The organism is Shewanella sp. ISTPL2 (assembly GCF_013283205.1).
Taxonomy (GTDB): domain Bacteria; phylum Pseudomonadota; class Gammaproteobacteria; order Enterobacterales; family Shewanellaceae; genus Shewanella; species Shewanella oncorhynchi.
In genome coordinates, this window is record NZ_JAAPAV010000001.1 from 2,249,188 (window position 1) to 2,306,858 (window position 57,671).

Here is a 57,671-nt window from a genome sequence, read left to right on the forward strand (position 1 = left end):
TAAGACGCTAACCTCCGCCGATAGTCTGTGGATATCGATAGAGAATTGGCAAGGTGAGTGGCAAGTGGCAAAGTGGCCTCTACCTGCCGAGCTAATAGTACAGACACACTGATGAAGTAAAAGCTAAACACTAATGGCGATCCAATGGAGTAATAATCTCAGGGTCGCTTTTAGTGGCGTAGATTAAGAATGATTAACCGAATACGGGTAAAGAATAACCTTTTTCGCCGTAAACGCTCACTTTTGAAGGCATAAACACAACGGGGACGTTTATTCCTCATTAATAAATGATGAATTTGTTATATATATCACCAAAATACAAATGAAAGTGATTCGCAATAGTGTTACCGTATATCCATCCTAAATAAACTCCCTAAATTACTATGCGCTTTTATCTACTACCTCTCGCGTCTGCCATTACTTTGGCATTAAACCCTTTGTCAGTCTTGGCTGCAGAGCCGTCTTCTGCAGCAGATGCAAATGATCAAAATATTGAAAAAATAACAGTGATGGGCAAGTACACTGTGAGTCGAACCATTGATACCGCCACAGGTTTAGGGCTGTCACTGCAGGAAACGCCACAGTCAGTGAGCATCTTGACCGCTGAACGGATCCAGGATCAGGCACTCAATACCGTTGTTGATGTGGTTAATAACACAGTAGGTTTGTCTTCATCTAAAACAGATAACGTTCGAAATGGCTTTATGGCTCGTGGTTTTGCGGTTCAGAATTACCAGATCGATGGCGTACCTTTATCTTGGAGTTTGGGGGGCGATGCAGGTGAGACTGTGTCTGATATCTCTCTGTACGAGCGTGTAGAGGTGGTGCGTGGTGCAACAGGCTTACTAACGGGGGCAGGGGATCCTTCTGCTTCAATCAACCTAGTGCGCAAACATGCCGACAGTGACGAACTTAAGGGCTATGTTGATGTTGCTACGGGTAGCTGGGATAAAAAACAAGTTACCGCAGATGTTTCTAATGGCCTCAACGACAGTGGCAGTGTGCGCGGTCGCATGGTCGCTAAATATGTCAATAGCGATTCTTATCAGGATCTTTATCAAGACCGTAAGACCATTCTTTACGGCGTAATTGATTCAGACATTACTGACAACACTATGCTGCGCGTTGGCGGTAGTTACAATAACAACAACCCCAAAGGAGCGATGTGGGGGGCGTTACCAGCAGTATTCAGCGATGGTTCGGCTACTGATTGGGATGTTTCTACTACAACAGCGGCAGATTGGAGCCGTTGGGAAACGACTAACATCAACTATTTTGCTAACTTGAACCATTATTTCAGCAATGGTTGGCAGTTGGTGGCGAACTATAATCGCATGGAATATGAAACCACCACCAAAATGATCTATATGTCTGGCTTGCTGAATAAAGAAACCGGTGCAGGTTTGAGCGGTCAGCGTTATCACAGCCATGGTGAAAGTAACTCTGATAATTTCGATTTTCAGTTGAAAGGCGATTACCAACTCTTTAACCGTGAGCATCAATTTGTGACTGGTGCCTTATACAGCAAACAGAAATCCTATGCTGATACCTATGAACCCATCCGTGAGAATATGACAGGCTGGGACTCAAAGGCAGTTGAAAACTTTTATGATTGGCAAAGCAACGCCTTTGAAGAGCCTGAATGGTCAACAAACGCCAATCGCCAGTTGAATATGGATACCGAGCAGAAAGGTTTCTACGCAGCAACTCGGCTAACAATTACCGATGATTTAAAAGTGATTGCCGGTGGCCGTATTTCTAGTTGGAACCGCGAAGGGGTCAGCTATGGTACTGATACCAACTTTGGTGATGATGGCGTGTTCGTTCCTTATGTTGGCGCCTTGTATGACATAAACGAAGAGCATCGTGTTTACGCCAGTTATACCGAAATATTTAATCCGCAGAACAGTAAGGATATTAACGGTGATTATTTAGAGCCACTCGAAGGTAAAGCCTATGAAATCGGTTTAAAGAGCGCTTATCTAGATGATCGTCTGCATACCGCAGTGGCACTGTTTAAGATTGAACAGGATAATCTGGCAACACCCGCTGGAACTATCATTGTTGACGGTACTCCAACCACTTATTACAAAGCTGCTCAAGGTACTGAGAGTACAGGCTTTGAGTTAGAAGTGGTGGGGGAGTTTATCGATGGGTGGAATATCACGGCTGGCTATTCGCAGTTTACAGCGGAAGATGCTGACGGAAAAAAAGTGGCGACTACTAGCCCTCGCAAACAGTTTAAACTATTCACAACTTATCAGTTTGTCGATTACCTGCCTGAGTTGACCGTGGGTGGTGGTATTAACTGGCAGAGTGATAGTTACTCTGAAGGGGGGACAGTAAAAATCGATCAGGATGCTTACTCTTTAGTCAACCTGATGGCTCGTTATAACCTCACTGACAACATGGATCTGCAACTTAACGTAGAGAACCTATTAGACGAAAAATACTATGCTTATATGTCTGCCTCTGCCTCAATGTCCGAAGCATATAGCGTGTATCATTACGGAACCCCACGTAATGTGACCCTGAGCTTTAATTACCGCTTTTAAATTTCCGCTAAATAAAAGGAGTAGCCGATTTATCAGCTACTCCTTTTGTATCTTCTATTATTGTTATTCCCAATATCTTTATGGCTTGTTTCGTGCGTATTAACGACTCAGTACTGATATCGGTAAATATTGGGCTAACTCACCTATGGTTCGTTCCCAAATCCAATGCTGTTATTAATTGAAAGCGGGAAGATAATGCCCTTCAATCAAGTTATGGAATGGCACATATTGTATTGGTAGTTATCCCTCTTTCTTGTGGGCATTGTATTGTCAAGAATCAGTACGGCAACGAACAGAGTCAATAGAAAAATATAGGTATACTCATGCCATTAGCCTTATTACAAGGTTGTGGCTTATCGCCAGCTTTTTAAGCTAAAGACCAGATGTTACATAGATTAAGCCGTTGTTGGACTTATAAAGTATTTTATGTTGATGACAAGATGTCAACAATTCATATCAATAATAGCCATCTGCTTTTGACTATTTAGTTAATAATCATTTCAAAACTGCACTTTTAATGAGACATAATGTCATAGTAAATATGGGCTTGTTTAGTAAGTTTACTTTCATCAATGCATAGAAAAGTGATTCATTTTTCACAGTAAAGACCAAGGACTCCCGTTTTGAGGCGAATAATATGCAAATAGAAACGCTTTATGATGTTATGCAATGGACTAGAAGTATACACCAACAGCTGCATGCATTTGCGGCACATTGCGCACTTACAAATGATAGCGAAAGAAGCGGATTACTGTTGGAGTATATTTCAGTCCACGAGCAAAAAATGGCACGGGTTATCAGACAGTTCGAAGATAATGGCAATAGCAATGCACTTAACACTTATTGTCGGCATTATTATGAAAAAACCGCTATTCCTTTTAACACCATAGGTGAACATCCGTTTAAGAGGATGGATACGGATGAAATAGCGATGGCCACACTTGAGTATCATAAAAATATTGTAGGGCTGTTTGAATATCTACAAAATTGCAGTTCTGCACCTTCCGTAACTGAATTTCTTAGCAATATACTGTCCCTTGAAGAAGCTGAAAAGCGATTACTGGCACGTAATATGAAACAAATCGATGACTTCTAGTATGTCTGCTAAAAATCACATCCTTGTACCTATTGCTCGGTGTAGTTTCGGTATTTATTCTGTAGTTCAGATATTGAAATCTTGACTTCATGTGGGTAACAAATAGATCTGCCATCACAATAATTATTGATTAGCCTTGAAACTAGAGTGTATGACTTAAACTGCCACATTATTAAGGATTAACATGAATCAACCCCTGAACATTGATTACTATTCTGATATTCTTTGTGTGTGGGCTTGGGTTGCACAACAACGTATTGAGGAGTTAAATCAAAAGTTAGAAAATAAAATTCATTTTAAATATCATTATCTTGATGTATTTGGTGATGTTCAAACAAAAATTGAGATGCAATGGAAACAGAAAGGTCAATATAATGGTTTTGCAGAGCACGTACATAAATCTGCATCTATCCGTGATGACGTTCCCACAAACTCAAAAATATGGACAGAAGTCAGACCGACAACGTCAGCCAATGCACATTTAGTGCTCAAAGCCATTGAACTTATCTATGACAAAAACACCAGTATCAATATGGCATTGAAATTTCGGAGTGCATTTTTTATCAATGCATTGGATATTGGTAAGCTTGAAATACTTTATGATCTGGTTGATTTCTATGGGCTGGAACAGAAAAAAATCATCTCAAGCGTTCATGATGGTTCAGCTATAGCCGCATTAATGAGCAACTACCAAAAGTCAGCACAACAAAATCTACAAGGCAGTCCAAGCTATATTATCGACGAAGGTAGACAAATATTTTATGGTAACGTAGGTTATCGTGTTCTTCTTGCGAATATAGAAGCATTATTGTAAAAATCAGCAGCCGAGGCTAGTTGGTGCTAAAAACCTTAGACTACCAGCTGTGGTTTTCTAAGCTCTATAAGATGCTATGAACACTTCTAGACCATTTTAACGTTTTAGAGTTATACCTCTTAGTTCCTTCTGAGTTTATCCACTGAACATTCATATACATATTTTTAATGGCATCGATGACATACCAAAATGTAGCTACATTAGGTATCAGCTGATGTTTCATTGTGTTTTAAGTTAAATTGCGGATTAAAATATTTATAATGTGTACGCTATCGCACAGACACACTTTTAGATAAATTATAAATTGGATACAGAGTTTAGATTGATATGCCTTTAATGGGTAATCTTTATCTTAATAAGATGGTTTATGTTGTTTATCTTGATATTTTGGCTCATCATTAGGAAGTCAGCTTTAGCTAAAAAATCACTAGATAATTAAATAATGGAATTCAGCCATGACTAATACTAAATTTCAGCAAATAAAATAATCTCCACAATTTATACTTAAGATAAAATTCAAGATTGCTACATAACCACCCCTATTTAAACCAATGTTATATTGTAGAATTCATACCTAAGTTGACGCGGTGTGATTGATGTGTAACCAGTCACACAATTTTATGAAAACACAGGAATTTATTTCCCCCGTCTAATTTACCATATGGTTTTACTGATATTTTACCAACTAAGATATTTACATAAAAATATGTAGATGTTTGCTAAACGCTATTTACTAAAATGAAAAATAGCTCATAGCTGATTGTTAGCGCTCATTATTATTTAGATGTTATATCAACAACAAAAGGAAATTGACCATGAACAAAGACCAAATAGAAGGTTCAATAAAAGACGCTGCAGGCAAAGTGCAGCAAAAAATTGGTGAGATCGTTGGCAACCCGAAACAGCAGATGAAAGGGGTTCAGAAACAGATAAAAGGTAAAACTCAAAAAGCAATTGGTAATGTAAAAGAAGCGGCTAAGGATGCCGAAAAACACAGTTGATGTCAGAGGCTTTTACAATTAAGTAAGCACCTTAAGCATAATGTTTGGCAGCTTTATGTGGGTATTTAAAAGGATCTCAGTCATATTGATTAAGATTTCTGGTTCGAGTTATATCCATAATGTCTAGGAGACTCTCATGAGTATAGGAACAATATTATTGGTGGTTTTGATTCTGATGCTGATCGGTGTGGCTCCGACTTGGCCACACAGTAAGAGCTGGGGGTACGGCCCGAGCGGTGGATTAGGTTTGGTAGTATTGATCCTCGTTATACTCCTTCTACTCGGTAAAATTTGAGCGATAAAGCCTAAGTGATGTATGACTTCAATATTGAGTCATCATTTCTAATTGCCGTAGGTAGCTAAAAATAGTGAGTGATGTTTTTAGTCGTTCAAAAATGGCTGACATCGCTCGTTTTTCTTGTACGGCAGTGCTCGTTATACTGAGATTGAAAGGTTCTGTAGGCCTAGCGAGATATCTCGTTAAGGTGGCATTAGGTGAAGTCCTTGACGCTAAAAATGAAAGTCACTAAGTCCGTAGAATACAGTGTCCGTAGTAATACATTTGCACGCTAGTATTCTGCAAGGCTGTATGAAATGAGCTAAATGGTGCAATAACACATGCAGAGGTTTGTATTATAAGAACGGCAGCTTAGTGACTAAAGGCGTTTGCTCACGAAAATGGCTTGCTCAAACAGCCAGATTGAATACTTATTTGTGAACAATAGGTGTGTGAGCAACAGGCGTATCTGTAAAAAGGTAATGTTTTAGCTGTTTATCAAAGCTCGGATCTTGTCTCCTTATCCATTCTTGTAGCATTGCAGCATGTTCTTTTTCTTCATCTCGATTATGTATAAGTATCTCTCTCAACTCATTATTTTTGCACGCATCAACTCTTTGGTTATACCAGTCTATTGCTTCAAGCTCTTCCATCAGTGATGTAAGTGCACGGTGCATGTCCTTGGTTTTATCTGTGAGTTCAGTAATGGGTTCATGATAACCTTCATTCGACATTGGGATTTCCTCGCTAAATGCAGATAGGATCGCTCACTATTGAGCGGTGATGATAATTGCAGATGATTGTCTTAACGCTATTTTCAACGAACAGACTTTGAATGCATTATTCTGCGACCTTAACCTTCGAGTGTCTGTTCGATGCCGTACTTAGTCAAAAATTTTTAGGCCGCTCGTTTAAAAGGATTGGAGAGGGCGCAGAAATACCACTGCGAATATTTGATTTAGCACAGGATATTACTTTGGATGTTGAACTTTGAGATATTTGGGAATGAATTTTAAATAAAAAAACAAAGGTAGATTAATTGTATTTAGCTTGATAAGCAGAGCGGGATTAATGAAATACATAATAAGAAATGGTACACCCGAGTGGACTCGAACCACCGACCCCTACCATGTCAAGGTAGTGCTCTAACCAACTGAGCTACGGGTGCACTGTTTGAATTTCAAATTTAGACTCTTTGAAGAGAGTGGTACACCCGAGTGGACTCGAACCACCGACCCCTACCATGTCAAGGTAGTGCTCTAACCAACTGAGCTACGGGTGCATCGCAAAATTTAACAAGCTATTCAAAAGCATTGCGCCTTGGAACGAGCGCTATATTAGGGGCATAGCGCAGGGCTGGCAAGCAAAAAAAACAAATTTGTCGTCAAATGGTGAATTGCTGTGCAACTTGCCCAGTGTTTCAACAATGCCGCCGATAAAACCGCAATTTTTTATTCGCTTTACTTCAGAGAATGCATCGAAATCAAACTGATAAACCAAAAGGCGAGCACTGTCGCTCGCCATTAATGCAATCAATGGTGAACACTGTCACCTTCAATAAGGCTCAAATGCACGCCATGCTTTTGGATGTAACGCAGACGAATGAAAAATAACAGCGCTGCTGAGGTCAAGCCCGCAATCAATCCTGCCCAGAATCCATGGGCGCCCATCGCGGGAACGATATGGTCCGTATAAGCTAAGGTATAACCGAGTGACATACCAATCCCCCAGTAGGAAAACAGCGTGATATAAAAGGCGCTGCGTGTATCTTTATAACCGCGAAGAGCACCCGCTGCGACCACTTGAACTGAATCAGATAATTGATACAGGGCTGCCATCAACATCAAGCTGCCAGCTAAGGCAACCACTTCAGGATCACCATTATAAAGTTTCGCAATTTGGAATCTAAATAATACGGTCAAAACCGCTGTCGTTAGAGCAAGGGATAGTGCCAGCCATAAGCCCACTTTAGTGACCACAGCGGAAATATCGGCGCGATCACGGCCTAAGTAATAACCAATCCGAATCGATACCGCGATACCTATCGATAACGGCAGCATAAATACGATGGCAGAAAAGTTGAGCGCAATCTGGTGACTTGCGACCACAGTTGCGCCAAGTGGCGCGAGTAACAGCGCTATGATGGCAAATAAACTCACTTCAAAAAACAGCGCCATTGCTATCGGCATGCCGAGTTTGGTCATTTTCTTCATCGTTTCAAAGTCTGGACGATGAAATTTACTGAAGGGAGCTAAAGCCGCGAATTTTTTATGTAACTGCATGTAAATGGTCATGGCAACTAGCATGGCCCAGAATACGAGAGCAGTGGCGATACCACAGCCTGCGCCGCCCATGGCCGGTACGCCAAAGTGTCCATAAATAAAAATATAGTTAGCGGGGATATTTACGGCTAGACCGACAAAACCAATGACCATGGTCGGTAAGGTATAGGATATACCTTCACTGCAGCCACGTAGCACTTGATAAAGCACAAATGCGGGTGCGCCCCATAAAATACCGTCGAGATATCCTATGGTTAAGCGGTATAATTCAGGCTCCAAGTCCATGTGGCCAAGCACAAAAGGGGCTGATGCAAGGAAAACCATCACACCAATGCCGCCTATAATGGCAAGATAGGCACCTTGAAAGGCCAAAGGTTGGATGGCTTTTTGATTATTCGCGCCATTATAGTGGGCAAATAAAGGCGTAAAAGCCATCAGCAAACCTTGGACGAACAGAATAGCGGGTAACCAAAGGCTAGTGCCGACTGCGACGGCGGCCATATCAACCGCACTAACACGGCCCGCCATAACAGTATCAATAAAGCCCATCATGGTCTGAGTGACCTGAGCTATCAGTACCGGCAGCGCCAGTTGGATTAAACGTTTGGCTTGATAGCCTGAATGATTCATAAATACAGCCTTTAACGATTAAGCGAGCAAAAAATGTTTACAGGTATAGTTCAAGCCACCTGCGAGGTGGTTGCAATACATAAGAAAGATGGCCTAAATACCCTTGAGGTAGCGTTTGAACCTGATTTGCATGAGGGACTTGCGATAGGAGCAAGTGTGGCAAATAACGGGGTATGTCTTACTGTGACTCAGGTCGCTGATGATAGGGTATTTTTCGATGTAGTGGAAGAGACCTTGCGACTGACGAATCTGGCTAATTTGTCTATAGGTCAAAGCGTTAATGTTGAGCGTTCGTTAACTTTTGGTAGTGAAATTGGTGGGCACATTCTCTCTGGCCATATCCATACTAAGGCCAAAGTCATCGATATTAGCCATACAGAACAGCATTATGATCTGACACTGGGCATTGAGCCTAAATGGATGGATTACATTTTTTATAAAGGTTTTGTTGGCGTTAATGGCTGTAGTTTAACGGTTGGCGAGGTGAGTGACTTAGGCTTTAAGCTGCACTTAATTCCTGAAACCCTAAAACTGACCAATTTAAGTCAGTATAAAGTGGGTGATGAACTCAATATTGAGATCGACAGCCAAACACAAATTATCGTCGACACAGTCGAGCGCGTGCTGGCCAGGCGTTTTAACGAACAAGCACGTTAGTTTTGTGACATCGCAGCGTGTAGTGCAATCTCGTTTAATAGATTTGCTCGTCGTCTGAATCGATATACAGCTCAACCGTTCGTCTCGATTCATCGATGTGTAAGCGTAAGTGAATCGGATTACAACAAATTCGGCAGTCATCGTAATAATCTTAGTCTCCACAGCTGGCATCGATACTGATATCTTGATGGTGCCCGCAGTGGGGACAAGCAATAACTTTGTTCATGACTCTCATGGTGCAACTCCTTATCGCCAATAGAGCGAATCGCTCTGCTCAATCAACGCATCTCATACTTCGTACGCTTATCGCTTATATTGTCTGCGCTTTGTCGATATTCGAAACCTGAGTGCGCTTTATGTGCTTCCTATTTGAGTATACAGCAGAGTGCAGTGCACTGACTTAGATGAAGTCGGTCTCAAAACGCAGCATGATAGACCTTCTGGTTAAATATTTTCTTGTTGGATCATTATCTCTTCTAAAAACTAGTCCTTTACCATCACTAACCCCTCCATTTCACTGCTGTGTAACACGCCATCGCGGGCATCTTGGGTAATATCCAGCGTTAAACGCTGCATCTGTTGCTCAAGTTCACTTTTAATATCAACGAGTAACACTTGAGTATCAATCAAAGATTTGCTTGTAATTTTCACCTGTGGCTCAGATAAAGCGGTTGCAGTGTGCGTGAGTGTTACAGCCAGTAGAATGCAGTTCAACATATCAACTCCCTTGTCATGTTTTCAGTGATGCCCAATAAACTGGCGCTAGAATAGGGGAGTTAGATGACCAAGAAGTTACCAAGACACTGCAAAATCATGAATTTGCTTTTTGTTTCCAATCCCAATTCTGGTCAATATGCTTGCGCCTTTTAGCTACAATCCCTTAGAATAAACGCCCTGCTACGCAAGGCGGCTAAGACTCCTGTACTGTCTTAACCTAGCGAGCATTTCTCTTACATTAACTAAAACCAAGTGGCCCTACGTGTGGGTCACCACTGGAAAGGACATTTCATGCCTGTAATTACACTTCCCGATGGTAGCAAACGCGAGTTTGCCCATGCTGTATCGACCCTCGATGTTGCCGCTGATATTGGCCCTGGTTTAGCGAAAGCTTGTATCGCTGGCCGCGTTAATGGCGAATTAAAAGATGCTTGCGATCTCATTGAAACCGATGCTGAGCTATCAATCATTACCGCCAAAGACGAAGAAGGTGTTGAAATTCTTCGCCATTCTTGCGCGCATTTATTAGGTCACGCGATTAAGCAAATGTGGCCAGAAACCAAGATGGCGATTGGTCCTGTTATCGATAATGGCTTCTACTATGATATCGACCTTGAGCACAAGTTGACTCAAGATGACATCGACGCATTAGAAAAGCGCATGCTTCAACTAGCAAAAACTAACTATGACGTAGTAAAACGTGTCGTTAGCTGGCAAGAAGCCCGTGATACATTCGCTGCGCGCGGTGAAGATTATAAGATTGCCATTCTGGATGAGAACATCAGCAAAGACGCGACGCCTGCGCTGTATCATCACGAAGAATACACTGACATGTGTCGTGGACCGCACGTACCTAACATGCGTTTCTGCCAACATTTTAAATTAATGAGCATTGCCGGCGCTTATTGGCGTGGCAACTCAGAAAACAAGATGTTGCAACGTATCTATGGTACCGCTTGGGCCGACAAAAAAGCCCTGAGCACACACTTAACCCGTCTTGAAGAAGCGGCTAAGCGTGACCACCGTAAAATCGGTAAACAGCTCGACTTGTATCACATGCAAGAAGAAGCGCCGGGTATGGTGTTTTGGCATAACGACGGTTGGAGCATCTTCCTCGAATTAGAAAGATTCATTCGCCGTAAGCTAAACCAATACACTTACCAAGAAGTGAAAGGTCCATTAATGATGGACCGCGTGTTGTGGGAACGTTCTGGTCACTGGGATAAATACTCAGAAGCCATGTTCACGACCAGCAGCGAAAACCGCGAATACGCTATCAAGCCAATGAACTGCCCTGGCCACGTGCAGATCTTCAACCAAGGGTTGAAATCTTACCGTGATCTACCATTGCGTATGGCGGAATTTGGTTGCTGTCACCGTAATGAACCTTCAGGCTCGTTACACGGATTAATGCGTGTACGTGGCTTTACGCAAGACGATGCCCATATTTTCTGTACTGACAGCCAAGTTCAAGAGGAAGTGAGTGCCTGTATCCAGATGGTTTACGATACTTACGCTACCTTCGGCTTTGAAAATATCGTAGTAAAACTGTCGACTCGCCCAGAGAAACGTATCGGTGACGATGCGATGTGGGACAGAGCGGAAGAAGCACTTAAGCAAGCTCTGCGTGCCAATAATATTGAATTCACTATTTTGCCAGGCGAAGGCGCATTCTACGGACCCAAAATCGAATTTACTTTACACGATTGTTTGGACCGAGCGTGGCAATGTGGTACTGTGCAGCTCGATTATGCGTTGCCAAGCCGTCTTGGTGCAACTTACGTTGCCGAAGATAACAGCCGTCAGACCCCAGTGATGATCCATCGTGCCATTTTAGGCTCTTTGGAACGATTCTTGGGTATCTTGATAGAAGAATATGCAGGACGTTTCCCAACTTGGTTAGCCCCAATGCAAGTTGTCGTGATGAATATCACCGATAAACAGGCTGATTATGTTGAAGAAGTCGTAAAATTCTTCAAAGAACAAGGTATTCGAGCGTCTTTTGACTTGAGGAATGAGAAAATAGGCTTTAAAATACGCGAGCACACCTTAAGGCGTGTCCCTTATTTGTTGGTCGTTGGCGATCAAGAAATGGAAAATAAGGAAGTAGCGGTGCGTACCCGTGATGGTATCGATTTAGGTAAGATGCGACTTGAAGATTTCGCCACTAAAATCCATCAACAGATTTCGCTCCGTAGTCTCAAATTGTTGGAGGAATAGGTCATAAAGATCAAAAAAACAGCAGGGCGTCAGCCGGCCCCTAATAGAATCAATGAAGAAATCACAGGTGTACCAGAAGTACGCTTAACAGGCATTGATGGTGAAGCTATTGGTGTGGTAAGCATCAGAGATGCTCAGAATTTGGCAGATGAAGCAGGTGTAGACCTAGTAGAAATCAGCCCAAATGCTGAACCTCCAGTATGTCGCATTATGGACTACGGTAAGTTCCTTTTTGATAAGGCTAAGTCAGCCAAGGAACAAAAGAAGAAGCAAAAGCAGGTTCAGGTCAAGGAAATTAAATTCCGTCCTGGAACTGACGAAAACGACTATCAGGTAAAACTACGCAACCTGATACGTTTTCTGGAAGACGGGGATAAAGCGAAGATTACGCTTCGTTTCCGAGGTCGCGAAATGGCACACCAAAACCTGGGTATGGATCTATTGAACCGTATCAAGGCTGATTTGGACGAGTATGCGGTTGTTGAATCTTTCCCGAAAATGGAAGGCCGACAAGCAATTATGGTGCTAGCGCCTAAAAAGAAATAAGTAGGGCAAAACTTAAAGTAGCAAAGGTCTATGGCCTTTGCTCGCCTTGCTTTTTATTAAACATCCCAATGCGGAGTTTTAGAAATGCCTAAAATGAAAACAGACAAGGGTGTAGCGAAGCGTTTTAAGAAAACCGCTAATGGTTTCAAGCGCAAGCAAGCACACTTACGTCACATTTTGACGAAAAAAAGCACTAAACGTAAACGTCACTTACGTGCCAAATGTTTAGTATCAAAAGCTGACGTTCCAGCAATCGCGCGTCAATTACCTTACGCTTAATTTAGGAGATTAGAAAATGCCAAGAGTTAAGCGTGGTGTAACCGCTCGTGCTCGTCACAAGAAAGTTTTAAAACTAGCTAAAGGTTATTATGGCGCTCGTAGCCGTACTTACCGTGTTGCTGTTCAAGCAGTAACTAAAGCTGGTCAATATGCTTACCGTGACCGTCGTCAGAAAAAACGTCAATTCCGTCAACTTTGGATTGCACGTATTAATGCTGCCGCTCGTCAAAATGGTCTGTCTTACAGCCGTTTCATCAACGGTCTGAAAAAGGCGTCTATCGAAATCGATCGTAAGATTTTGGCTGACATCGCTGTATTCGATAAAGTTGTATTTGCAACTTTAGTTGAAAAAGCAAAAGAAGCATTAAACTAAGAAATTAGTTTGTTGCTGTAGAGAAGGGACCATTTGGTCCCTTTTTTTGTGCGCCATTTTAGGCTTAACCCAACCTAAACACTTATAAGTGCTCATCTAACTGGTACAAGATTAAGAATCGGTGAAGGAAAGACATGTATGTGCGTGAACAATATTGATTGGCACAGTCCGCAAAAATTTTTGCTATTGCTTAACGATTTTGACCTAAAAAAATAGCAGGCTAAGCCTGCTATTCGTTGAAAAATCGAGTCTAGTTACTTTTTAGCGTCTAAATAACGCTCTGCATCGAGTGCGGCCATACAGCCTGTACCGGCAGAAGTAATAGCTTGACGATAATGTTGGTCCATCACATCACCACAGGCATAAACACCTTCGATACTGGTTTGCGTGGCGTTACCTTGCAAGCCACTCTGAACTTTTAAATAACCGTGGTTCATTTCCAACTGGCCTTCAAAAATACCGGTATTAGGGCTGTGACCAATAGCGACGAACACGCCAGCAACGGATAAGTCAGCGATCGAGCCATCTTTAGTGCTCTTCATCTTTAGACCTGTCACACCCATGGCATCACCAACCACTTCATCCATGGTTTGATCTAAGTGAAGGATTATGTTGCCATTGGCGACTTTGTCCATCAGACGGTCGATCAAGATTTTTTCTGAACGGAAGGTGTCACGGCGATGGATGAGGTGAACTTCAGCAGCAATATTGCTTAAATACAATGCTTCTTCAACGGCGGTGTTGCCGCCACCGATCACTGCGACTTTTTGATTGCGATAGAAGAAGCCATCACAGGTTGCACAGGCTGATACACCGCGACCTTTGAAAGCTTCTTCTGAGTCTAATCCTAAGTAGCGGGCAGATGCGCCAGTTGCGATGATCAGTGCATCACAGGTGTACTCGCCATTGTCGCCTTTCAAGCGGAAAGGGCGCTCGGTTAAGGTGACTTCGTTAATGTGATCGAACAAGATTTCAGTATCGAACTTTTCAGCATGCTTCTGCATACGTTCCATCAAGGCTGGACCCGTTAAGTCGTCCGCGTCACCTGGCCAGTTTTCAACTTCAGTCGTCGTGGTTAATTGACCGCCTTGCTGCATACCTGTGATCATCACAGGTTTTAAATTCGCACGCGCAGCATAAACGGCTGCGGTATATCCTGCTGGGCCTGAACCCAAAATCAATAAGTTACAATGTCTGACCTGGCTCATTTTTATCTCCGTGCCTTTAGCAAATTGCAAGGATTGTAGGGAATTTACCTGTGGGGGTAAAGTGTTGGAGGGCGATTCTTTTAGATTGCACTAATCGAGTCCATCCGTTTTGGTATGGAGAGTGTCAGTTTTACTTTACTGTGAAAACATAAATAGCTTAAGTGTGAACCACGAAATGAAGCACGGGATAAGCTTGTATGAATATGATGGTACGATCGTAGTGAAGCGTATTTCTACCCAATAAAAAAATCGGCCTCAATTGTATCGAGACCGATTTGAATTACATACTAAGTAAAGCTAGCTCAAATTCACATAAAAAGTTAAGTTAATTAAAAGCTTATACTAATAGTGTCGCAGGAGATGTGAACGCTAAGTTTAGGGCGTGAGCCACTTCCTTACACACCACTTTACCGTGCATGACGTTTAAGCCATTAAGAAAATGCTTGTCTTGCAACAGCGCTTCTTTATAGCCTAAATTTGCTAACTTGAGAATGTACGGTAAAGTTGCATTGTTAAGCGCAAATGTTGAAGTACGAGCGACCGCACCAGGCATATTTGCAACACAGTAATGCACAACATCATCAACAATATAGGTAGGATCTTGGTGAGTAGTGGCATGTGAAGTTTCAACACAACCGCCTTGATCGATCGCCACGTCAACGATAGCGCTGCCAGGCTTCATACGTGAAATCATGCTACGAGTAACCAATTTTGGCGCCGCAGCACCTGGAATTAGTACACCACCAATCACAAGATCGGCCTCAATAACATGACGTTCAATTGCATCTGCAGTTGAGTAAATGGCTTTTACAGCAGAACCGAATTGCACATTTAAACGACGCAGAGCATCAATACTGCGATCAAGAACAACAACATCAGCACCCATACCAACTGCCACTTGTGCTGCATTAGTACCAACCATACCGCCGCCAATAATGACGACTTTAGCAGGCTCAACCCCTGGTACGCCGCCCAGTAACATACCGCGGCCACCAGAAGATTTCTCTAATGCCATAGCGCCAGCTTGGATTGACATACGACCAGCGACTTCAGACATAGGAGCAAGCAAAGGCAGGCCACCACGATCGTCTGTCACAGTTTCGTAAGCGATACATACGGCACCACTTTTGATTAAATCTTCAGTTTGCGGTAAATCTGGAGCAAGATGCAGATAAGTAAATAAAATCTGATCGTGACGCAACATAGCGCGTTCAACTGCTTGAGGCTCTTTTACTTTTACAATCATCTGCGCTTCAGCAAAAACTTCAGCAGCAGTCGCTAAAATTGTGGCGCCAGCATCAATATAATCTTGATCTGAAAAACCAATACCTATGCCTGCATTTGTTTCAACAAAAACGTCGTGACCTTTGATCGCCAACTCGCGAACACTAGAAGGAACCATACCGACACGATATTCGTGGTTTTTAATTTCCTTGGGAACACCAATAATCATCTTTGAGCCTCAATTGCCTGAAATCCCACTTTTAATGGGCATAATTGTTATTTTATCGTGACCTGAACGTGATTAATTCAGGGATATCTAGTATAGTATCGGCGACGCAGTTTATGCTGCTGAACTTTCGGCATACGTAGAATAAAATGTTGTTTTAGTGATAAAGCAAGGTTAAATAAATGGCATATAATAAAAAGAGTCCTGTAAAAGACTTGGATCGCATCGATCGCAACATTCTTAATGAACTACAACTTGATGGCCGCATTTCAAATGTGGAATTGTCAAAAAGAGTCGGACTAAGTCCAACTCCGTGTTTAGAAAGAGTAAAACGTCTCGAAAAGCAAGGTTACATCAATGGCTATACCGCATTGGTGAATCCTCATTTCTTGGGTGCATCCCTACTGGTATTCGTGGAAATCACATTAAGCCGTGATACTCCCGAAGTGTTTGATAAGTTTAACCGCGCAGTGCAACTACTCGATGATATTCAAGAATGTCATCTGGTTTCAGGCGATTTTGACTACTTACTGAAAACTCGTGTTTCAGATATGTCGGCTTATCGTCGCTTGTTAGGTGAAACTTTATTGAAATTACCTTCTGTTTCCGACACGCGTACTTATGTTGTGATGGAAGAAGTTAAGCACACCAGTCGTGTAGCGATAAATCATCTACTCTCAGATATCTAAATTACCCTGATTGTTTGGTTTTACAATAAGGGGCTTAGGCCCCTTATTTATCAGTAACGTCGATATATCCATCTCATTTAACGCTTATTGCTATTAGCCTTGTATTGCCCTTAAGTTTGCTAACTTAGGGGCTTCTTTTTGTGGCATTTTTAAACAAATTTGTTAACGGAAGTGTTTGTGTAATAACTCATTCCTCCCCAAAAGCACACTAAAACACCTCAATAGACCAAATTTTGCCAATCATGACCAATTCTGTATAGAAAAACAGGCTAATGTGCTCCACATTTAGTGGGATTCTGGTATCGTTAGCCCACCTGTTTTCACTTTTATGGATTACGTCGTTTGTCTCAAGGAAATAGTGTACGCACGCTCACTGGCCTGCAACGTCTGCTGGAAGGCGGACTCATCATTTGTTGTGTTCTCGCCACTTATATTTTGCTCGCATTGACGAGTTTTAGTCCGTCTGATCCTGGTTGGAGTCAGTCGCATTTTCAAGGCGATATTAAAAACTGGACCGGAGCAGTAGGGGCTTGGATTGCCGATATTCTGTTATATTTCTTCGGCGTTACGGCTTATATCATGCCAATCATTGTCGCATCGACGGGTTGGTTATTGTTCAAACGTGCCCATCATTTACTAGAAATTGATTACTTTTCAGTGGCCCTGAGATTGATTGGATTTTTACTGATCATTCTGGGATTTTCTGCTTTGGCTAGCATGAATGCCAACAACATCTACGAGTTTTCGGCAGGCGGAGTGGCGGGTGATGTGATCGGTCAAGCCATGTTGCCGTATTTTAATAAACTCGGCACTACCTTATTACTGCTGTGTTTCTTGGGCTCAGGCTTTACGCTGTTGACTGGGATTAGCTGGCTGACTGTGGTCGAGAAAATCGGCTTAGTCTCTATTTGGATTTATAAAAAGTTAAAATTATTGCCGCAAGCGATGAAGCGTGAGCATGAAACCGAGGATACCCGTGGTTTTATGTCCGTGGTGGATAAGTTTAAACAGCGCCGTGAATCCCAATATGTGCTAGAAAAGCCCCCCATAGTTGAAAAGCCTAAGGTGCGTGAGCGTCATATTGGTCGTAGAGCTGAGATAACCCCAACGCTATATGCTGCCACTGATGATATGGTCATTGAACCAGAAGGTATTATTACTGAAACTGAGAATAATTCGTCGCCAAAAAACAAACTATCGGCGCTTGCAAAAATTCTAAGCTTGAATGGCAGTAAAAGTAAGAGTGCACAACGGGTTGAGCCACAAATCGATAATGATGATTTGGCCGCCCATGGCAATTTTGAAGTGCCACCTTGGTTAGCTGAACCTCAGCATTCAAATGCCGATGAGCAAGACAGTGCCGATTTTAATTCGCATTCATTCGATCATGATGACAATGAGCCAGTGTTTAGCAGTCAAGCATTTACAGAAGATGAAGACGATGAAAGTCTCGGTTTTAGCGATGATGACGTCATTGATTTTGATACTAAAGTGTCAACAGGTGCAGTGAATCAAGCGCAGCGTAATAAGCAAGATCAAAAAGCTAAAATTGTCGATGGCATTGTGGTATTGCCAGGACAAGAAGACAAACCCGCACCGAAAAAACCGATGGATCCTCTGCCGAGTATTAACTTGCTCGACATACCTGACCGTAAGAAGAATCCGATCAGCCCAGAGGAATTGGATCAAGTCGCTCGCCTTGTTGAGCTTAAATTGGCCGATTTCAACATCATCGCCAATGTAGTGGGTGTGTATCCAGGTCCTGTGATCACACGCTTTGAATTAGAATTAGCGCCGGGCGTTAAAGCGTCAAAAATCTCTAATCTATCAAAGGATTTAGCTCGTTCATTACTGGCTGAAAGTGTGCGCGTGGTTGAAGTTATTCCGGGTAAGGCTTATGTCGGACTCGAATTGCCCAATAAATTTCGCGAAACCGTGTTTATGCGCGATGTGTTAGATTGTGCCGCCTTTACTGAGAGTAAATCCAACTTAACTATGGTGTTAGGCCAAGATATTGCTGGTGACCCTGTTGTTGTTGATCTTGGTAAAATGCCACATTTATTGGTAGCCGGTACTACAGGCTCTGGTAAGTCTGTGGGTGTAAACGTGATGATCACCAGCTTACTGTATAAGTCTGGCCCAGAAGATGTACGCTTTATCATGATCGACCCCAAAATGTTGGAATTGTCTGTCTATGAAGGTATTCCGCATTTGCTATGTGAGGTAGTTACCGACATGAAAGAAGCTGCCAATGCGCTGCGTTGGTGTGTCGGCGAGATGGAACGTCGCTACAAGCTGATGTCTATGATGGGCGTACGTAACATCAAGGGCTATAACGCTAAAATTGCCGAGGCGAAGGCCAATGGCGAAGTGATTTTAGATCCTATGTGGAAGTCTTCTGACAGCATGGAGCCAGAAGCGCCTGCGTTAGATAAGCTGCCATCGATTGTTGTCGTTGTCGATGAATTTGCTGACATGATGATGATTGTTGGTAAAAAAGTTGAAGAGTTGATTGCCCGTATTGCCCAAAAAGCGCGTGCCGCAGGCATACATTTAATTCTTGCAACCCAAAGACCTTCAGTGGATGTGATCACAGGTTTGATTAAGGCCAACATTCCCACACGTATGGCGTTCCAAGTGTCATCGCGTATCGATTCGCGCACCATTTTAGATCAACAGGGTGCCGAAACCTTGCTTGGTATGGGTGACATGTTATTTTTGCCACCGGGTACTGCGGTACCGAATCGTGTTCATGGTGCGTTCGTTGATGATCATGAAGTTCACCGTGTCGTTGCCGATTGGTGCGCCCGTGGCAAACCGCAATATATCGAAGAAATCCTCAACGGTGCCAGTGATGGTGAACAAGTATTATTGCCTGGTGAAACCGCTGAATCAGACGAAGAATACGATCCGTTATATGATGAAGCAGTCGCCTTTGTGACTGAAACTCGTCGCGGCTCGATTTCAAGCGTACAGCGTAAATTTAAGATTGGTTATAACCGTGCAGCCCGCATTATTGAACAGATGGAAGCACAAGGTATTGTTTCTGCTCAAGGCCACAACGGTAACCGTGAAGTCTTAGCGCCGCCAGCACCAAAACATTATTAAGCCGCGCTAAGGCGTAGCTTTGATACACCCAAGGGTTTACAGGGTAAGGAATAAAATGAAAAAACGATTATGCGCTGTGTTGTTAGCTTCACCTTTGCTATTTAGCGCGGCTGTGTTTGCCGATGATGCGCAGCAGCTCAGGGAAAAATTGATTGGTACCGCGTCACTAAAAGCCGATTTCAAACAAACCGTAACAGATGTCAATAAAAAGGTTATTCAAACAGGGTCTGGCATTTTTGCCTTAGCGTATCCGAATCAATTTTATTGGCATTTAACCCAGCCCGATGAATCGCAGATTGTCGCTGATGGTAAAGATTTGTGGATCTACAATCCTTTCGCCGAGGAGGTGGTCATCATGGATTTTGCTGAAGCAATCAATGCATCTCCCATCGCATTGCTCGTCCACCGCGACGATGCGACTTGGTCACAGTATTCAGTGTCCAAGAAACAAGATTGCTATGAGATCAAACCTAAGGCGATTGATTCGGGCATATTGTCCGTCAATGTGTGTTTCAAAAATGCCCAGTTAGTCAACTTTAATGTTGCCGATGATAAAGGTAATTTAAGCCTGTTTGATTTAAGCAATCAGCAAGCCATCACAAATAAAGACAAAGCCTTGTTCACCTTTGTGATCCCAGACAGCGTCGATGTTGATGATCAACGTCGAAAAGCAGCGCATTAGGCTATCGCGTGAGCAGTTTATCGTTTAATTTTGCGCCCGATTTTCGTCCCTTGGCCGCGCGCATGCGGCCAAGAACGATTGGCGAGTACATAGGTCAAGCCCATTTACTGGGTGAGGGCCAACCACTACGCAAAGCATTGGAAGCAGGGCGCGCCCATTCCATGATGTTGTGGGGACCGCCGGGCACAGGTAAAACAACCTTAGCCGAATTAATCGCACATTATTCAAATGCTCACGTTGAACGCATTTCCGCGGTCACCTCTGGCGTTAAGGACATTCGCGCCGCGATTGAGCAAGCAAAAGCCGTTGCAGAATCCCGTGGCCAACGTACCTTATTGTTTGTCGATGAAGTCCACCGATTCAATAAGAGTCAACAGGATGCTTTTCTGCCATTTATTGAAGATGGCACAGTGATCTTTATCGGCGCGACCACAGAAAATCCGTCTTTTGAAATCAATAATGCCTTACTCTCGCGGGCAAGGGTCTATCTTATCAAGCGCTTAAGCCATGATGAAATCGCCCATATAGTGACTCAAGCCTTAAACGATAACGAGCGCGGTTTAGGCCTACGACGATTTGTAATGCCAACCGATGTGCTCACAACATTGGCACAACTTTGTGATGGTGATGCCCGTAAAGCGTTAAATCTTATTGAGTTGATGAGTGATATGCTCATCGACGGTGGCACCTTTACCACTGAAATGTTAATTCAAGTGGCGGGGCACCAAGTTGCTGGTTTTGATAAGAACGGCGATCAGTTTTACGATCTTATTTCAGCAGTGCATAAATCCATTCGCGGCTCAGCACCCGATGCGGCGTTGTATTGGTTTTGTCGAATATTAGAAGGCGGTGGCGATCCGCTTTACGTGGCAAGGCGCTTACTGGCGATTGCCTCTGAAGATGTGGGCAATGCCGATCCTGCGGCGATGACAATCGCACTGAATGCCTGGGATTGTTTTCACCGTGTTGGCCCCGCAGAAGGTGAGCGAGCAATAGCACAAGCCATTGTTTACCTTGCCAGCGCGCCTAAGAGCAACGCTGTGTATACCGCATTTAAGGCTGCGCGTGAGTTAGCTCGCGAAACAGGGCAAGTCGAAGTACCGCACCATTTACGCAATGCACCGACTCAATTAATGAAAGACATCGGCATGGGTGCAGGGTATCGATATGCCCACGATGAAGCCAATGCCTATGCCAGTGGTGAAAATTATTTCCCCGAATCCCTGCAAACAGCACAGTTTTATTTTCCGACTGAGCGAGGGTTTGAGAAGCGGATCAAAGATAAATTGGCGCAATTAGCCCAGTTAGATCAAGCCAGTGAGAACAAAAGATATGACTAACATCTTATTAGTGGCTTTCGGCGGGTCAATTGGAGCAGTTTTACGCTATCTTATTTCAATATTCATGATCCAAGTATTTGGCAGCAGTTTTCCTTTTGGTACACTGTTGGTTAATGTTATAGGTTCATTTTTTATGGGCGTAATTTACGCTCTGGGGCAAATGAGTCATATCAGCCCTGAACTCAAAGCGCTTATAGGTATCGGTCTATTAGGTGCTTTGACAACGTTTTCGACTTTCTCTAATGAAACCTTGTTGCTGATGCAAGAAGGGGATTGGCTGAAGGCGATTTTGAATGTGGTGTTGAATCTAAGTCTATGTTTATTCATGGTGTACTTAGGTCAACAACTGGTTTTTTCTCGCATTTAACTATTAAGAATATATCACATGTTAGATCCTAAATTTTTGCGCAACGAATTAGAAGTTACCGCTGAGCGACTGGCTACCCGTGGCTTTATTTTAGACATAGCTCATCTCATTCAATTAGAAGAAAAGCGTAAGTCACTGCAAGTGGCTACCGAAGAATTACAAGCGTCGCGTAATGCCATCTCCAAATCTATTGGCCAAGCTAAAGCCCGTGGTGAAGATGTTGACGCGATCATGGCGCAAGTGGGCGATTTAGGTTCACAGTTGGATGCCAAAAAGATTGAACTGGCCGCCGTACTTGAAGAAGTCAATGCCATTGCCATGTCTATGCCTAACCTGCCTGATGAATCAGTACCAATGGGAGCCGATGAAACAGAGAACGTTGAAGTGAGACGTTGGGGTACGCCACGCACTTTTGATTTCCCGATTAAAGATCATATCGATTTAGGCGAAGGCCTAAACGGCTTAGATTTTAAAAATGCCGTTAAAATTACTGGCTCACGTTTTATAGTGATGAAAGGCCAAGTCGCCCGCTTAAACCGCGCCATTGGTCAGTTCATGTTGGACTTACATACCACAGAGCACGGTTATACCGAAGCCTATGTGCCATTACTGGTTAACGAGGCAAGCTTACTCGGCACAGGCCAGCTACCTAAGTTTGGTGAAGATTTATTCCACACTAAACCTGCGACTGAAGAAGGCCAAGGCTTGAGCCTTATCCCAACCGCAGAAGTGCCATTAACGAACTTAGTTCGCGATAGCATTGTTGATGAAGACGAGCTGCCAATAAAGTTAACAGCGCATACTGCATGTTTCCGCAGCGAAGCGGGCTCATACGGCAAAGATACCCGTGGTCTGATCCGTCAGCACCAATTCGATAAAGTTGAAATGGTGCAAATTGTTAAGCCTGAAGATTCAATGGCGGCACTTGAAGCGCTGACAGGTCATGCTGAAACTGTATTGCAGCGTTTAGGTTTACCGTATCGAACAGTGATTTTATGTACTGGCGATATGGGCTTTGGCTCAAGCAAAACCTACGATATCGAAGTCTGGTTACCAGCACAAAATACCTATCGTGAGATTTCTTCTTGCTCAAACATGAAGGATTTCCAAGCCCGTCGTATGCAAGCACGTTACCGCGTGAAAGCAGATAATAAGCCTGCGCTATTGCATACGTTAAACGGCTCAGGTTTAGCTGTGGGTCGTACTTTAGTGGCTATTTTAGAAAACTATCAAAATGCTGATGGCAGTATCACAGTCCCTGAAGTTCTGCGTCCTTACATGAGCGGTTTGACTCAAATAGGCTAATGGAACACAAAATAATACTATGGATAAAGGCCAGCGCTATCTCCGTTGGCTTTCCTATACCGCTGTGATTGCAGTATTTTTTGCTGTAATGCTCGCCACCGTAGGCAAAGCCATCTGGGTTGTGTTAGAAAACGTCAAATAACCCTATCAACTTTGTTCAAGTAAAAAGAAAGGCATGTTTCCCAAAGGAACATGCCTTTTTGTTTGTGTCATGTTTACGTGATGACTTAACCCTTTGCCATTAAATACACTTAGCTGGTTTGGGCAGGCCCGCGATTTTCGTTGCTTGTTTCGCAGGTCCAATCGGGAATAGGGTATATAAGTATTTAGAATTGCCTTTGTCTGGTCCTAAGGCTTGGCCAATGGCTTTAACTAATACTCGGATAGCAGGGCTCGTTTTATATTCGAGATAGAAATCTCGAACAAAGTTAATCACTTCCCAATGTGCAGGCGTAAGTACAATTTGCTCTTCTGCCGCTAACAACAGGGCCATATCGGGTTGCCAATCGTTAAGATTTTTTAAATAACCTTGATGGTCACGGGCGATTTCTGCGCCATTAAATTGCAATGGATTTACCACGTTATCACCTTGTCATGGAGTAATGATTGAGCCACAAACTCATTGTAATCGATAAACATCACGTTCTTTAAACGTTCGGATAGACCACGTGCGATAACATCGTCTTTTAAAACCATCAGCTTGAAGGGTGATAATGCCATTGCCCATTGACGCAGCAGTAACGCGTTAACACCATCACTCGATAATAAAATCGCATCTTCCTTACAGGCGTAACGTAAACAAAGTTTTAGCGCGTTATCTCGACTGGGAGATGTTTGAATATGGTGTAAAATCATTAGAATACTAAGACCTCATCCACTTGGTTTAAATGGGCTGTGATGGCTTCATCGTTGACCACTGTGACTGGGATCGACAGTAAGCCATGGCTTAAGCCGTAATCGGCTAAGGATTGCTTACAGACTAACACAAAGCCAATATCATACAGCGGCAGTGCTTTAAAGGTGGATATGTAATCTTTAGCACCGATAAGCTCAGGCTGTTGCTCTTTAATCAAATGCAACACACCTTCATCCACAAACACTAAACTCACTTCTTGTTCGAAGCTAGCGCTAAGCAGGGCAAGATCTAAACCTTCGCGGCCACGAACAGTACCATGTGGCGAGCAGCGAAATAGAATACACAATTTTTTCATAGTAGCCCTGAGAGTTAAAAACTGATCAAACGATCGGCCGATTCAATACCTGTGATTAGCTCACCTAAACCGCCCATGATAAATGACTCGCCCACATTCCAGTGGCTTAGGCCATTCTCGCAGGCATCTTGCTGACTCACAATGCCACGACGTAGCGCTGCAGAAACGCAATTGACTAACGGGACCTGACGGGATTGCGCCAGCTGTTTCCAGTCACTGATCACATCATTTTCATCGGAGGCGGGTAAGCTTAAATCTGTGGAGTTATAAACGCCATCTTGATAAAAAAACACACAGATAATCTGATGCCCAGCTAAAAGTGCAGCTTGGGAGAAGCGTAAGGCGTTAACACTCGCCGACGTGCCATAAGCGGGCCCGTTCACTTGGATAATAAATTTGCTCATTTAAAATAAAAATGGCCCTAAAAGTAGGGCCATTCTAACGCAAGTTAAGCTAAAAATCGCTAACTAGGATTAGTCATCGTTGCCTATGCCCATCAGGTGTAACAGCGCGATGAAGAGGTTTAAGAAGTCTAGGTATAACGAGATAGTCGCGCGAATGTAGTTAGTTTCGCCGCCATTGACGATACGACTAGTATCAAACAGGATAAAACCTGTCATCAGTAACGCCAAGCCCGCGTTAATTGCCATAAAGGCAACACTGTTACCCATAAAAATATTAATCACAGCGGCGGCGATCACCACAATCAAGCCGGCGAACAAGAATCCACGTAGGAAAGAGAAATCTTTCTTAGTGGTCACGGCATAGGCTGATAACGCAACGAAAATCACTGACGTTAACCCCAGTGCTTGCATGATCAGCTGTGGACCGTTTGCCATACCCGCGTAGTGATTGAGCATGTAGCCCAGTGAAGCACCTTCCATACCCGTAAAGGCAAACACCCAGAAGATACCCGCTGCAGACTCGGCTTTACGTAAAGTAACAAACAACAGTACTAGGCCACCAATCGATAAACCAATGGAGACTAACGGACTGATATTTAATGCCATTGCTAAACCCGCACACAGGGCAGAGAATGCCAATGTCATCGATAACAGCATATAAGTGTTTTTAAGAAGTTTGTTCACTTCCAGTGTTGACGTACTCGTCGAATATAAGGTTTCTTGGGTCATGTTGATCTCCGTTGACACATTTCCAAACTGATCATTTTGATTTTTTACAGCACACTAAGTTCCCGTAAAATCCTAAAATGAACTTAACTGGTGCAATGATACCGTACATGAGATACGGGTGAAAGTCATAGAACCATGAATAACAAATTGTTAATCTTCAAAATTTTACTCAATTATTTATTTCAACTTTAACTGCAAAGCAAAAAAAATAAGATTCTTGTATCTGCGTCTTCATCCACTATGAAGGTAAAAATTTAGTCTGTACATAAGCAGACGGTACACAATCACACTCAATGCTGATTTCAATGACTAGATCAGCATATTGAGTTTAAACCAAGCTTAAGCCAGCCACTCTTTGTGCAATTTTTCAGTATCGCCAAGATATTCCAGCACCCAAGCGAGTGCAGGCGACATCTTGTCAGCATTCCACGCCAAGCAACAAGGGCTTGTCTGCTTTGGATTTTCCAGTTGTTTTTCAACAAGCGCACCCGCCTTAATAAACACGCTCGCTAAATGCACTGGCATATAACCGACGCCTAAACCTTCGCGGAAACAGTTAATGGCACGAATCCAATCAGGTACGACTAACCTGCGTTGATTCTCTAGCAACCAAGTCATACGTTTTGGAATTTCCCGAGAAGTATCTTCTAAACAAATCGAGGGAAAAGGGCGCAGCTCATCGTCACTTAATGGGCGGTCAATACTGGCCAAGGGATGATTTTTACTAACAAGAAACGCCCACTCAATATCCCCCATGTCTTTATATTGGTAAACACCACCGACTGGAATTGCGGTTGTCGCACCAATAGCAATATCACTGCGACCCGTGGCGAGCGCTTCCCAAACCCCGTTAAAGACCTCAATGCGAATAATTAATTCAATATCATGGAAGTGTCGATAAAAGTCAGCAATTAATACGCTGATCCTGTCGGCACGGACGATATTATCAAGGGCTATGGACAAGGTGGGTTGCCAACCATTTGCCACGCGCTGAGTGCCACGTTTCATCTCGTCCATCTGCGTGAGCAAGGTTCTGGCTTGCTTCACAAAATGTTCACCCGCTGGTGTTAACGTTACGCTGCGATGATGCCGTTCAAAAAGAATGACGCCGAGTTCTTCTTCTATTTGCTTGACCGCGTAGCTCACGGCAGAGGGCACTTTATGTAGCCGATTCGCCGCCGCGGTGAAACTACCTACACGAGCCACAATATCAATGAGTTCTAGCGCTTGTTCTGAGAGCATAACTGACGTCCATTCCAATGAAAATAATTGATAGCACAAGTCAAAAATAAACGTTTCCAATAAATTTAACAAGTCTTTAGACTGCACACTTTAGTCAATCCGACCCGATTATTCTATGAAAACGTCTAGTAACACCTTTGTAAACATAAAGTTCTTTATGTTTCTATTCTATTTAGCCATGTTGAGCATGCTTGGCTTTATTGCCACTGACATGTATTTGCCTGCTTTCAAAGCAATTGAAGGCTCATTTGACAGCACACCATCACAGGTGGCGATGTCACTGACCTGTTTCCTTGCGGGTCTTGCCTTAGGTCAGCTGCTTTACGGCCCGTTAGTCAATAAAATCGGCAAACGTTGGGCACTGATCTTTGGCCTTGTTTTATTTGCCATTGCTAGCGTGTTTATTGCCAACAGTGATTCTATATTAATGCTCAATACCGCGCGCTTCTTCCAAGCCATTGGCGCCTGTAGTGCAGGGGTTATTTGGCAAGCTATTGTGGTTGAACAATATGATGCCGATAAAGCACAAGGTATTTTCAGCAACATTATGCCATTGGTCGCATTATCGCCTGCATTAGCACCGATCCTTGGCGCTTATATTCTGAACGAATTAGGCTGGCGTGCAATCTTTATCTCCTTGTGTGTTATCGCTTTTCTGCTGGTATTGATGACCTTGTACTTTGTTCCAGGCAAGAGTCAACATAAACACAGTGAACATGTTGCTGTATCTTATGGGCAAATTTTGAAAAACACCCGCTATTTAGGCAACGTCGTGATCTTCGGTGCCTGTTCCGGTGCTTTCTTTGCCTACTTAACTGTGTGGCCGATTGTGATGGAAATGCACGGTTATCAAGCGACTGAAATTGGGTTAAGTTTTATCCCGCAAACCATCATGTTTATTGTCGGTGGTTATGCGAGTAAGTTACTGATAAAACGCATTGGCGGGCATCAAACACTCAATATCTTGTTGTCGGTTTTCGCAGCCTGCGTTATTTCGATCATCATGTTCACGCTGATTTATCCCGCGAGCACGATTTTCCCACTGCTTATTTCGTTCTCGATTTTAGCGGCGGCCAATGGTGCAATTTATCCAATAGTCGTGAACAGCGCGCTACAGCAGTTTAGTCAGAATGCCGCTAAGGCCGCAGGATTACAGAACTTCTTACAGATCAGCATTGCCTTTGGTGCATCAAGCTTAGTCGCTATGTGGGCAAGTCTTGGTGAAGTGGCGATTGGTTGGGGTATCCTATGTTGCGCTATTTTAGTTGTGGCCGGCTATATACTTAAGAGTCAACAAGAGTGGGGCGACTTTGCCAAACATTTCACTAAGCCAGATCCCGCACGGGTAGGCATAATGTCCGATGTGAAGCAAAATCCAGCGGATTGAGTGTAATAGCAACAATTGGCGCATAATTGAGAGTTAGTGCTTTACAGTCAACAGACTTACTTATATTATGCGCCTCGTTCGGAGGGGTGGCAGAGTGGTTTAATGCACCGGTCTTGAAAACCGGCGTGGGTTTATAGCCCACCCAGGGTTCAAATCCCTGCTCCTCCGCCATATTTAGTCAAAAAGCCGCTAAGCAATTAGCGGCTTTTTGCATTTTAGCTATTTTAGCCTTGCGTTTCTGATCCGAAACGCAGTGTTTCAGCCATATTTCACAAGCAAAGCCATCAGCAATGATGACTTTGCTTGTATTATTTAACTCTAGATTTCCTCATTCAACATGATGCCAGACAATCTCAGCCATCATTACACTTTGGGAAGTTTGTGTTGGACCATGGCAAGAGCAAAGGAATGCCAATCTGCATTAGCATAGCTGCTCACCAGATCTCGCAGGATAGTCGGTTCGCCAGCATTATCCACTGGTTGAAAAATTATCAGCAAATTCAGCGCATTGCAGTAATCCCGCCGCTCCACCACAAAAAACTGCTTCTTGTAGGGGAGTAGCAATGTGTCCTCAACTTGCGCATTAAAATCACGCGCGGCTAAATAGCCAGTAAACCAATGATTGAGTAATGTGTCACATTGCTTAGTGTGGAATAAGCCTCCCCAATCATCCCCGAGTATGGCTTTACCCGACAGGACTCGCTGGCAATGATGAAAATCGATAAACCCTAGCTCACGTGTAATCACTTGTTGGCAATGCTTAAGCTGGAGATCTGAGTGTGATATGCCCAATTTCGCCATTAAGGTCGCGACTCTTTGCTTGGCTAACGGCTCATCCTGCTGACAAGCTTTGAGCAGTTTTTTAGCGCGAACTTTGGTTTCATTTAATGCGATGGCGCTTGAGTCTTTCATCTTGGCTAACTTCATTTTGCATTACCTCCATGACTGACTCGATTTGCTCGCGGCACGTGAATGAAAGGCCAAATACTGATGATCAATAAACTCAAGAGACAAGCTAAGATGTCCGCAATTGGAAAGGCCATCCACAACTTAACCAAAGAGTTTGGCATGATATTAATGTTTAATGCGCCTGTGATAAATGAAATATCTGTAAAGGATAGTTGAGGTAACAGGACCAGCAGGGGCAGTAACAAACCATAGATTTTTATCCCAGATAATAGCAATGCAAGCTTAGGGCGATTTGTGCCTTGATACACAGCAATCGCAATACCTGTGATCCCCGCCAAAGGTAAAGCGATAAACGTCACACTCGAAATCTTAATACAACCAGTTTTAGCTTAGTGGCAAGATAGCGAGTAATACTCTTGAGGACACGTTCGCCCGCTCGTTGAGACTTGACCAAGATGATAAAGTCATCCGCGTAGCGGGCGAAGTGATGCCCTCTGCTTCCCAGCCCTTTATCCAGACTATTCAACATGATGTTTGATAGTAATGGTGAGAGTGGGCCGCCCTGAGGTACGCCTTCGAAGCTTGCTTCAAATTGGTCGTTGATCATCACGCCTGCACGCAGGTATTTACCAATAAGCGCCAGCAGACGCTTATCCTGTACCTTGATCCTTAACTGAGTCATTAAGAGATCATGATTTACTCGATCAAAGAACTTGGACAGATCAACATCGACGGCAAATTTGCGTTTATGTTTGATGATATCCCTGACTTGCAAGACCGCTTGTTTGGCATTCCTATTCGGTCTAAAGCCGAAGCTATTAGCCGAGAAGGAAGGGTCAAACAACGGCGAGAGAATTTGAGCAATTGATTGCTGTATCACACGACCAATGACGTTAGGGATACCCAGTTTGCGTTTACCGCCATAGGGTTTGTCGATCTATACGCGTCTGACTGCTGAGGGTTGATATTCACCTAACTCAAGTTGAGAATTACACTGTTGCCAACCGCCTTGCTGCACCCAAAGCGGGTAGGCTTCGATGGTCATGCCATCGATACCAGCCGCGCCATTATTGGCTTTAACCTGACGCCAAGCTCGGTGTAGATTCTCAGGCTGAAGCAGTTGTTGGAATAAATCGCTGTTGAAGGCTGGTTGCTCATTTACGGTGGCCATTAGATCACGTGGTTTCATCGTCTTGTCCCCTTACTTAGTGGGGGAGGCCCTGCCAACTCACCTCTAGCCTACGCCTCATATGATGTTCTTGTTCATCAGCTCGCAAATTTGCTAGCGGCCTCCTTCAAACCAATCCTCGCGGATAAGCCCTTGCCATTCGCTAGTAGTTAACGTTTAATAACAGGATGTTATTGAACAGTGACCTTCCTACAGAGGACTTTCACCTCATTAGTTCATGCCCATGCTGGGCGTACACAAAGCCATCAATTTGACTGTCTTACGCTGCGCTTCAACCAGCAAATTATGGCGGCGTTATATGCCTAGTTCCTTGGTATGGTACCATTAGTTAGTGAAGCGAAAGCACCAAAAGACACTGGAGCAATTTTATCTTCGCCCTACCAGCGGCACTACACCCTGGAAGGACATCGAAGCTTTGTTTAAAGCATTAGGTGCAGACGTTTCCGAAAGAGCAGGCTCTCGAGTCGCAGTTGTGCTGTTTGATGAAGTACGAGTATTTCATCGGCCCCACCCATCTCCGAATACGGATAAAGGATCAATTATGTAGTGGTCAAGTAAAATTGGCCACGGTTTTAGAGTCATTCCAATATAAACGTTCTGACTCATTTGGCGTTAACCCACCATTATATTGATGGGGTCTGGTCTCACTGTAATATCCAGTGATGTAATTTGTGATCTCTTTATCTGCTTCTGTAAAATTCCCATAACCACTGGCAGGTATCCACTCAGATTTCNCTAAAGTCATCTACGAGGTAATAATATCACCTCTATTTAGGTGGCCAAAATTAGTGTGCCACTACAAGGGACGCATCCTTCGGAAGCGATAGCAAATTTGTCAATGAGCACAAGGGGCTTTCAACTCTGTTGGGGGCGTCTTGGAGCATCCAAGGAGGATAGGACGAGCAGTCCTCCTTGGTCGGGTGTGGGGTGAAGCCCCACGACTTTGATTTTGATTAAAGCATTCAAACTAAACTTGGAAAACTCTAAGGTCTTGCTTTGGGGCTGACGATTATCAGCTATTGGCTTAATGTAATATTCCAACCATCAATTTATTTTATCGCCAGTACTGCTTTTAGCTCTGCAATTTCCGATTCTGTTAGTGGCCGCATTTGCCCTTCTTGTAATTCACCCAATGCTAATTTGCGTAAATTCAGTGTCATTATGGCGACGCGCTCAAGATCGATAACGCGATATCCGAGTGCCTTGGACATCCTACGAATTTGTCGATTTAATCCCTGAGTCAGCACGATTTCAAAGCTGTCCGAACTGAGGCGGTGGACTTGGCAGGGCAGGGTTTGCAGGTCTTTATAACGCACTCCACTGGCCATTTGTTCAACAAAATCATCAGTGAATGGCCTATCGAGGCGCACATGGTAGGTTTTGCTGTGGGCAAAGCTGGGGTGCATCAGTTTATGGGTTAGCTCACCATCGTTAGTTAACAGCAACAGGCCGCGGGAATCTTTATCGAGTCTGCCGACGGGGTAGAGTCTTGGCGCTTTGGGAAGCAGGTGTATGAGGCTCGTTTCATCCTGCTCAAGCAGACGGCAATCCGTGCCCACAGCTTTGTTAAATACCCAATAGGCGAGCGTTTCGGTTTGAGTGATAGGTTTGCCATCAAACTCAATACGGTCGAGGCAGTGTAATGACTCGTCCAAACAGATGGGATCTGTGTGGCGGGCGATACCGCCATTGAGTGTGATGCGCCCAGACTCAATCAAACGGCAGGCTTCACGGCGTGAGCCTATGCCACACTGGGCGAGGTATTTTGCTAAGCGCATGGATTACCCTAAAGTATTTGGCGTTCTTGGGCGCGATGATACAGTATTTTTGATAGGCGCCGCATTGCAAAGGCTAGGCTTAAACACCAAATGATACTCAAGTTAGTTTGGAGCCACATATTGGCTGAAACAGTACAAAAGTGTGTTTGGGGCACACAGGGAGGGAAATCCAATATTGTCCAATCTAATTGCAGGGTTAAACTCACGGCACTACAAAAGCTGATCAGGCTCAAATAGAACAGTGGCTTTGGGCAAATAAACCGAGGCACTATCCCCGCTATAATCACAAGGCTGTGTAAGATGAGGGTGCTTAATAGATAACTCGTTGAAACTATTCTGTGTATGCTCAAAAAATTAATGGGGAATATTCCCATCAAAATCACAGAGACTCCTACCCAAGCACCTGTAAGTGCTATGCATTGGCTAAACGTATCTAGTTTTAGTAAGTAGAGCCCGGTCATTGAAATGAGTATGCAGAGCCCCGCAGCCAATAAGCTTAAATTAAACACATAAGCGAGGGGGGAGTTGATATAGTTACCTAAAAAATCAGCTCGTATTTGTAAGACTTGAACTCCAATGTTTTGATATTCAGCATAAATAGCAATTAATACTCCAGAAGCACTAATAAAGGCTGCGCCTACAATCAACCATGTAATAAGACGATGTAGATCGTAATAACTTGGTTCTTGGTGATAAAGAGGATTCATGGGGGACTAAAAATATACTGACGGGATATGACCACATTGAATACGGTAACTTGCCTGAATTGTTTAATGAAGGCAAGCGAGTTAATGCTTTTTCGCCAAAAGAGGGCTTTAAAATGACAAGGAACGCCTAGTGCGTCCCTTGTCATAAACGTTAGATTCTACTCATGCGACTCAAATATCATTTAGTGTCGTTTGCGGAAAATTACAATCGCAACAGCCACTACGGCTAAAATCATACAGTACCAAGCGTGTGATACCGCTGCTAATGGCGTGATGCTAAAGGTCGAAGCAATTAAGAGTGCCTGTGCACCATACGGGATTAAACCTTGGATAATACAGGCGAAAATATCGAGTATGCTGGCGGCACGTTTTGGACTCACGCCATGTTTCTCTGCTAAGTCTTTTGCAATATCACCCGTCACCACGATAGAAACTGTGTTGTTAGCCACACAAGAGTTAGTCACTGCGACTATACCTGCCATGCCTAGCTCAGCAGCGCGGCATGAAGCTTCACCTTGCGCCTTGGAGAAACGAGTGATCAGCTTTTCAATCTGTTTACTCACAAAGGCAAGACCACCTTGCTGCTGCATGAGTGCGGCTAAACCACCCACTAGCATAGATAGAATGAAAATCTCCTGCATATTGCTAAAGCCAGCATAAATATCTTTACCGAATTGGATCACGCCGTAATCCATAGTAAACAGGCCGGTTGCGCCCGCTAATAAGATACCTAAGGTCAAGACCACAAATACGTTCAGACCTGCCACAGCTAAGATCAAAATGGTCAGATAAGGAATGACCTTAATAAGATCGATATTCTGCGTTGCTAATTCTGCTTGGCCTTGTCCGGCAAATACAAAGGCGATTAAAGTTAGCAGTGATGCGGGGATAGCGAAAATCAAATTTTCACGAAATTTATCTTTCATATCACAGCCTTGGGTGCGCGTAGCTGCAATCGTAGTATCGGAAATAATCGACAAGTTGTCACCAAATAGGGCGCCAGACATCACGGCTCCCGCCATCAGTGCATAGTCGATTTGCGCTTGGTCGGCTACGCCTAGGGCGATGGGAGCGACAGCAGCGATTGTCCCCATAGAGGTTCCCATGGCCGTTGCGATAAAAGCGGCGATCACGAAGAAACCAGGTAGTAACAGGTTCGATGGGATTAACGATAAACCAAGAGCAACAGTAGCATCGACGCCGCCAGTGGCTTTAGCGACTGCAGCGAAGGCGCCTGCAAGTAAGTAAATTAAACACATAGCAATAATATTGCTGTGACCAATACCGCCAATAAAGGTATCAATCGATTGATTTAATTTCTGTTTTGATAAAATCAACGCCAGAATGATTGCAGGTAAAATAGCGATAACGCTGGGTAATTGATAGAAGGCAAAGTCGACACCTTGGCTTTGGAAATACACACCCGCGCCAATGAAAAGACCAAGGAAAACAAATAATGGCAACAGGGCAATAAAAGATGCCGGGCTGTGCTGTGCTGCTGTTGGATTGCTCAAATGTTATCTCTCTTTCGCTTAGGGTTTTTCCGCAGGATCCTTGGCAGTCAAACTCGCTTAAATTCAGTGTTGCCTCGGCATCGTATCCTAGCAACTTGAGGCAAAGCATATTTGATCCCTGAGAACCTGTCAATTTAGACGTCTAGATGTTTTTACTTCCGTTGTGATCGATAGGTTATTAATAGGTTGTATAAGATGAAAATTAGTCTTTATTTTAATTATTAATCAATACTTTAATAGTTTGTGTTTAGGTTGGATTAGAGGGTTTATATCTGATTTAGCGTGTATTTCAACTGAACGGAATTGCATGAAATTTAAGCGAATGACTGGTGTGATGGAGTAAGCCGGCTATTTATTGCTCCATTTAGTGTGAGTTGTTGGTGGGTAAGCCAGCATAAATAACGTAAATGATGAGTGGCATTAATCAATAGGGCTCATTTGGGGACGTATTGACTTAGTTCGCTTGTGCAGCGTTGTGATAGCCATGATACGTCAAATAACTTTAATAAAACCTTAATAAGCAATCTATTGTTTTTAAATGTAAAACAGTTTCAAGCATCTAAAATCCCCATAAAAACTAATGGCAACAATTTGTATTGAAGTAGAGACTTTAATAGAATCCGCACAAATTATGTTAATTACTCTTAGTGCTTTGTTTAAATTTAACTGGATGAAGCGTTTATTGCTGATCCCTCAGATCTTCCTACTACAGTGGGTATTATCATGATACGTCGCGCTAAGCCATTACTCGGAACGCTGGTGGAAATTGCTGCCGAGTCACTGCCAAATCAAAGCGGTGAGGTACAACTTAAAGATAAAGCATTGGAAGCGGCTATTAGCGCGGCTTTTTCGCGTGTGACCCATATTGGGCGGTTGCTGAGCTTCCATCAACAGGACAGCGAGTTAAATCAGTTAAATCGGCAGCCTGGAATTTGGGTAACGTTAAGCCAAGATAGTTTACGAGTGCTCAAGTTGGCTAAGGGGCTGGGTAAGGCGAGCAATAACTTATTCAATTGTACCGTTGGCGGCGAAATGATGTCTCGCGGCGCTTTGCCTGCTTACCTTGGTATGCCATTGTTATTGCAAGGTGACTGGCAAGATATTGAAATAAAAGGTAATCAAGCGCGATTAGCTAGACCGCTAATTTTAACCTTAGATGGTATAGCTAAAGGTTATGCGGTTGATATGGCTGTGAGTGAGCTGCGTCGCGCTGGCGTGAGCGGAGGTTGGGTCAATGCGGGTGGCGATTTAAAAGTTTTTGGCAGTGCATCTTTAAATGTAGTGTGCCGCGGTCCATTAGGAGCGAGCCAAAAGCTCTGCGTTAGCAATATGGCGCTCGCTAGCTCAAGGGTCTCACAAACCTTAAGTCATGATTACCCTGCACTATTACTGCCAACTGGCAATGTTGCCGATACGAACGTCGATGCTGAAAGCGAGCGTATTGTTAGTGTGAGAGCCTCTTTTGCTTGGCGCGCCGATGCGTTAACGAAAGTCGCAGGCTATCTTAATCCCGACTTGGCCGCTGAAAAAATTGCTCACTTGGGTGGTCAATTAGTCAGTTTTGATTGATGTATCTTCTGGTTGTTTTACAGCTTTTGCAGATGATTGAATTAGAAATTCAATCATTACTGTGAGTTAACATTAAGCAGTTAGTACTGTTATTCGCACTTTAACGGGTGAATCGATACAACTTGGGTTTTGTTACCGTTATTTGCAACTTGCATACGGTTGTGGGCTTTTATTGTCTTCAAGCTTTTCTTGGTATTATTTCCATTAAAAAGAGTTCCTACATTGGGCACTCTTTTCGTTTCAATAGCTTATCGCTCACCATGTGTCGTTAGTCATTTATCTTAAGCGACTTTAAATCGCGCAACTTCTTTTTGTAGGTTGCTGCAAATGGCTTTAGTGTTGACGACTATTTGCTGAGTTTCTTGGATCACTAAGTTGCAGTATCTTGTTTTATCGGATAATTCGGTCAAGTTACGATTAATTTCTTCGGTCACATGGGTTTGCTCTTCGGTGGCAGTCGCCGTTTGAGTGGACATCTCACTGACCTTAGAAGTGGAGTTTAGAATTTCATCTAATGCATCTTGGGTCTGGCTGGCGAGGGTGACGGTTGATGTGGTCAGGCTAGCTCCCGATTCAATGCTTTTAACCGCATCATTTACACCGCGTTGCAACTCTTCAATCATGCGCTGAATATCTTGGGTTGAGGTTTCGGTACGACTCGCCAGTGTACGTACTTCATCTGCGACTACGGCAAAGCCGCGGCCCTGTTCGCCAGCGCGCGCCGCTTCAATGGCCGCGTTAAGGGCAAGGAGGTTAGTTTGCTCAGCGATTGAGCGGATCACATCAAGCACTGAGGCAATATTGGCAGAATTGACTGAAAGTTTTTCAATAACAGTCACGGCATTTTTAACTGATTCAGACAGTTGCTGAATATGATTAACGGACTGGGCGAGGATATTCTTACCCTCTACTGTTTGGTCATTCACCTTAGTGATTTCGGTGGCAGTATGAAGAGCGTTACTGGCGACTTCTCTTACGGCTGCACTCATTTCATTCACTGCTGTGACAATGGTATCGACAAACTGCTCTTGTTCATGGCTGATGTTGATTGTGGTAGCTGACTTAGTTGCAAGGCTTTCAACGGTTTGGCTCACATCTTTAGTTTGACCAATAATCGAGATGACCATTTGCTGTAGCTGCTCTACAAATAAGTTAAATGCATGGGCGAGCTCGCCGATTTCATCCTGGCGTGTGATAGGGATCCTTTGGGTTAAGTTACCGTCACCATCGACAATGTCATTGATCCTGCTAGTGATATCTTCAATTGCATTGACTATGATTTTAGGTCCGAAGTAGGCAATCAACAGCGCCACAATGGCGACTAAGCTTGCTATCGTTAAGGATATTTGGGTTTGGGTGGTTGCCTGTTCCGTTGCTTGTAAATCTAGCTCTTTTACTCTGTTATCGGCGGCTTCGCCCGCGGCATTGTAGATATCTCTTAATGCCTTAAATTCTTGCTTGGATTTGGTTTCGTGGAGTTGTTTCGCGCGTTCAAAATCATTACTTTTAACGGCATTAATGACCTCTGATGAGGCTTGATACCAGAGCGAAAACTGCGCCTCAAAGCCATTGGTTGATTGCAGTACTTGCAGGTGATCTGTAAGGATTTTTTTAAATTCGCCCATTCTGTCACGGGCTTGATCGACATTCTCTTGCCAGTTATCAATCTCACTCTTGCGATTATCGGCAGATAATTCTTCCCTGAGTAACACTTCTTCACTGAGCTGTGCTTGGTAAAGATCGCGATCTGCATTGAGAATTGCCGAAATTGCGGGATTAAATAACTGACTAAATTCCTGCATCTGTTTCACAGTGGCACGGCTTTGCATAGCATCGGTGACCGCCATGACAATGAGGGCTGTCGCCATAATGGCAAACATCAGTGAAAACTTAACGCGAATACTGTTAAACATAGGACGATCTCCATTAATAACTTAATAAATAGCTTAGCCGTTATTTATAGAATTGCCTTTGCGTGCAGCAGATTGCGATGGGATTTTGTACGCATTGAAATAAGCGAAACCGCCTTGGTCACTGTTACCAAGGCGTTGACGCATTACTTTGTATTATTCAGGACAAGCTAGGGTAGAGATGACTTTAGGCTTAGGTTTTATCTGCACTAGCATGACGCCAATAATGACCATAGAACCGCCAATATAATGATAAATGGCTAAGGTTTCATCTAGGATGATGGCCGCCAGTATCGCCGCAATAATAGGCATTAAATTAAAGAATACACTGGTGCGATCGGCGCCGAGTTTGCTTATGCCATTGATCCAAGCCCACGGCGCTAAAAGTGAGGCAGCGATAGCAGCGTAAAGTATCAGTGGTGCTGATTGGACACTGATCGCTATGCTGGGACTCGTAAACAGCAGTGGCGTCAGCATGAATACGGCTATGAGTCCTTGAATATAAACCGATTCCCAAGTCGGCAGTGGCAGTTGCCAGCGTTTCAGTAATACACCATAGAGTGCATATACAAAGGCGCTAAAGAGCAACAGTAAATCACCTTGAGTCACGCCGATGGCAAGGTTCATCATATCGCCGTGACTGAGCATAAAAATCAATCCAAATAGCGAGATTAAGGTGCCACCAAAGGCTAACGGTGATAATTTTTGCTTGAGTAATGGCACGGCTAAAAACAGACTGATCATAGGCACGAGAGAGGTGATTAATGCCATATTTGTTGCCGTGGTGGTAGCCGCTGCAAAATAGGCCAGACTTTGGTTTAGCACCATACCTAACAAAGCCAAAGTAGCGAACTTAGGTAACAAAGGTAGTATCACTTGGCGTTTTTGCCAGACGCGATTTGCGACAAAGGGGGTTAACAATAACATAGCGAAAAACCAACGGTAAAACGCTATGGCTTCAGGATCGATAATCCCAAATGAGAGCTTGTTGACTATCGAATTGCCTGCCCAAATTAATACGGCTAACAAGGGGAACAAATACAGCATGGTCTTGCCTTTAGGTACTGGCTAAAGTGACAGGCCTTAGCTTATGGCTTATCACTTAAGCATCCAGATAATAGATTAGTGGCTATTATCCATGGTCGGTTATGATATAAATATCGCTTATCAGACAAGGTCAGTTCCTCTACGGACAAGCGTAATCTGGGTTAGCGATTTCGTTTGAGTTTTTGGACCACCATAGCTTTGAGGGCATCAAAATGCGCACGGTTTACCATCCGCTCACAGCAGAGCAAGAGCCTGCTGCAGATATCTTCTTCAACTATGAAGCTTTCCTACCAAATACGGTAACGCCAAAACATCAACATGTTTGGGGGCAACTGCAGTTAATCAGCGGTGGAATTATGGAGTTACATGCTGCAGGGCAACGGTTTTTATCGCCGTCACAATATGCGATTTGGGTTCCTGCGGGGATAGAACATGAAAGTTATACTCGGCGCAGTATTCATTATTGCTCGATGAATATAGTTGCCGAGCGGGCTGCGGCTTTTCCCATAGAGACCTGTTTGTTAGCCGTAACATCCATTGCCCAATCGATCGTGAACGATCTGCGGGAACGGCAAGTCACTGTGGCAGACACTGCGGCGGATAAGCGACTGGTTGAGGTTTTACTCGATCAGCTGACCTTGGGTAAAGCTCTACCGCAATTTCTGCCCACCGTTTCAGATAAACTGTTACAGCCGTTGTTGCTGGCACTTGAAGCCGACCCTGCGAGTTCGAAAACCTTTAAATCTTGGGCCAGTGAATTACATACCACAGAGCGTACCTTAGCTCGTCGCTGCCAAGAGGTTCTGGGGATGAGTTTTACTGAGCTAAGACAAAGGCATAAGTTTATCTATTCCTTACAACTATTACGTCAGGGGCTTGCGATCAAAGAAGTGGCATTGACGCTCGGCTATAACCAAACTTCGCCTTATATCGTGATGTTTAAAAAATATGCTCAGTGCTCACCTGAGCAGTATCGCCGCCGATTGTGATTGAGTGGCTGATGGAGCAAGGCTTAATAAAGGCGAGATGATGAGATCTTATGCGAAAGTCGCGCTAGATGATGCACTAAAAATATTGGGGTAAACTGTGAAATAAGATAGGGTGCTAAAGTATTAACACCCTATTTTCGGCCTATTTAAAGAGAGGATTTAAGGTTTTTTACAGAGTTAGATAAGTTAGTCGGAAGCCTTTTGGCGGTTCCGTTTATCTTGACGCTTCTCTTTTAAGGTTTTCATTGGCGGTTTTTTGTTTTTTTCTTTACTCATAGATATAAACTCCAAAGTGAAGGTTACTATCCGAACCCGCGCCGCAAATCGGTTTCGATAGTTGGGCTCAATTTTTATTTCAGGCTTTAATTGAGACGGTTTATTTATAAAGAGTATAAAAATAAATTTAACGATTGAGGCGCCGTGCTAAACCTCTTAACCCCTTTGCTGTTTACTCTAAAGCGCTGCCATGACTTATACGTAAATAGTTGCAAAGAGTCGTTAATTGCAGTGTTAAACTTATCTAAAGTGTCTCTTTAATAAATATCGCGGCCAGTTAATGACTTCAAAATAACATTCCCTCTTATTATATTATGTTGAAAATGCCGCTATAAGCCGCCGCTAATAGCGAGTTCAAAGCATGTTGCCACTGAATTGAACATGCTTTATTTTAAAATGCTTACAGCCTAATAATCATAGCTTTAAAATTTTATGAAATATTGTCAAGTAGCAATACTCAATAGCCATTTACAAAAAGTATGCCCAAATGATTTTTTCTATACAGACTTTTTAAGTTGTTTTTTCGTTAAACTGACATCTTTAATCATAAACAGAACTGGTTTGCCTAAAATGCTCACCTCTGCCAGTTCGCCCTTTGATAACCCAAGTAAGCTGACGCCTAAATCTGATATGACAGAGAAACGTCCTGCACTGGGTTTATGCCTTGGTGGATACACGAGTTCAATTTGGTACTCTTGCTGATCCTGCAGATTAACTAAGTGAATTTCCCGTCCCACAGTCACTTTATCACTCGTCGTATCATACTTTAGCTGCTCAAGCTTACTAATCACGCCTGCCAAAGCCGTTGGGCGTAGAGAGGCATTAAAACTGTTTTGTAAATAATAGGTTTCAGTTTTTAGAATAAAATTCTGGAAAAGACCACTAAAAAAAGAATATGCCATTGCCGCCTCTGAAATAACAAAGTTAAAATATAAGCATAGAAATTAAAATGAGTATTACTCTGTGCTTATTTCACAAGAAGTTATAATTCTGCCGAGCGCGAGTGACGCTCGGCTTAGACTGGGAATTTGAGCGAGAGGCGGATTGAGCTTACTGAACTAGATGTGTTAGCTAACACATGGGAAAATAGTGATGAAAATGCAGTGCTAAACATAGTGTTACATCTCCAGTCAAAAGTTGATATTCGATTGATTATTTATTTTTTGTATATCGATTTAGTATATCGGCCTTGCTGTTAACTAAATCTTGCCATTAACTAAATAAGTAATTGCTTGGCTGATACCATAGGTCAAGTAAAAATATAAAGCAAGCCTAACTAAGCTAATCTTGCTGAATATACTGATAACAGCAAAGCTAGATTTAACATAGTTTTAACTTTGCTACATTGAGGCTAGTCTTCGTCAATTTAATGCTAGCACTCGTAAAGTAAACTGAGCACTTGTTAATTTGGCGGAACTGAAAGCCAAATTAATTCAACCATTGAATGTTCTAGTGCATTGTCGCTAGATGCTATGGGCACTAACTGAATTAAGCCTTAATATAAGCTTCTAAAGTTAATATTTACTTAGGTTGTTAAGCCCGCACCTTTTAAAAGTATTTTGATACACATAGAGACGAGGAACAGACAGCTTACGCTTGTACACCAAATCAGCACTAACCAGCCGAGTCGATAGGCGAGGGATTTCGTTTGGGTCGTCATGTTGATCTCCTGCATATGTAAAGTCATCTAAGGTGAATCAGCGACCTAAGCCAAGTTAGCTTCGGTCGCGTTTTGGGAACTCTCATCTAAAGTCATGGCTAGTGATAGCCAGCATCCTTGGTTACTTTGCCGCGGAACACGTAGTAGCTCCAAAAGGTATAAACCAAAATCAGCGGGATGATCATCAGGGCGCCGACGAGCATAAAGCTTAGGCTGCTGTCGGGGGCAGCTGCCTGCCAAAGGCTGATGTTGGGGGGAATAATGTGCGGCCAGATGCTGATCCCTAAGCCACTAAATCCTAAGAAAATCAGCCCTAGAGTGAGTAGGAATGGCTGATAGTTATCATCACGATTTAGGGATTTTATCAAGGCCCAACTGCAGGCTAATACCAGTATTGGCACTGGGGCGAAGTAGAATAAATTCGGTAAACTAAACCAACGCAGGGCAATATTGGGTTGCACAAAAGGCGTCCATAAACTGACTAAACCTATGGTCATCAACAGGCATAAGGTCAGTGCTCTGCCGAGTTGTTGCATGGTCGTTTTAAGCTCGCCTTGGCATTTTTTTACTAACCAAGTTGCGCCGAGCAGAGCATAGGCCAGCATAAGGCCAAAACCGCAGAAAAGTGAGAAGGGCGTTAACCAATCGAAACTACTGCCGCTAAATTGTTGGTTACTCACCGAAATGCCAGAGATAAAGGCCCCCAGCACTACGCCCTGTGAAAAGGTGGCCGTGATAGAACCGAACATAAACGCTTTATCCCAGAATGGTTTAGCTTCTGCGCCTGACTTAAATCTAAACTCAAATGCTACGCCGCGAAAAATCAATGCCAGCAGCATGATGAGCAGCGGTATGGTTAGCGCTTCGAGCACTATGGCATAGGCGAGGGGAAAGGCACCGAGCAGACTAGCGCCGCCGAGCACTAACCAGGTTTCATTACCATCCCAAACAGGGGCGACGGTATTGACCATAATATCCCTGTCGTCCTCATCGTGAATAAAGGGAAACAGTATGCCGATGCCGAGATCAAAGCCATCCATCACGATATACATTAAGGTGGCAAAAATGATGATCCCGAACCAAATCAAGGGTAGATCGAATTCCATGGTGAGCCCTTAAATATGTTTAAGATTGAATAAGTAAAATTAGATTCATTTACTTTAAAATTAATGGCTTGTTGCCGCGATATCTGGCCCTTTGCGGATGAGTCGCATCATATAGCGATAACCAACGCCAAAGATGCCGCAGTAACTGACGATGAAAATCCCTAGGCTGATACTCAAGTGGGTAACGCTGTGGGAAGACACGGCATCCTGCGTGCGCATCAATCCTTGGATCACCCAAGGTTGACGGCCAAGCTCGGTGGTAAACCAACCTGCTAGTGTGGCGAGCAATCCGGCGGGGCCGAGCACGAGTACAAATCGCAGAAAGTGTTTGTTGCTGTAGAGGCTGCCTTTGCGCCTGAGATAAGCACTCCACAGTCCAGCAAAAATCATCAATAAGCCTAAGCCGACCATGAGCCTAAAACTCCAAAACACTAACAACACATTGGGTCTGTCCTCGGCGGGATACTCAGTCAAGGCTGGCACTTGTTTGTTTAAATCGTGCTTTAAAATCAGGCTCGCCAGCCCTGGGATTTCAAGGCTGAAGTGGTTTTTCTCTGCGTCCATATCAGGAATGGCAAACAAGACTAATGGAGTAGGTTTATCGCCCTCATTACGCCAATGGCCTTCTATCGCCGCTATTTTTACGGGTTGATATTCAAGGGTATTTAAACCATGGAAATCACCAATCACAGCTTGCAGCGGCGCGACGATTAACGCCATCCACATCGCCATAGACAGCATCTTACGGATTGCGGGCGTGTCGTTCCCTTTGAGTAAATGCCACGCCGCCGATGCGCCGACAAAGAAAGCCGACGAAATAAAGGCCGCCACTGTCATATGGGCTAAACGATAGGGGAATGACGGGTTAAACACTATCTGAAACCAATCCACAGGAATGACGCGATTATTCACAATTTCAAAACCTTGGGGCGTCTGCATCCAGCTGTTTGAAGCTAAGATCCAGAAGGTTGAGATAATCGTGCCCGTGGCGACCATACAAGTGGCGAAGAAATGCAGGTTTTTGCCTACCTTCTGCTGACCAAATAGCATGACCCCCAGAAACCCCGCTTCGAGGAAGAAGGCGGTGAGGACTTCATAGGTGAGTAGCGGCCCAGTTACGCTGCCCGCGAAGGCGGAAAAAGCGCTCCAATGGGTACCAAATTGGTAGGCCATCACTATGCCTGAGACCACGCCCATGCCAAAGTTTATGGCAAAAATCTTCGACCAAAATTGATAGAGTTGTTGGTACACCTCATTCGCTGTTTTCAGCCATAAGCCTTCTAATACCGCCAGATAGGTGGCGAGGCCGATAGTGATGGCAGGGAAAATAATGTGAAAAGAGATGGTAAAAGCAAATTGGATCCTAGCGAGCACTGTGGCATCAAAATCAAACATAATTTCCTCGAGCGATAGGCATTTCTCGTTACAAAGGCATTGTTCTAGTCGCGTTCACTGAACCCTAAATTGGCTTGACGGTGAAAGCTTGTGTGCTATTAGACCATGGGATATGCTGGCTATAACAGACACAGAATATCTTGGCTTGGCTATAACAGATGACGAAGTATGAGCAGTTAGCGCAGGAATTAAAGACACGAATAGCCCAAGGTGTCTGGCAGGCGGGGGACAAGTTGCCGTCGCTGCGCCAAACTGTGGCCGATTCGGGCTTGAGTCTGATGACAGTGCTCAATGCCTATCAGTTATTGGAAAGCCAAGGCGTGATCTCGGCGCAGGCTAAGTCTGGCTATTTAGTGGCGCCAAAGCCGGAATTAATCGCGCGGCAGGGAGAAGCCTTTCGTTATCCCGAGCGGCAAAAGCCGATTTATCTTTCCGATAGTGTGGATATTAATGAGTTTGTATTCAATGTGCTGCAGGCTTCAAAGCAGGCGGACATAGTACCCTTTGGCTCAGGATTTCCCGATCCTAGTTTATTCCCGCAACAAGCACTGGCGCGATCTTTGGTTAAGGTGACTCGGCACATGTCACCTTCTTTTGCCGCCGATAATTTACCGCCAGGCAATGCGGGATTGCGTAAGGCTATCTCCCAACGTTATGCCAAATTGGGCATGAGCATTTCGCCCGACGAAATCATCATTACCTCGGGTGCCATGGAGGCGCTCAACTTGAGCTTAGCGACGCTGACTCAAGCGGGTGATTGGGTTGTCATTGAATCACCGACCTTTTATGGCGCGATGCAAGCCATTGAACGGCTTAAACTCAGGGCGATTGCGGTCGCGACCGATCCACAACAGGGGATTGATCTCGAGGCGCTGGCAGAAGTGTTAAATACCTATCCAGTGAAAGCCTGCTGGTTGATGAGCCAACATCAAAATCCCTTAGGTTGCAGCTTATCGGATGCTAAAAAACAGGCGCTTTATCAGTTACTAAACGAGCATAAGGTCAGTCTGATTGAGGATGATGTTTATCAGGAACTCTATGTCGACTCCAGCGCGCCAAGGCCAGTAAAAGTCTTCGATACCGAAGGACGGGTGTTGCACTGCGGCTCATTTTCTAAGTCTTTGATTGCTGGTTATCGTGTCGGCTGGGTGGCGGCAGGATGCCATGCACCGCAGTTACAACGCTTACAAGTCATGTCGACGTTATCGACCAGTGCGCCGATGCAGCTCGCCATCGCCGATTTTATTCAGTCGGCGCAATATGAACGGCATTTGAAACAGTTACGTAAAAAGTTAGCCAGCCGTAAATTGGCCATGTATCAATTATTGTGCGCGCATCTGCCCGAATCTGTGGGGGTCAACTTCGCGCAGGGCGGCTATTTTCTCTGGTTAGCGCTGCCATCACACATGGACGCTACACAAATTTATTATCAGGCTATTGAGCGTGGGATCAGTATTGCACCCGGAAATCTCTTTAGTAATCAGGTCGAATTCCGCCATTTTATGCGTTTGAATGCCTCATACGAGTGCTCGCCAGAGATAGTCTCTGCAGTCGTGGTGCTGGCCGAACTTATCCGTAACTATTCGCGCCGAAGTTAAAGATGTGTCTAAAAAAATTTTAGACTTCTAGATGTCTATCTGGTAGCTTGTTGAACATGCACAAATCTTGTGCAATTCTCAATGTCGATTGAATACTGGGCTGCTACGGATAAGGAAGGGAAAATGAAATTAGAGTCACTGGCATTACACCATGGTTATGAGTCAGAAGCGACCACGAAGGCGGCCGCAGTACCTATCTATCAAACGACCTCTTATACCTTCGATGATACCCAGCATGGTGCTGATTTATTTGACTTAAAAGTCGCTGGTAATATTTATACACGGATAATGAATCCTACGACTAGCGTGCTAGAGCAACGTCTGGCGGCTATTGAAGGCGGCATAGGTGCGCTGGCCGTGGCATCGGGTATGGCGGCGATTACCTATGCGATTCAAGCCCTGACTCAAGTTGGCGATAACATCGTCAGCACCAGTCAGCTCTATGGCGGCACTTACAATCTGTTTGCCCATACGCTGCCGCGCCAAGGCGTTGAAGTGCGCATGGCGGCCTTCGATGATTTTGAAGGCCTCGATGAGCTGATTGATGATAAAACTAAGGCCTTGTTCTGCGAATCGATTGGTAATCCAGCCGGCAATATTGTCGATTTACAGCGTTTAGCCGAGATTGCCCATAAGCATGGCGTGCCTTTAATTGTCGATAATACGGTCGCGACTCCAGTGTTATGTCGCCCCTTTGAGCATGGCGCCGATATTGTTATTCATTCTTTAACTAAATACATTGGTGGCCATGGCACGACGATTGGCGGCGTGATTATCGATTCAGGCAAGTTCGATTGGGTGGCGAATAAGGAAAGATTTGCCTTACTCAACCAAGCCGATCCTTCTTACCACGGCGTGGTTTACACCGAAGCCTTTGGCCCTGCTGCATTTATTGGTCGTTGCCGTGTAGTACCGCTGCGTAATACCGGCGCCGCACTGTCTCCGCACAGTGCATTTTTACTGTTGCAAGGCCTTGAAACCTTAAGCCTTCGAATGGAGCGCCATTGCTCGAATGCCTTGACATTAGCGGAATATCTGGTGTTGCATCCGGCGGTCAGTTGGGTAAACTACGGCGCCTTGCCGAGCAGCCCTTATCAGGATAATTGCCACAAGATCACTGGCGGAAAAGCTTCTGGGATCATCAGCTTTGGGATTAAAGCGGCCACAGCTGAAGAGGGTAAGCTTGCTGGCGGACGTTTTATCGATGCACTGCAGATGATCCTGCGTTTAGTGAACATTGGGGATGCTAAATCCTTGGCCTGTCACCCTGCGAGCACTACGCACAGACAGCTCGATGCCGATGAACTCGCAAGGGCGGGTGTGTCAGAGGATCTTATCCGTATCTCGGTTGGGATTGAGCATATCGACGACATCATTAACGATGTGGCGCAGGCGCTTGATAAGGCACTGGTTAGCAAATAGTTCTTATTGAGTAGCCCATATCGAATAGCTGATATCTCATCGCTTTATTAAATCATTAACAGTAAAAAGCCGCCATCGACTCAATTCGATAGCGGCTTTTTTAGTGCTTTAAAAACGATGTTAATCTTGCTGCAGTCGATTTCTCGCCTTTTGATAGAAGTAAGAAACAGTCAGCAAAATGACTCCGATCAGCATAAAGGCAATCACCTTTTGTACTAGCTCGAAGGACGCCATATCCAGTAATAGCACCTTGAGCGTCGATAAGGTAAATAGCCCTGCGGCGAGGCGGATCATATCGGCATTTTGTGGTTTTAAGCTGATAAACATCAACACACTGCCATGGATAACCAATAAAATCGCGCTGAGTGGGGCGGCAATAATGTTATCGAAGCTATAACTCCACATGAAGTAACTTAAGGCGAGTAACAGATGCCAACCCCACTTAAGTCCTTGTAAAGGTAAGATCCGTCTATGCAAGCGTATTGCTGCACCGTGCTGCAAGATAAGCCTTGCTAGGAGTGCCAGTGATAAAAACTCGATTAACATAAACGAGGCATTATCACGATTAAGCCCGAGTGTTAGTTCAAAATGGAACATGATGGGCAACAGGGCTAAGCCTAAAGTGAGACCATAGGCGAGATGGTAGCTTTCCTTTATTGCGGCCTGGATTTCGGCTGCGAGGGTTAACTTCATGCTATGTGAGGCTTGGCTTACACCTCTTTGGATTAGCAATGCAAAATAACCACTTAAGGCTAATGCTGTCATGGCTATTCCTACTAGCTCAGAATGATTAAAACCATAAACGATCACGGCCAATACCAGTGCAAAGTAATAAGGGCTCAATTGCCATTGTAGTTGCAGCAAGGGGCGCCATGTCTCGGGTAACTGGCGGTAGCGGAGCAGGGTGAAGCCCATAAACAGGGCGCCAACGGCTAGCGCCGCGAGTCCTTGCCAAGCGTGAATAAGGCATAGCGAGGCTGTCATCAGAACCGCTAGCCAAGTGAGGATTTTGGCTTCTATATTCAAACTCTTATGTTTAACAAAGTAGGCTAAACCTAGGCTCATAAAGGTGCTCAGCCAGAGTGCAATAGCGGTATATTCCCAATGGTTGCGGATGATTTTGGGCAGCAGAATAAGCGGCAGCAGCAAATAGCAGAAGATTTGCATCGTATAAGCGGCTTTGGCAAATAAGGCATCTTTATAGTGGCGACGATACCAATAATGGGCCAAGAGTAGGGCGGTAAATAACTCAAACCGTGCCAGTTTTGCCATAAGCGGTTGGGCACTAAAGCTAAAACTGCCTGTGAGCGTTATGCCTTCAACAACCTTAAACAGCAGCGGCAATAGTAAGAGCCAAGCAGCAAACTCGCTGATAACGAGTCTGTCCTTTGCGCTCAAATACAGCAGTAATAGGCTGACGAGTGGCAAGATGGCGAGGTAGTAATCGCTGTTCAAAAGGTAAGCCGCGAGGATAATTGTCGCCACATAAAAACTGCTTAATAGTTCTTTTAACACTCTGTTTAGCTGACTTTCTAGGGTCGAAAGTAACGTATGATGGAGTGTTAATAGCTGAATCACTAAGACTAAGGCGGCGCAACTTAAAGCCAGTGCCAACAGTGGAAAGCCAAAAGCTGACAAGGGAGAAATTAGCGCCCCATCGATAAAGCTTGATTCTAAAAGGCTCATGCCTGTCAGTACACTAGACGCATTGAGCCCTAATCCCATCAGCAGCAATACATAGGCTTCGGCGCGAACGGAAATCAGTTCTTCTTTGGTGCCAATCCACAACAGTAATAAGGCTTCGAGCAGTAAGACTAATCCGAGGAAATCGTGGCTGAGTAAATACAGTGCGGCAAATCCCGCAAAACTCCCTGCAAAGACTAACAATAAGCCGCTGCGGGCTTTTTCTAGGTTGCCTGTGCGCTTCCAATAGAGGGCTGCGCAAATCAGGGCGTTGGCCGCAAAGATTTCCCCTGCGAACTCAGTAAATTGCGTCAACTCTAATAACACAAAGGCGAGCAATGCTATCGGTAGGGCGAGTATGCGATGGCTCAGTGCATTATGTTTTTCATCATGATGGGTAAACTGCTGGGTAAATAGTAGGCCGGTGATGCCGTAGAGATAAAAGAACGCATTAATACTGATAAGCGCGAGCAGACTGACGCCGCCAAAATCCCTGAGTGGCAATTCAATGAAATGGCTAAAAGTTTCGATGCAGCCTATGTGCAACAGGGCGGTGATTTCCAGTAGCAGCGGCCACTTAAGTTTGCGACTCTGGGCAAGGGCGCCTGCACCAATAAGCAGTAAATAAGGCAGATACAATAGCGGCGCATAGCTTTGGGATAACAGCATCATAGGTGCGGTTGAGCCACCGACTAAGGCGATCACGGCGATCACTTTGGCATCTAAGCGCATCGACAGGCCATAACCCGCCAAAGTGATCAATAACAGTAAGATAAAACTCGCGCTATTGGGAATTAACTCAAAATACGGCCCAATAAAGTACGCGCAGAGATAATTAAGTATGAGTCCGAGTCCGACAATACCTGAGCCAAAATCCGCCATACCCGCGCGTTTTTGGCGAATAAAAATCCCGCCCACTATGATAGCGTTCGCGCTGGCAAACCCGAGTAGCGCTTTGCCAAGTTCTGAAAACCAATGGTTGATTGAATATTGCAGTAAATAACCAAAGCCTAAGGTCAGGGTGATAATGCCTACGACAGTCATTAAAAAGACAGGTCCTAATCCCTTAGCCTGATAATGATGGTAGAAAGATTTGACTTGCTCGTTGACTGCCGCAAAGGGTGCCATGACGGCCGCGAGTCCTTGGGATAGCAACTCATCAAATTGACTCGCCGCTTGCACGCTTGCCTGCAATTTGACTTCATCACTCAGCTGTTGATTTTGCGCTTGAGAAAGGTGTTCGGTTTTAGCGGCTTGTTCCGTCGAGGTATTTTTCGTTTTTCTTTGCCAAGGGTCTTCTTGCCAAGTTTCACTTGGTATAGGGCCTTGCTGCCATGGGTTGGGTTCTGCTGAGGCTGGTTCTACGGAAGCTGGCTCAAGGGTTGGTGTTTGTGCCGCATAGGTTAATGGGAGCGTGTTTTCAGTCGCAATTTGCTGACTTAAGGTCTCGAGCTTAGTGGAGAATTCTGCTAATTGACGACCGAGCGAAGATTGCTGCGATAAATGCAGCGATTGTAATTGTGCCAGCTCAGCTTTTAGTTGGGCAACGTCATCCTTTAACGGCATATCTCATTCCTAAGTGTTTAAGTGCTTAACTCATAAACCTTTGTCGGCAAGAAGTGTACTTGTATGTGTATTTTTCGGCTAGTTGTTGTTGATTTTTAGGAAATCTCCGACTGCTGCTTTTCCAACATGTCATTGCTCAGCATAAAAAGAGCCCTGTATAAAAAAGAGCCAAACATTGCTGGCTCTCATTTAACGTGTCAATTTCGATGAGGTTATTTTTTCTGTGCCTGCAGGATCACAAATTTACCGTTGGAGGCGACTGTGGTGCAGTTCTTAAATAAGCGCTGTAATTTTACATGGTAAGCCAGATGACGGTTACCGACGATATGTAAGATCCCCCCCTCTTTCAAGCGGCGGCGAGCATCTAAAAACATCTGCCAAGCGATATGATCGGTTATGGCTTCACCTTGATGAAACGGCGGATTACACAGCACCAGATCCGGTTGCACTTCTTCTGGCAGATGCGTCATGCAATCGTCCCAATAGAAGTGGCCTTTGTCTGCGGGCAATTGGTTGCGTGCCCAGTTTGCCTTGGCTGATGCGACTGCCATTTCAGAATCGTCGATAAAGTGAATGTCAGCCTCTGGGAATAACTGGGCGGTGCGTAACCCCAGCACGCCATTGCCACAGCCGAGATCAACAATCGACTTAAAATCCCCTTTGGGCAGATTCTCTAGCATGATGCGTGCGCCAATATCGAGTTTGTTGGCGGCAAACACATTACTTAAATTGCTGATCTCAAGTTGATATTCGGGTATGGCCCAAGTCACTTCTTTGGCTAATGGTCTTGGTTTGCCATCACTGACACAGGTGATCACTCGGGTGTTTTTCCACGCTAAACTGGCGCTTGCGGGGCCTAAATGCTTAGCAAAAATGTCGAGTAAGGCGCCATTAATCGATTTGGCTTTGGCGGCCACTAATACACGAGTGCCTGCGGGTAACACTTGCGACAAGCGCGTTAGCTGGTGAGCAAAGTAGCTTAAGTTCTTAGGCAACTTCATCAATACTAAGGCTAAGTTTTCTGGCAAGGTATCGCGGCTGGTAAACCATTGCAGATTATCCATTGGCAACTGATTGCGGCCATGGTTTTGTTCGGTGCCTAAAAAGCTGGTTCTGGCATCGGTTTCAACACACAGTGGCCAACTTGGATTCAATTTAGATAAACCGCAGCTTAAAGCGCCGAAACTGTCGTTGATAATGGCGGTTGGCACGGCGGCTTGCTCTGACTCAATAAGGCTTTTGAGTAAGTGTTCATCGGCGGCATCCCAAGCTTGAAGATTAGATTCCTGCTGAGCTGGATACCGTAAGAGTTCGAGTTCAACACCCGCTACTGAAAATTGTGTTGTCATGTGCCACACTGCGCCAATAAATTTAAGGCGCAGATTATCGCAGATTTCATGGCGCAGTGCGACGGCTCACATGGAGGACGTCAATGCAGCAAGGTAAGTTAGGGTTTGATACAGAGGGTGAGGCTCAAATTAAACCGCCCATCACCTTAGTGCGGGGTTATCTTAATGCTGAGCAGCAAGCGGCGCTAATGAAAGAAGCGCTGACCTATCCCTTAAATCGCCCTGAAATCCAAGTCTTTGGTCAGTTTCACGCGATTCCTCGCCAGCAAGTGTGGTTTGGCGATTTGGGCTGCGACTATTTATATTCAGGACTGTTTATCCGCGCCTTACCTTGGCCTAAATATGCTCACAAGTTGAGGGATAAGTTAGCGCGGGATTATGGTTTGGAGAGCAATGGGGTATTAGTGAATCGCTACGCCGATGGTAAAGATTGTATGGGCGCCCACAGTGATGATGAACCTGAAATTGCTCAGGGGAGTCATATTGCTTCTATTACCTTAGGCGCCACGCGGGATTTTGTGCTTAAGCATAAGCACAGCCAAACCAAGTACAGCATAAGTTTGAACAGTGGCGATCTACTGATCATGCATTGGCCTATGCAAAGTGACTGGTTACACAGCTTACCTAAACGTTTGAAAGTAAAAGAGCCGCGTTGGAACTATACCTTTAGACAACTGATCGTTAATTTCCATGGTTAATTGCCTCCCGCTAACTGTCTATGGTGAAGCACTGCGAAATATGGCTGATATAAAGTGGTGGGGCATCAACAAATTGAAAGCGTGAATTTGATCTTTTCAATTTGAAGCAGTACTCTGCGGCAACTGGATTTTCCCATTCTGAGACTCGAATATGTCCAATACTCATGTGCAGGGCACTGTGGCTAACACTATTTCGCAGAAATTAACCGAATGCTTTTCGCCGACCCATTTAGAAGTGATTAACGAAAGTAATCGTCACCATGTACCACCGAATTCAGAAACCCACTTTAAAGTTGTGCTGGTGAGCGAGCAGTTTGATGGCTTACGTTTATTAGCCCGTCATCGATTGGTCAACACTCACTTAGCCCATGAGTTAGCCAATGGCGTGCATGCTTTGTCTATTCATACTTTCACTCAAAATGAGTGGGATGCGAATGCACAAGTACCTAATACGCCAAATTGTCGCGGTTAATTAATCGCTCAGCAATACTGTTTAGCTTAGATTTCAAGGCCACTCTTCATAGAGTGGCTTTTTGTTTTAGACCAACTTAAGACTATTTTTGAGTTTCCCTACCTTAGTTTCTGTGTTAACAATATGTTTTATTTTAAGAGGTTGGGCGATGTGATTGTCGATACCCATCCTGAGTGTATTTCCATGTCAGTTGGATCCATGTGCTCGTTTGACATCAGGGAGACTATTAAAAATGCGTAAGTTAGGGAGTTTGTTTATCTCAGTGCTGCTGATGGGACTGAGCGGTTGTAACCCCGTCTCCAGTGATGCGCAAAGCGTAGCCGCTTCCCATGCCGCAACTGATGTTCCCCACGCTTTACCTGCCATTGAATGGCGTCTTGCGACCTCTTGGCCGAAAAACTTCCCCGGTTTAGGCATGGCTCCTGAGCGTTTTGCGCATTTAGTCGATGAAATGTCTAACGGTCGGTTAAAGATTAGCGTTTATGGTGCGGGTGAGTTGATGCCCGCTTTTGCCGTATTTGATGGTGTGAGTCAGGGTAAAATTCAAATGGCCCACTCCGCTTCTTTCTACTGGAGAGGAAAAGCGCCCGCAGCGCAGTTTTTTTCATCGATCCCCTTTGGGATGACCGCGCAGGAAATAAATGGCTGGCTTCACTATGGCGGTGGTATGGAGCTGTGGACTGAAGTGTATCAACCCTTTGGGATTATCCCCCTCGCAGGTGGCAATACTGGGATGCAAATGGGTGGCTGGTTTAATAAACCCATCAATACTATTGCTGATTTTAAGGGATTGAAGGTCCGCATGCCGGGCTTAGGTGGTGAAGTGTTGAAACGCGTTGGTGCTGTACCTGTAAACATGGCGGGGCGTGAACTTTATGGTGCATTGCAAACGGGGGCGATTGATGCCGCAGAGTGGGTAGGGCCAGTTAATGATCTTGCCTTCGGTTTACATAAAGTGGCTAAGTACTACTATTACCCTGGTTGGCATGAGCCAGGTTCAAATATGGAATTCTTAATTAATACCGCTGCCTTTGAGAGTTTACCTGAGGATTTACAGGCTATAGTCAGAGTTGCTGCGAGAGCCATTAACCAAGATATGCTCGATGAATACACGACCCGTAACGTGACCGCCCTTGAAACGTTAGTGAAGGACGAAGGTGTGGAGCTTAAAGCGTTTCCACCGAACGTGTTGTTGGAGCTTGAGAAAATCTCCAAACAAGTGATTGAAGATCAAGCGAATCAAGATCCCTTAATGCGAAAGGTGTACGATGCTTATCACGCGTATGAGCAAGGTGTGCGTCAGTACCATAAAATATCTGAGGATGCTTACAGTCAACAGCGTCAACACTAAATGATGGTTTCTTTACTGCAAACTGTCACATTAGCATCTGATTTATATGAGATGATTTCATCTTAGATTATCTTGTTATCGGCGTAATTCATTTGGTGTTATGCTTGCAAGCCATAAATAGACAGTTACAGTGGCGTTGATGTCGCCCTGAGAATTTGGAGATCCCTATGCCATTACTTGATAGCTTTACCGTCGACCATACTCGGATGAATGCCCCTGCGGTTCGTATCGCTAAGCATATGAGCACGCCAAAGGGCGATGCCATTACTGTATTTGATTTACGTTTTTGCGCACCGAATAAAGAGATCCTCAGTGAGCGTGGTATTCATACTCTAGAGCATTTGTTCGCGGGTTTTATGCGTGACCATTTAAATGGCAGCGATGTTGAGATCATTGATATTTCGCCAATGGGATGTCGTACCGGTTTTTATATGAGTTTGATTGGTGAACCCACAGAGCGCCAAGTGGCCGATGCGTGGTTAGCCGCGATGGAAGATGTGCTTAAAGTGGTTGAGCAGTCTGAAATCCCTGAGCTGAATGAATACCAATGTGGTACGTATGAGATGCATTCATTAGAGCAAGCACAAGATATCGCCCGTAATATTATTGCGGCAGGCGTAAGTGTTAATCGTAATGACGATCTAAAATTAAGCGATGAAATTCTAGGTAACCTGTAATTGTTCGCACTCTTATAGTATGAGAGTGCTTCGTTAGTAAATTCAGTTTCCTGAAGTTAATAAGAGAAAGCGACGAGAGTCGCTTTTTTTTTCATTCAAATTCAGCTATTTTACAAGTTAATAACAAAAACACCGTACGCTAACAAAGTTTTTGGGAGCTTGGTATGCCTAGTCGTTACTTCACTGTATCACTTTGTGCAATTTCTGTATCTCTTGTCTGTTCTAGCACAACGTTCGCCGATGATCTTCACAGTCAAATGCTTGAATTGAACAAGCTCAATGACACATTTCATTCAACGTCTAATCGTTTAGCGTTAGGTCAATTGACGGCTTTGACGGTTTTGCCTGCGGATCTGAGTGGAAATCCCGCAAGCATCAGCATGCGTAGCGCGACTCAAGGTATTGCAGTATTACAAGATAGAGTGTATTTCTCTCCTGCGCCGTATTCGGCACCGCAATTACAACTCTTACCTAATCTGCTACAACAACAGAGTGTTACTGCCACCCCGATGGCAAATATGGCTGTCGGTGGGCAAGGTGCGTTTGGGGTGGTGAGTTATCAAACCTTACCTGTTGCTGAGCAGACCGAGAATAGTAAGGCGACTCTCGAGGGCAATACCGATTCAGAATACAGTGTCGATATGAATTGGGGGGTGAAGCAAAAAGAGTATGGCATGATACTCGCGGTTAATTATGCAGATAATAGCGGCGCCGATCACTTGCTCAATGGTCAAGACACAGACCATCAAACGACAGACATCTTATTTAAAATCAACGCCGCGAGTTTACTCGGCGCCAGAAGTCCACAGGTGACTGAGTTTACTTACCAGTTCCTCGATGATGATAGTTATCGCTCTCAGCTTGGGTTAACACAGGCCGATTGGCAACAAGATCCTATGAGTTTGTATTCGGCCACTGCGGCGGATAAACATCAGGGGCGACATCATAAGTACCAACTGTCTCACCAAGTTACGCTCAATGGTGGGCATAAGGTCACCACAGACTTTTACTACCAGTCTTATTCGCAGCAATTAAACCAACTCAATCAATTTGATGCGCAGATGCTCGATGCCCAGAGTCTTGCTGCGTTGGCCGCATTTGAACGTCAGCCGACAGTCGATGGCGTCTCACTGGCTTCTTTACAACAAGACAATGATTTCAGCTCCTTTGGGGCACAAACTGAATCAGTGAATCAGTATGGTGCCCATCAAATTATCTATAGCGCCCGTTATCATACGGATAAAGCCGAGATGCGCCTTGGCGATCAACAGAGTCTATGGCAGCAGGACTTGAGTTTAGTGAGTGATGCACAAAATGCATTATTGGCCTATACCGACGATGCAACAGCATTTACTTCGGCAATCGATTCTTTGTTTAATTGGGACGAATTACAGATAAAGCTCGCGCTTGCCTATGAACAAGTGAGCGTCAATCGCAAGGTCGATTTAGCTTATGTAGGACTGGATGCGGCTGATTTCTCCGACAGCGATTGGATGCCACAACTCGGTGTTTTATATGATGCTGGAGATTGGCGCTTTAGTACGGATATTCGCCGCTCATGGACCGCCGCAAGTGCGGGGAATCTTGAGCAAGAGGCGCAAGTATCATTGCAATATCAAGTCAGCGCCCAATATGCCAGTGAGCATTTTAGTGCTGACATCAAAACCTACGTTCAAGATTTTGATAACCGGCATGTCAATTGCGATGCGTATACCCAATGCGCCGACAGTCGTTTGTGGGTTCAAGGTAATGTTGTGGATGTACTGACCAAAGGAGTTGAGCTGAGTCTTGGCTACCAGTGGGATATCGGTAGTGTACAGTTACCATTAGTCTTAAATTATCAATATTCGGATTCGGAGTATCAAACCAATAGCTGTAACGAAATCCAAGGTTGCGTTGTGGCTGGTGATAGAGTGGCTTGGTTACCTGAGCAGCAATTGCATTTTAGTGCTGGAATGAAATATGCCGAATATGAATTGAATGCAAATGTCTTTTATCAATCCGAGAGGGAAATGGGCCAATTTGGCGCTGAATTACAGCCTATCGCAGTACAATGGCGGGTAGATTTAGCGGCTAATTATCATTTTGATCGCCACCATGAGATTTATTTTAGGGTAGAAAATCTCTTAGATGAGTCATTAGTTACGACAGCATCAAATAGCGGAATTCGATCGGAAAATGGACGTATTAGCTATTTAGGTTATCAATGGCGCTTTTAAATTGAGTTTTATTTTGTT

The 57,671-nt window shown here is 44.3% G+C and carries 54 protein-coding genes, 3 tRNA genes and 2 pseudogenes (1 of these 59 running past the window's edge); 30 read left to right on the forward strand and 29 right to left on the reverse strand.

The window, feature by feature from the left end; translation table 11 throughout:
- The 6 genes from HUB64_RS09905 to HUB64_RS09930 form a co-directional block, all read left to right on the forward strand.
- Positions 1-112, forward strand: the 3' end of a protein-coding gene (locus HUB64_RS09905; protein ID WP_105252512.1) for a hypothetical protein. It extends 365 nt beyond the left edge of the window; only the last 112 of its 477 coding nucleotides appear in the window; the start codon falls outside the window, past its left edge; the stop codon is at positions 110-112.
- 271 nt (positions 113-383) lie between these two features.
- Positions 384-2,555 carry a TonB-dependent siderophore receptor gene (locus HUB64_RS09910; protein WP_173496912.1) on the forward strand — a complete coding sequence of 724 codons (2,172 nt, stop codon included), beginning with the start codon at positions 384-386 and terminating at the stop codon, positions 2,553-2,555.
- Positions 2,556-3,192: 637 nt separating this feature from the next.
- Positions 3,193-3,651, forward strand: coding sequence for a hypothetical protein (locus tag HUB64_RS09915; protein WP_173496913.1), 459 nt, complete (start codon positions 3,193-3,195; stop codon positions 3,649-3,651).
- A 184-nt stretch (positions 3,652-3,835) separates the two neighbouring features.
- Positions 3,836-4,465 carry a DsbA family protein gene (locus HUB64_RS09920; protein WP_173496914.1) on the forward strand — a complete coding sequence of 210 codons (630 nt, stop codon included), beginning with the start codon at positions 3,836-3,838 and terminating at the stop codon, positions 4,463-4,465.
- Between the two features lie 815 nt (positions 4,466-5,280).
- Positions 5,281-5,466, forward strand: a complete 186-nt coding sequence (locus tag HUB64_RS09925; RefSeq protein WP_028759929.1) for a CsbD family protein — start codon at positions 5,281-5,283, stop codon at positions 5,464-5,466.
- Positions 5,467-5,608: 142 nt separating this feature from the next.
- Positions 5,609-5,761, forward strand: a complete 153-nt coding sequence (locus HUB64_RS09930) for a DUF3309 family protein (protein ID WP_301553935.1) — start codon at positions 5,609-5,611, stop codon at positions 5,759-5,761.
- Between the two features lie 413 nt (positions 5,762-6,174).
- Here HUB64_RS09930 and HUB64_RS09935 read toward each other — a convergent pair whose 3' ends face one another.
- The 4 genes from HUB64_RS09935 to HUB64_RS09950 form a co-directional block, all read right to left on the reverse strand.
- On the reverse strand, positions 6,175-6,477 hold the full coding sequence (locus tag HUB64_RS09935) for an encapsulin-associated ferritin-like protein (protein WP_028759930.1): 303 nt from the start codon (positions 6,475-6,477) through the stop codon (positions 6,175-6,177).
- A gap of 357 nt (positions 6,478-6,834) precedes the next feature.
- Positions 6,835-6,911: transfer RNA gene (locus tag HUB64_RS09940), tRNA-Val, on the reverse strand.
- A gap of 37 nt (positions 6,912-6,948) precedes the next feature.
- Positions 6,949-7,025 (reverse strand) — tRNA-Val (locus HUB64_RS09945).
- A 250-nt stretch (positions 7,026-7,275) separates the two neighbouring features.
- Complete coding sequence (locus HUB64_RS09950) at positions 7,276-8,655, reverse strand: MATE family efflux transporter (RefSeq protein WP_168827724.1); 1,380 nt, start codon at positions 8,653-8,655, stop codon at positions 7,276-7,278.
- Between the two features lie 33 nt (positions 8,656-8,688).
- On the opposite strand from HUB64_RS09950, the gene HUB64_RS09955 reads away from it, so the two are divergent.
- Positions 8,689-9,312 (forward strand): riboflavin synthase subunit alpha, encoded by a 624-nt coding sequence (locus HUB64_RS09955; RefSeq protein ID WP_173496915.1) that lies wholly within the window; start codon positions 8,689-8,691, stop codon positions 9,310-9,312.
- A 34-nt stretch (positions 9,313-9,346) separates the two neighbouring features.
- On the opposite strand, the pseudogene HUB64_RS09960 reads toward HUB64_RS09955, so the two are convergent.
- Positions 9,347-9,547 (reverse strand): annotated as a pseudogene (locus HUB64_RS09960) (CPXCG motif-containing cysteine-rich protein).
- A gap of 248 nt (positions 9,548-9,795) precedes the next feature.
- Positions 9,796-10,029: a hypothetical protein gene (locus HUB64_RS09965; RefSeq protein WP_173244844.1), complete on the reverse strand. Its 234-nt coding sequence runs from the start codon at positions 10,027-10,029 to the stop codon at positions 9,796-9,798.
- Between the two features lie 291 nt (positions 10,030-10,320).
- Between HUB64_RS09965 and thrS the strand changes: the two genes are divergently transcribed.
- The 4 genes from thrS (at position 10,321) to rplT (ending at position 13,447) form a co-directional block, all read left to right on the forward strand.
- The gene (gene thrS, locus HUB64_RS09970; RefSeq protein WP_028759936.1) at positions 10,321-12,249 is read left to right on the forward strand and encodes a threonine--tRNA ligase; all 1,929 of its coding nucleotides are present in this window, start codon (positions 10,321-10,323) and stop codon (positions 12,247-12,249) included.
- 3 nt (positions 12,250-12,252) lie between these two features.
- Entirely contained in the window at positions 12,253-12,795 is a 543-nt protein-coding gene (gene infC / locus HUB64_RS09975; protein WP_012089240.1) for a translation initiation factor IF-3, read from the forward strand.
- Positions 12,796-12,879: 84 nt separating this feature from the next.
- Positions 12,880-13,074, forward strand: a complete 195-nt coding sequence (rpmI, locus tag HUB64_RS09980) for a 50S ribosomal protein L35 (RefSeq protein ID WP_006081653.1) — start codon at positions 12,880-12,882, stop codon at positions 13,072-13,074.
- Between the two features lie 16 nt (positions 13,075-13,090).
- On the forward strand, positions 13,091-13,447 hold the full coding sequence (gene rplT, locus HUB64_RS09985) for a 50S ribosomal protein L20 (protein ID WP_006081652.1): 357 nt from the start codon (positions 13,091-13,093) through the stop codon (positions 13,445-13,447).
- 254 nt (positions 13,448-13,701) lie between these two features.
- Here the strand turns inward: rplT and trxB are convergent, their stop codons facing one another.
- On the reverse strand, positions 13,702-14,655 hold the full coding sequence (trxB, locus tag HUB64_RS09990) for a thioredoxin-disulfide reductase (RefSeq protein WP_173496916.1): 954 nt from the start codon (positions 14,653-14,655) through the stop codon (positions 13,702-13,704).
- Positions 14,656-14,992: 337 nt separating this feature from the next.
- Positions 14,993-16,108: an alanine dehydrogenase gene (gene ald, locus HUB64_RS09995; RefSeq protein WP_173496917.1), complete on the reverse strand. Its 1,116-nt coding sequence runs from the start codon at positions 16,106-16,108 to the stop codon at positions 14,993-14,995.
- 179 nt (positions 16,109-16,287) lie between these two features.
- On the opposite strand from ald, the gene lrp reads away from it, so the two are divergent.
- From lrp to HUB64_RS23305, 7 genes are all read left to right on the forward strand, one after another.
- On the forward strand, positions 16,288-16,794 hold the full coding sequence (gene lrp / locus HUB64_RS10000) for a leucine-responsive transcriptional regulator Lrp (protein WP_006081649.1): 507 nt from the start codon (positions 16,288-16,290) through the stop codon (positions 16,792-16,794).
- A 342-nt stretch (positions 16,795-17,136) separates the two neighbouring features.
- Positions 17,137-19,902, forward strand: a complete 2,766-nt coding sequence (locus HUB64_RS10005) for a DNA translocase FtsK (protein ID WP_173496918.1) — start codon at positions 17,137-17,139, stop codon at positions 19,900-19,902.
- Between the two features lie 55 nt (positions 19,903-19,957).
- Entirely contained in the window at positions 19,958-20,584 is a 627-nt protein-coding gene (gene lolA, locus HUB64_RS10010; RefSeq protein ID WP_028759940.1) for an outer membrane lipoprotein chaperone LolA, read from the forward strand.
- Between the two features lie 8 nt (positions 20,585-20,592).
- Positions 20,593-21,924 carry a replication-associated recombination protein A gene (locus HUB64_RS10015; protein WP_173244856.1) on the forward strand — a complete coding sequence of 444 codons (1,332 nt, stop codon included), beginning with the start codon at positions 20,593-20,595 and terminating at the stop codon, positions 21,922-21,924.
- A complete protein-coding gene (gene crcB / locus HUB64_RS10020) occupies positions 21,917-22,291 on the forward strand; it encodes a fluoride efflux transporter CrcB (RefSeq protein ID WP_028759942.1) in 375 nt (124 codons plus the stop codon). The genes HUB64_RS10015 and crcB overlap by 8 nt, the downstream gene beginning before the upstream one ends.
- 18 nt (positions 22,292-22,309) lie before the next feature.
- Complete coding sequence (gene serS, locus HUB64_RS10025; RefSeq protein ID WP_173244859.1) at positions 22,310-23,596, forward strand: serine--tRNA ligase; 1,287 nt, start codon at positions 22,310-22,312, stop codon at positions 23,594-23,596.
- Between the two features lie 19 nt (positions 23,597-23,615).
- Positions 23,616-23,738 (forward strand): hypothetical protein, encoded by a 123-nt coding sequence (locus tag HUB64_RS23305; RefSeq protein ID WP_028759944.1) that lies wholly within the window; start codon positions 23,616-23,618, stop codon positions 23,736-23,738.
- 99 nt (positions 23,739-23,837) lie between these two features.
- On the opposite strand, the gene HUB64_RS10030 is transcribed toward HUB64_RS23305, so the two are convergent.
- From HUB64_RS10030 to punR, 6 genes are all read right to left on the reverse strand, one after another.
- A complete protein-coding gene (locus tag HUB64_RS10030; protein ID WP_105252498.1) occupies positions 23,838-24,176 on the reverse strand; it encodes a TusE/DsrC/DsvC family sulfur relay protein in 339 nt (112 codons plus the stop codon).
- Positions 24,170-24,451, reverse strand: a complete 282-nt coding sequence (gene tusB, locus HUB64_RS10035; protein ID WP_173244863.1) for a sulfurtransferase complex subunit TusB — start codon at positions 24,449-24,451, stop codon at positions 24,170-24,172. The genes HUB64_RS10030 and tusB overlap by 7 nt, the downstream gene beginning before the upstream one ends.
- A complete protein-coding gene (gene tusC / locus HUB64_RS10040; protein WP_173496919.1) occupies positions 24,451-24,807 on the reverse strand; it encodes a sulfurtransferase complex subunit TusC in 357 nt (118 codons plus the stop codon). Before tusC ends, tusB begins: the two co-directional genes overlap by 1 nt.
- A gap of 14 nt (positions 24,808-24,821) precedes the next feature.
- Entirely contained in the window at positions 24,822-25,211 is a 390-nt protein-coding gene (gene tusD, locus HUB64_RS10045) for a sulfurtransferase complex subunit TusD (protein ID WP_173244870.1), read from the reverse strand.
- A 69-nt stretch (positions 25,212-25,280) separates the two neighbouring features.
- Positions 25,281-25,940: a Bax inhibitor-1/YccA family protein gene (locus HUB64_RS10050; RefSeq protein ID WP_173496920.1), complete on the reverse strand. Its 660-nt coding sequence runs from the start codon at positions 25,938-25,940 to the stop codon at positions 25,281-25,283.
- A gap of 339 nt (positions 25,941-26,279) precedes the next feature.
- Positions 26,280-27,182, reverse strand: coding sequence for a DNA-binding transcriptional activator PunR (gene punR / locus HUB64_RS10055; RefSeq protein WP_028759950.1), 903 nt, complete (start codon positions 27,180-27,182; stop codon positions 26,280-26,282).
- 115 nt (positions 27,183-27,297) lie between these two features.
- On the opposite strand from punR, the gene punC reads away from it, so the two are divergent.
- Positions 27,298-28,569 (forward strand): purine nucleoside transporter PunC, encoded by a 1,272-nt coding sequence (gene punC, locus HUB64_RS10060; RefSeq protein ID WP_173496921.1) that lies wholly within the window; start codon positions 27,298-27,300, stop codon positions 28,567-28,569.
- Positions 28,570-28,649: 80 nt separating this feature from the next.
- Positions 28,650-28,740: transfer RNA gene (locus HUB64_RS10065), tRNA-Ser, on the forward strand.
- A 192-nt stretch (positions 28,741-28,932) separates the two neighbouring features.
- On the opposite strand, the gene HUB64_RS10070 is transcribed toward HUB64_RS10065, so the two are convergent.
- Genes HUB64_RS10070 through HUB64_RS23160 form a run of 4 tightly spaced genes read right to left on the reverse strand, consistent with a single transcriptional unit; the run spans position 28,933 to position 30,667 of the window.
- Positions 28,933-29,496, reverse strand: a complete 564-nt coding sequence (locus HUB64_RS10070; RefSeq protein ID WP_173496922.1) for a hypothetical protein — start codon at positions 29,494-29,496, stop codon at positions 28,933-28,935.
- Positions 29,493-29,837 (reverse strand): hypothetical protein, encoded by a 345-nt coding sequence (locus HUB64_RS10075; RefSeq protein ID WP_251071046.1) that lies wholly within the window; start codon positions 29,835-29,837, stop codon positions 29,493-29,495. The genes HUB64_RS10070 and HUB64_RS10075 overlap by 4 nt, the downstream gene beginning before the upstream one ends.
- Positions 29,834-30,415 carry a reverse transcriptase domain-containing protein gene (locus HUB64_RS10080; RefSeq protein WP_368039652.1) on the reverse strand — a complete coding sequence of 194 codons (582 nt, stop codon included), beginning with the start codon at positions 30,413-30,415 and terminating at the stop codon, positions 29,834-29,836. The genes HUB64_RS10075 and HUB64_RS10080 overlap by 4 nt, the downstream gene beginning before the upstream one ends.
- On the reverse strand, positions 30,416-30,667 hold the full coding sequence (locus HUB64_RS23160; RefSeq protein WP_251071047.1) for a hypothetical protein: 252 nt from the start codon (positions 30,665-30,667) through the stop codon (positions 30,416-30,418). It abuts the gene before it with no gap.
- 331 nt (positions 30,668-30,998) lie between these two features.
- On the opposite strand from HUB64_RS23160, the gene HUB64_RS10085 reads away from it, so the two are divergent.
- Positions 30,999-31,214 (forward strand): type II toxin-antitoxin system HicA family toxin, encoded by a 216-nt coding sequence (locus tag HUB64_RS10085; RefSeq protein WP_173244878.1) that lies wholly within the window; start codon positions 30,999-31,001, stop codon positions 31,212-31,214.
- A 3-nt stretch (positions 31,215-31,217) separates the two neighbouring features.
- Here the strand turns inward: HUB64_RS10085 and HUB64_RS10090 are convergent.
- From HUB64_RS10090 to HUB64_RS10100, 3 genes and pseudogenes are all read right to left on the reverse strand, one after another.
- Positions 31,218-31,400, reverse strand: a pseudogene (locus tag HUB64_RS10090) (IS3 family transposase); the annotation flags it as partial.
- Positions 31,401-31,716: 316 nt separating this feature from the next.
- Positions 31,717-32,445, reverse strand: a complete 729-nt coding sequence (locus tag HUB64_RS10095; protein WP_173496923.1) for a 23S rRNA pseudouridine(2604) synthase RluF — start codon at positions 32,443-32,445, stop codon at positions 31,717-31,719.
- An 889-nt stretch (positions 32,446-33,334) separates the two neighbouring features.
- Entirely contained in the window at positions 33,335-34,666 is a 1,332-nt protein-coding gene (locus HUB64_RS10100) for a Na+/H+ antiporter NhaC family protein (RefSeq protein WP_105250033.1), read from the reverse strand.
- A gap of 723 nt (positions 34,667-35,389) precedes the next feature.
- Between HUB64_RS10100 and HUB64_RS10105 the strand changes: the two genes are divergently transcribed.
- On the forward strand, positions 35,390-36,235 hold the full coding sequence (locus HUB64_RS10105) for an FAD:protein FMN transferase (RefSeq protein ID WP_173496924.1): 846 nt from the start codon (positions 35,390-35,392) through the stop codon (positions 36,233-36,235).
- A gap of 281 nt (positions 36,236-36,516) precedes the next feature.
- Here the strand turns inward: HUB64_RS10105 and HUB64_RS10110 are convergent, their stop codons facing one another.
- Both HUB64_RS10110 and HUB64_RS10115 read right to left on the reverse strand, forming a co-directional pair.
- The gene (locus HUB64_RS10110; protein WP_173496925.1) at positions 36,517-38,148 is read right to left on the reverse strand and encodes a methyl-accepting chemotaxis protein; all 1,632 of its coding nucleotides are present in this window, start codon (positions 38,146-38,148) and stop codon (positions 36,517-36,519) included.
- A 153-nt stretch (positions 38,149-38,301) separates the two neighbouring features.
- Positions 38,302-39,192 carry a DMT family transporter gene (locus tag HUB64_RS10115; protein WP_173496926.1) on the reverse strand — a complete coding sequence of 297 codons (891 nt, stop codon included), beginning with the start codon at positions 39,190-39,192 and terminating at the stop codon, positions 38,302-38,304.
- 212 nt (positions 39,193-39,404) lie between these two features.
- Here HUB64_RS10115 and HUB64_RS10120 point away from each other — a divergent pair, with 212 nt between their 5' ends.
- Positions 39,405-40,181 (forward strand): helix-turn-helix transcriptional regulator, encoded by a 777-nt coding sequence (locus HUB64_RS10120; RefSeq protein ID WP_131525975.1) that lies wholly within the window; start codon positions 39,405-39,407, stop codon positions 40,179-40,181.
- Positions 40,182-40,954: 773 nt separating this feature from the next.
- Here the strand turns inward: HUB64_RS10120 and HUB64_RS10125 are convergent.
- The 4 genes from HUB64_RS10125 to HUB64_RS10140 form a co-directional block, all read right to left on the reverse strand.
- The gene (locus HUB64_RS10125) at positions 40,955-41,359 is read right to left on the reverse strand and encodes a GreA/GreB family elongation factor (protein ID WP_173496927.1); all 405 of its coding nucleotides are present in this window, start codon (positions 41,357-41,359) and stop codon (positions 40,955-40,957) included.
- Between the two features lie 623 nt (positions 41,360-41,982).
- Entirely contained in the window at positions 41,983-42,117 is a 135-nt protein-coding gene (locus HUB64_RS10130) for a DUF2474 domain-containing protein (RefSeq protein WP_105250029.1), read from the reverse strand.
- 98 nt (positions 42,118-42,215) lie between these two features.
- A complete protein-coding gene (cydB, locus tag HUB64_RS10135) occupies positions 42,216-43,223 on the reverse strand; it encodes a cytochrome d ubiquinol oxidase subunit II (protein ID WP_105250028.1) in 1,008 nt (335 codons plus the stop codon).
- A 60-nt stretch (positions 43,224-43,283) separates the two neighbouring features.
- Positions 43,284-44,618, reverse strand: a complete 1,335-nt coding sequence (locus HUB64_RS10140) for a cytochrome ubiquinol oxidase subunit I (RefSeq protein WP_173496928.1) — start codon at positions 44,616-44,618, stop codon at positions 43,284-43,286.
- Positions 44,619-44,776: 158 nt separating this feature from the next.
- Here HUB64_RS10140 and HUB64_RS10145 point away from each other — a divergent pair, with 158 nt between their 5' ends.
- A complete protein-coding gene (locus HUB64_RS10145) occupies positions 44,777-46,216 on the forward strand; it encodes a PLP-dependent aminotransferase family protein (protein WP_173496929.1) in 1,440 nt (479 codons plus the stop codon).
- A gap of 123 nt (positions 46,217-46,339) precedes the next feature.
- Positions 46,340-47,638 (forward strand): O-acetylhomoserine aminocarboxypropyltransferase/cysteine synthase family protein, encoded by a 1,299-nt coding sequence (locus tag HUB64_RS10150; RefSeq protein WP_173496930.1) that lies wholly within the window; start codon positions 46,340-46,342, stop codon positions 47,636-47,638.
- A 120-nt stretch (positions 47,639-47,758) separates the two neighbouring features.
- Here HUB64_RS10150 and HUB64_RS10155 read toward each other — a convergent pair whose 3' ends face one another.
- Positions 47,759-50,887 (reverse strand): DUF2339 domain-containing protein, encoded by a 3,129-nt coding sequence (locus tag HUB64_RS10155; protein ID WP_173496931.1) that lies wholly within the window; start codon positions 50,885-50,887, stop codon positions 47,759-47,761.
- A 212-nt stretch (positions 50,888-51,099) separates the two neighbouring features.
- A complete protein-coding gene (locus tag HUB64_RS10160; RefSeq protein WP_173496932.1) occupies positions 51,100-52,236 on the reverse strand; it encodes a methyltransferase in 1,137 nt (378 codons plus the stop codon).
- A gap of 83 nt (positions 52,237-52,319) precedes the next feature.
- Here HUB64_RS10160 and HUB64_RS10165 point away from each other — a divergent pair, with 83 nt between their 5' ends.
- The 5 genes from HUB64_RS10165 (at position 52,320) to HUB64_RS10185 (ending at position 57,653) form a co-directional block, all read left to right on the forward strand.
- Entirely contained in the window at positions 52,320-52,934 is a 615-nt protein-coding gene (locus HUB64_RS10165) for an alpha-ketoglutarate-dependent dioxygenase AlkB (RefSeq protein WP_168824961.1), read from the forward strand.
- Positions 52,935-53,085: 151 nt separating this feature from the next.
- Complete coding sequence (locus HUB64_RS10170; protein ID WP_028761572.1) at positions 53,086-53,406, forward strand: BolA family transcriptional regulator; 321 nt, start codon at positions 53,086-53,088, stop codon at positions 53,404-53,406.
- A gap of 232 nt (positions 53,407-53,638) precedes the next feature.
- Entirely contained in the window at positions 53,639-54,757 is a 1,119-nt protein-coding gene (locus HUB64_RS10175) for a TRAP transporter substrate-binding protein (RefSeq protein WP_113939872.1), read from the forward strand.
- 167 nt (positions 54,758-54,924) lie between these two features.
- Entirely contained in the window at positions 54,925-55,434 is a 510-nt protein-coding gene (gene luxS, locus HUB64_RS10180) for an S-ribosylhomocysteine lyase (RefSeq protein WP_028761570.1), read from the forward strand.
- 164 nt (positions 55,435-55,598) lie between these two features.
- Entirely contained in the window at positions 55,599-57,653 is a 2,055-nt protein-coding gene (locus HUB64_RS10185; RefSeq protein ID WP_173246442.1) for a TonB-dependent receptor, read from the forward strand.
- Positions 57,654-57,671: the final 18 nt, after the last annotated feature.

Excerpts from the sequence above, each read along its gene's own strand:
- HUB64_RS09910 (WP_173496912.1), top strand. The coding sequence starts at position 384 with ATGCGCTTTTATCTACTACCTCTCGCGTCTGCCATTACTTTGGCATTA.
- HUB64_RS09915 (WP_173496913.1), top strand. The coding sequence starts at position 3,193 with ATGCAAATAGAAACGCTTTATGATGTTATGCAATGGACTAGAAGTATA.
- HUB64_RS09920 (WP_173496914.1), top strand. The coding sequence starts at position 3,836 with ATGAATCAACCCCTGAACATTGATTACTATTCTGATATTCTTTGTGTG.
- HUB64_RS09925 (WP_028759929.1), top strand. The coding sequence starts at position 5,281 with ATGAACAAAGACCAAATAGAAGGTTCAATAAAAGACGCTGCAGGCAAA.
- HUB64_RS09935 (WP_028759930.1), bottom strand. The coding sequence starts at position 6,477 with ATGTCGAATGAAGGTTATCATGAACCCATTACTGAACTCACAGATAAA.
- HUB64_RS09950 (WP_168827724.1), bottom strand. The coding sequence starts at position 8,655 with ATGAATCATTCAGGCTATCAAGCCAAACGTTTAATCCAACTGGCGCTG.
- HUB64_RS09955 (WP_173496915.1), top strand. The coding sequence starts at position 8,689 with ATGTTTACAGGTATAGTTCAAGCCACCTGCGAGGTGGTTGCAATACAT.
- HUB64_RS09965 (WP_173244844.1), bottom strand. The coding sequence starts at position 10,029 with ATGTTGAACTGCATTCTACTGGCTGTAACACTCACGCACACTGCAACC.
- thrS (WP_028759936.1), top strand. The coding sequence starts at position 10,321 with ATGCCTGTAATTACACTTCCCGATGGTAGCAAACGCGAGTTTGCCCAT.
- rpmI (WP_006081653.1), top strand. The coding sequence starts at position 12,880 with ATGCCTAAAATGAAAACAGACAAGGGTGTAGCGAAGCGTTTTAAGAAA.
- rplT (WP_006081652.1), top strand. The coding sequence starts at position 13,091 with ATGCCAAGAGTTAAGCGTGGTGTAACCGCTCGTGCTCGTCACAAGAAA.
- trxB (WP_173496916.1), bottom strand. The coding sequence starts at position 14,655 with ATGAGCCAGGTCAGACATTGTAACTTATTGATTTTGGGTTCAGGCCCA.
- ald (WP_173496917.1), bottom strand. The coding sequence starts at position 16,108 with ATGATTATTGGTGTTCCCAAGGAAATTAAAAACCACGAATATCGTGTC.
- lrp (WP_006081649.1), top strand. The coding sequence starts at position 16,288 with ATGGCATATAATAAAAAGAGTCCTGTAAAAGACTTGGATCGCATCGAT.
- lolA (WP_028759940.1), top strand. The coding sequence starts at position 19,958 with ATGAAAAAACGATTATGCGCTGTGTTGTTAGCTTCACCTTTGCTATTT.
- crcB (WP_028759942.1), top strand. The coding sequence starts at position 21,917 with ATGACTAACATCTTATTAGTGGCTTTCGGCGGGTCAATTGGAGCAGTT.
- serS (WP_173244859.1), top strand. The coding sequence starts at position 22,310 with ATGTTAGATCCTAAATTTTTGCGCAACGAATTAGAAGTTACCGCTGAG.
- HUB64_RS23305 (WP_028759944.1), top strand. The coding sequence starts at position 23,616 with ATGGATAAAGGCCAGCGCTATCTCCGTTGGCTTTCCTATACCGCTGTG.
- tusB (WP_173244863.1), bottom strand. The coding sequence starts at position 24,451 with ATGATTTTACACCATATTCAAACATCTCCCAGTCGAGATAACGCGCTA.
- tusC (WP_173496919.1), bottom strand. The coding sequence starts at position 24,807 with ATGAAAAAATTGTGTATTCTATTTCGCTGCTCGCCACATGGTACTGTT.
- tusD (WP_173244870.1), bottom strand. The coding sequence starts at position 25,211 with ATGAGCAAATTTATTATCCAAGTGAACGGGCCCGCTTATGGCACGTCG.
- HUB64_RS10050 (WP_173496920.1), bottom strand. The coding sequence starts at position 25,940 with ATGACCCAAGAAACCTTATATTCGACGAGTACGTCAACACTGGAAGTG.
- punR (WP_028759950.1), bottom strand. The coding sequence starts at position 27,182 with ATGCTCTCAGAACAAGCGCTAGAACTCATTGATATTGTGGCTCGTGTA.
- punC (WP_173496921.1), top strand. The coding sequence starts at position 27,298 with ATGAAAACGTCTAGTAACACCTTTGTAAACATAAAGTTCTTTATGTTT.
- HUB64_RS10070 (WP_173496922.1), bottom strand. The coding sequence starts at position 29,496 with ATGAAGTTAGCCAAGATGAAAGACTCAAGCGCCATCGCATTAAATGAA.
- HUB64_RS23160 (WP_251071047.1), bottom strand. The coding sequence starts at position 30,667 with ATGAAACCACGTGATCTAATGGCCACCGTAAATGAGCAACCAGCCTTC.
- HUB64_RS10095 (WP_173496923.1), bottom strand. The coding sequence starts at position 32,445 with ATGCGCTTAGCAAAATACCTCGCCCAGTGTGGCATAGGCTCACGCCGT.
- HUB64_RS10105 (WP_173496924.1), top strand. The coding sequence starts at position 35,390 with ATGATACGTCGCGCTAAGCCATTACTCGGAACGCTGGTGGAAATTGCT.
- HUB64_RS10110 (WP_173496925.1), bottom strand. The coding sequence starts at position 38,148 with ATGTTTAACAGTATTCGCGTTAAGTTTTCACTGATGTTTGCCATTATG.
- HUB64_RS10115 (WP_173496926.1), bottom strand. The coding sequence starts at position 39,192 with ATGCTGTATTTGTTCCCCTTGTTAGCCGTATTAATTTGGGCAGGCAAT.
- HUB64_RS10120 (WP_131525975.1), top strand. The coding sequence starts at position 39,405 with ATGCGCACGGTTTACCATCCGCTCACAGCAGAGCAAGAGCCTGCTGCA.
- HUB64_RS10125 (WP_173496927.1), bottom strand. The coding sequence starts at position 41,359 with ATGGCATATTCTTTTTTTAGTGGTCTTTTCCAGAATTTTATTCTAAAA.
- HUB64_RS10130 (WP_105250029.1), bottom strand. The coding sequence starts at position 42,117 with ATGACGACCCAAACGAAATCCCTCGCCTATCGACTCGGCTGGTTAGTG.
- cydB (WP_105250028.1), bottom strand. The coding sequence starts at position 43,223 with ATGGAATTCGATCTACCCTTGATTTGGTTCGGGATCATCATTTTTGCC.
- HUB64_RS10140 (WP_173496928.1), bottom strand. The coding sequence starts at position 44,618 with ATGTTTGATTTTGATGCCACAGTGCTCGCTAGGATCCAATTTGCTTTT.
- HUB64_RS10145 (WP_173496929.1), top strand. The coding sequence starts at position 44,777 with ATGACGAAGTATGAGCAGTTAGCGCAGGAATTAAAGACACGAATAGCC.
- HUB64_RS10150 (WP_173496930.1), top strand. The coding sequence starts at position 46,340 with ATGAAATTAGAGTCACTGGCATTACACCATGGTTATGAGTCAGAAGCG.
- HUB64_RS10155 (WP_173496931.1), bottom strand. The coding sequence starts at position 50,887 with ATGCCGTTAAAGGATGACGTTGCCCAACTAAAAGCTGAGCTGGCACAA.
- HUB64_RS10160 (WP_173496932.1), bottom strand. The coding sequence starts at position 52,236 with ATGACAACACAATTTTCAGTAGCGGGTGTTGAACTCGAACTCTTACGG.
- HUB64_RS10165 (WP_168824961.1), top strand. The coding sequence starts at position 52,320 with ATGCAGCAAGGTAAGTTAGGGTTTGATACAGAGGGTGAGGCTCAAATT.
- HUB64_RS10170 (WP_028761572.1), top strand. The coding sequence starts at position 53,086 with ATGTCCAATACTCATGTGCAGGGCACTGTGGCTAACACTATTTCGCAG.
- HUB64_RS10175 (WP_113939872.1), top strand. The coding sequence starts at position 53,639 with ATGCGTAAGTTAGGGAGTTTGTTTATCTCAGTGCTGCTGATGGGACTG.
- luxS (WP_028761570.1), top strand. The coding sequence starts at position 54,925 with ATGCCATTACTTGATAGCTTTACCGTCGACCATACTCGGATGAATGCC.
- HUB64_RS10185 (WP_173246442.1), top strand. The coding sequence starts at position 55,599 with ATGCCTAGTCGTTACTTCACTGTATCACTTTGTGCAATTTCTGTATCT.